Below are 57,671 nucleotides of genomic sequence, written 5' to 3'. Positions count from 1 at the left end.
GCGGTCAACGGACTTTGCCCAGTTCATGGTGCCAACCTGATGGTCGATCAGAACAATGGCTGCGTTTTCGGGGGTCACTTTTTTGGAGGTCATGTTGATGTCCTTTCCTGGTTAAGAGATTTCGGATGCGGGCAGTTCGAAGATCAGGAGCTCAGCGCCGGCTGCAGCCTCAACCGCCACGTCCCCGGCACGGAGCAGTCCCAGCCCATCCCCTTTGACAAGGGAAACACCGGCAGCAGTTGCCTCGCCTTCGATCACAAAGATGTAGAGGCTGCGATTAGGGCTGGACGGGCTGAATTTCAGCACGCTGCGGCGGTCGAAGCTGCCGTAATTGAGACGCACCTCCTGTTGCACAACAAGAGCGCCATCGGCGCCGTCTGGCGACAGCACCAGCTGGAACCGGTTGCTGTGGTCCGCGGTTTCCAGCTCCTTGCTGGAATAAGCCGGCGCCAGGCCTCTGGCCCGCGGCTCGAACCAGATTTGCAGCGCACGCATCGGCTTCGTCCGCGAATTGTTCACCTCGTTGTGGAGGATGCCTGTGCCGGCGGTGATCACCTGAATGCCTTTCGCCTTCACAGTACCGTTGTGAACGGGCACCACCGGATCGATATGCGACACCTCTCCGCTCACCATGAAGGTGACGACTTCGACATCCCGGTGCGGATGCAGGCCAAAGCCTTGGGCGCCCGGTGCAAGCGTGCCGTCGTCAATTGTGATCAGCGGGCCGAACCGCCGGCGCCCTTCTGCAAGGTGCGGCTTGAACGACAGATGCGCCTGCATGAAGCCGAAGTCCTTGAACTCACGGGTCGCGGCGGGGTGATAGACCATCTCTGTCTGCATTTCTCATCTCCTGGCCTGTTCGCTGAGATAGAATTTAGGGATCTCATTCGTTCTGGAAAATGATCCGTTTGTTAACTACTGTTCAGATTCATGAACGATAGATTCTATTCCTGCGCCAAGGCGCTGGTGGCCACCGTGCGCGCCGGGTCGATGAGTGCGGCAGCAGCGGAGCTGAACACCACGAAGTCGGCGATCAGCCAGAAGCTGGCGCTGTTTGAAGCTGAACTGGGGCTTGTGCTGCTGGACCGGTCAGGACGGGCAGTGGCCCCGACCGCGGCCGGGCGCCGGATCTTCGAAGTCTGCGCCGAGCCGGTCGATGCCGCGCTGGAGGCCGAGGCGCAGCTTGGCTTTCTCCGAGGCGGGAAGATCGCCGGCCGGGTGTCGGTGTCAGGGCCCAACAGCCTGCTTGGCACCATTTTTGTCCCGCTTCTGGCCGGACTCCAATCGCGCTACCCGGATATCGAACTGGAGCTGCATGCCGATGACTCAAAGTCGGATTTTGCAGCCGAGGACATAGACCTGGCTTTCAGGACCGGTCCCGCAGACAAGGGGCGGTTTGTTTCAGCGGCCTTGCCATCCGCGCAGCGCGCGCCTTATGCCAGCCCGGCGCTTGCGAAGCAGACACCCCCCTTTTCCCGGCCTGCCGACTTGGCCCGGCTGCCCTTTGTCCTGCGCATGCAGGAACCTGGCAAATGGGCGTTTCAGAACCACGGAGGGCAGCAAGAGAGTATCGAGCCGCCGATCAGCCTGCGCGTCAATACGATGGAGCTTGCCTATGCAGCCGTGCTGGCGGGGCAAGGCGCGGCCCTGCTCCCGTCCTTGCTGGCACAGGAGGATGTCCAGGCCGGCCGTCTTGTGCGCCTGATCCCGGACTGGTCCGCCGCTCCGGTTCCGATGACATTGCTTTGCCGCCCCGAACGCTTGGCCGCGCCACCGGTTGCCGCGGTACGGCGCCATATTCTGGATGCATGCGGCAACAGCGGTTTCCTAGGGACAGAGCTTCAAGACGAGGCAGTTTAACAGCTTAGCAAAGCCCGGTTTGGCACCGTGGCGATTAGGCCTGCCTCCCTACAAGTCAGCCAATGAGAACTGCCCTAAGCTGCCGTACTTTATGAGTGACGGTGCCGCAGCACAGCTTCTCAATAGCGGACACTGATCGTCGGCGCAGCACAACGGACCCCTGTATGCCAATGAACGGGCGCAGTGCCCCGGGTAAGGTGGCCGACACTTTTCTTTGGCCACTCAGTGAAACGTTCCCATCTTTTCAGCTATGGCGTTTTCCTGCGCTTCCCCCATTGGGAAAGCATAATTCATGCTTGGCACTCTGATCACCGAACCATCCGTTCGAGCACACAAAAGTGGTAACCTACCACCGAACTTTCATCCTCCCGCGACAGAAGCCCGGTTGGTGTTTTCGCCGATCTGCGCAGATGACGCTGAGCGTCCTCGCCTGTGATATCAAGCCGTTGGCAGCACTAATCGGCATCCGCGGCCAGATAGCCGCAATCCCAAGCCGATCCGGCTGATAAAATTAAACTCTGAATGTCAGCACAGGCCAACCATACAAAACTGCCGCCGAGCCGATCCCAGCGTCAGATTTCCACACAGCCTCGGCTCACACTTGCCGTTGATCACGGCCTTCGACCGCTTCGGCTCAAACATCGGCGCGGCGGCCCAATGGACCCTGTAACCCGCGGTCTCAGACCTTGCGGATGTGATACCGCTTGATCTTGCGGTAAAGCGTTGGCCGCGAGATCCCCAGTACCTGGGCCACTTTCGTCAGGTTGCCGTTTTCCGCGCTGATCGCCCGGCGGATGGCGCTGGCCTCGATGCTTTCCAGGTCGCCGGAATGGCCACCGAGGATATGCTCCAGTGAATCCTCGGCGCCATCGTCGAAATCGTCCTGAATCTCCGGCGGCAAATCCCGCTCAGTCACGAAACTGTCCGATTTGATGAGATAGAAGCGCTGAGCGACATTTCGTAGCTCCCGGACGTTGCCGGGCCACTGGTACTGCAGCATCAATTCCATCGCCCGGTTGGCAAAGGTCATCGGCATGCGCCTGGTTTCTTCGGCATACTTCTGCGAGAAATGGTCGAGCAACGCGACGATGTCATTGCCGCGTTCGCGCAAGGGGGGCACCTCGATGGTCATCACCCCGATCCGGTAGAACAGGTCGCGGCGGAAATTGCCCTTCTCGATCTCCTGGCGCAGGTCGCGGTTGGTCATTGTCACCAGCCGGACATCGACCGGGCGCCGCTTGTTATCACCCATCCGGTAGATTGCCCGCTGTTCCAGCGCCCTGAGCAGATAGGGCTGCAATTCGATCGGCATGTCGCCGATCTCGTCGAGGCAGAGCACACCGTTGTTGGCCTGTTCGAACTTCCCGGTGCGTCCGCCCCGGACAGCGCCGGTAAAGGCACCCTCCGAATAGCCGAACAGTTCTGCGCCGATCAGGTCGCCGGAAATGGCCGCACAGTTGACCGGCACGTAGGGAGCCTTGTTGTCCGGCATGCGGCTGTGGATCAGGCGCGCGAACAATTCCTTGCCGACCCCGGTTTCCCCGTGGATCAGCACCGGGACATTGGCCAGGGCGGCGCGTTCGGCCAGGCCGATGGCATCGACCATCTTCGGCGACGATCCAATAATCTCGATCTCGCCCTCCGCCACGTTGACCCGCGGCTTGATGGTGCAGGTTGCGCCCGTCTGACGCATCTTGCCCTTGTCCTTGAGAAACAGGGCGGCGCCGCGAAAGACGCCTTCCAACTTGAGCCGTTCGATGCCTTCCGCCTCGACGTTGAGCGGCAAGAGCTTGGGAATGTCCTGATCCGACAGGCCTTCGAGTTTCGGCAGCAGCTTGTGACCGAAAGACAATTCCTTGGTCCGGCGCAGCGGGTCGTCGTCCAGCCCGCGGCGGAACAGCACGCGGCCTGACTGATCGACCAGCACCACGCTATCATGCGCTCGGCTGTAATCCGACATCAGGAAGGCTTCCAGCAGTTGCGTACGTTCGACCTGTTTCTGTTCCGCCAGCGCGATCTCGATCTCGCGCGCCGCCGCCAGGACCAACGCCACATTGTGCTGGCGGAAAATCTGCGGCGGGCCAGACAGGTCCACAACGCCGATCACGTTCTGGGTGAGGGGATCGAAGATCGGCGCACCGGCGCAGGTCCAGGCCTGTACGCCTTCGGCAAAATGCTCGGAGGCATGCACGTAAGAGGGTTTGCCGGTTTTAAGCGCCGTGCCGATGCCATTGGTGCCGATGGTGCGCTCGCTCCAGTCGCCGCCAAGTTCCAGGTGGATTTCCTGGCCCTCGTCCAGCACGTGTTCGTCACCGATGGCGTCGATGATCACCCCCTGGCTATCCGCCAGGATCAGGATGGTGCGGGCCTCTTTAAGATGCGGCTCCAGCCGCTTGAAGGCCGCCGAGGCCGCTTGGCGGAGCGCGGTATTGCGTTCACGGCGGAGAAACAACTGGCTTTCGTCGATCACCTTGCGCGAAGCTTGGCTGCCGGCATCGACCCCCAGCTCCCGGCTGCGCCGCCAGGAGTCGAGGATCTCGTCCCGCACCTTCGCCGGCATCCCGTCGGCGTCTGTCTCGGAAGAGACAAATTTCTCCCAGGCCTTGCGGGTATCGTCTTCCGAATAGCTGGAGTTATCAGGCAATTGATGCGCCCTCTCGCTTTTCTCTTGTGTCGTTGCAGGCCTATGACACCGGCTCTGCAGGCATTCCTCCCGGTCGATAACGAAAAAACTGCGCGCGGGCAGGGATCAGTCGTCCTGCGGTACAAGCAAGGCTTCAATCGCCTCGGCAAGGGCGCGATCATTCAAGGTGTCGGTCATCTCCACCCCGTCCAAATGCGCCAGCGCAGCGGCGATGTCGTCCTGCAGCGGCGAGAAGAAACCATTCTCTTTCGTCGCCAGCACAAATTTCTTCGACATGAAGTTGCCGCGGATCTCGCCCAGCATCTGCATCTGGCGGCCTGTAGACTTGTCGACCAGCACCACCCGGTTGTTGAGGCTGACCTTGACATAAGGCTCGGGAACGTCGGATGTGACCCGCGCCTTCATGTCGTGGATGATCAGTCCGTCGGGCTTCGGCTCTTGCTTCCGGCGAGCCTGATCGGCCTGCATCCGGCTGAACCCGCCATTGCTGATCTGATCCGCAAGTTTGCGTATCGTGCCAGCATTTTCCGACAGAAGACGCTTTGCCTTCACGTCTTCGAGACGCGGACCGCCGCGCTTCGAAAAAATGTCCACCACTACTTTTCCTCCCATGCAAAAATGTTAGCAGATTGCGCGGCCTATTGCCAAAAATTTACGGTCTAGCATGGCCGCTACAGCCCTTTTTACTTGCGGTTTTTGGTTGTGTTCCGAGCATGTATCTTGGTCGGCACAACCTGTCGGGGACCCGAGTTTGGCCCCCGACATACTCGCTAACAAACCGAATCCGGTTTTCCTCTGATCCACCGTGTCAGGCTTCAGTTCAGCTCGAACCGGTCAGCGTTCATGACCTTGCTCCAAGCCGCAACGAAATCGGCGACGAAGAGACCTTCATTGCCACGGCTGGCATACACTTCCGCCAGCGCCCGAAGTTGCGAATTCGAGCCGAATACGAGATCTACGCGCGACGCGGTCCATTTCTTGGCACCGCTGACGCGGTCGAGGCCGTCAAAGACACGCTCAGCACCGTTGACCGGTACCCATTCGGTCTCCATGTCCAGAATGTTGACGAAGAAGTCCGTGCTAAGCGTCCCGGGCGTCTTTGTAAGAACACCCGTATCTGTGCCTTGATGGGTTGCGCCGATGCTGCGCAAACCGCCGACCAGGGCCGTCATCTCGGGAGCGCTGAGCCCGAGAAGCTGGGCCTTGTCCACCAGAAGCGCCTCGGCCGGAACCGAATAGGCGGCTTTTTCGTAGTTGCGGAAACCGTCTGCAATGGGTTCCAACGGATCAAAGGACTCGGCATCGGTCTGGGCGGCTCTCGCATCGGTGCGACCCGGGGCGAACGGCAGGTTGACGTCGTGGCCTGCGGCTTTTGCCGCTTCTTCGACGGCCGCATTGCCCGCGAGAACGATAACGTCTGCCAGAGACACTTTTTTGCCGCCGGACGCGCCGCCGTTGAAAGCGCTGGTGATACCGGTCAGCACATCGAGAAGGTGTGCTAAGCGGTCCGGCTCGTTGGCCTCCCAGTCCTTCTGCGGGGCGAGGCGGATGCGCGCCCCATTGGCACCGCCGCGCTTGTCCGATCCTCGGAAACTGGAAGCCGAGGCCCAGGCCACCCAGACCAGATCGGCGACCGATAGGCCGGATTCCAGGATTTCCGCCTTCAGCGACGCGGTATCCTTGTCGTCAATCAGCGGATGATCCACGGCCGGGACCGGATCCTGCCAGATCAGTTCCTCGTCGGGCACCTCCTTCCCCAGGTAGCAGGCTTTGGGGCCCATGTCGCGGTGGGTCAGCTTAAACCAGGCGCGGGCGAAGGCCTCGGCGAATTCCCCGGGGTTTTCGTGGAACCGCTTGGATATCGGGCCATAGATCGGGTCCATCCGCATAGCCATGTCGGCGGTGGTCATCATCAGCGGCACCTTGGCGACCGAAGCATCGACTTCGGGCGCGTGATCCCCGTCCGAAAGCTCCTTGGCGTGCCAAATTTGCGCGCCGGCCGGGCTTTTCGTCAGTTCCCAGTCGTAACCGAAGAGCACGTCGAAATAGCCCGTGTCCCACTTTGTTGGGTTCGGTGTCCAGGGGCCTTCGATGCCCGAAGTCGTCGTATCCACGCCCTTGCCGGACTTGTGCGCATTCTTCCAGCCAAAGCCCATGTCGTGCAGCGGGCAGGCCTCGGGTTCCGCGCCGACCAGGGCCGGGTCCCCTGCCCCATGTGCCTTGCCGAAGGTGTGTCCACCTGCAACCAGGGCCACGGTTTCCTCATCATTCATTGCCATCCGGCCAAAGGTTTCGCGGATGTCGCGGCCCGAGGCGATGGGATCGGGGTTTCCGTCCGGTCCCTCTGGGTTCACGTAGATCAGCCCCATCTGCACAGCGGCAAGCGGATTTTCCAGTTCGCGCTCGCCGGAATAGCGGCTGTTGGGGTTTTCTGAGGTGGCCAGCCATTCAGCTTCGGCACCCCAGTAAATGTCTTCCTCCGGCGCCCAGACGTCTTCACGCCCGCCTGCAAAGCCGAAGGTCTTGCCGCCCATGCTCTCGATGGCAACATTTCCTGCCAGGATCATCAAATCGGCCCAAGACAAGGCGTTGCCGTATTTCTCCTTAACCGGCCATAGCAGCCGGCGGGCCTTGTCAAGGTTGCCATTGTCAGGCCAAGAGTTCAGCGGCGCGAACCGCTGGGTCCCGGTCGAGGCCCCGCCGCGCCCATCGGCGGTGCGGTAAGTGCCCGCGCTATGCCAGGCCATGCGAATAAAGAACGGCCCGTAGTGGCCGTAATCGGCGGGCCACCAGTCCTTACTATCAGTCATCAGCGCGGTCAGGTCGGCTTTGACAGCATCCAGGTCGAGCGATTTGAAGGCTGTTGCATAATCGAAGCCTTTCGGCATCGGGTTGGACACCGGCTGATGCTGGTGCAGCACCGAAAGGTTCAGCTGGTTCGGCCACCAGTCGCGGTTGCTGCGCCCCGCCTTGTTTGTTGCGCCGTGCATGACGGGACATCCGCCCGCCTTCCTCAAGTCATTTCCGTCCATCTTCGTCTCCCTGGTTTGGAAATTCGGGTTTGTTTTAGGTGTTTCGGTACGGTGTCAGAGGTTCTGACGGCCAAGCTCCGCCGCGATGTACTCGGCTTGCCGGATCGCAAGTGCCACAATGGTCAGGGTCGGGTTTTCCGCCGCGCCGGTCGTAAATTGGCTGCCGTCTGAGATAAACAGATTGCCCACGTCGTGACTCTGGCCATAGGCATTGACCACCCCGTCACGGGGGTTGGACGACATCCGGTTGGTTCCGAGATTGTGGGTTGACGGATAAGGCGGCGTCGGGAAGACGCGGGTCGCGCCGACCGCCTCGTAGACAGCCTCGCCTTGGCTGTAGGCATGGTCGCGCATCGCGATGTCGTTGGGGTGATCATCGAAATGCACGTTGGCCACCGGCAATCCGTGCTGGTCGGTCACGTCAGTGTTGAGCGTGATGCGGTTTGTTTCCTGCGGCATGTCCTCACCCACGATCCACATGCCCGCCATGTTCTCGTAATGGTCGAGCGCGGTGGTGAGCTCCCGCCCCCAGGCGCCGGGGTCGAGAAAGGCCGCCATGAACGGCAAGCCCAGTGCCAGCGTCTCCAGCTCGTAGCCACCGACGAAGCCCCGGGATGGGTCGTTTATCGCCTCATCCTGGATGATCCCGGCCATTGTCGTGCCGCGCCACATACGCACCGGCTGATCAAAGACCGCATAAACCGAGCCGGTCACATGCCGCATGTAGTTGCGCCCAACCTGGCCGGAACTGTTGGCCAGCCCGTCGGGGAACATCGGCGAGGCGGAATTGAGCAAAAGCCGGGGGCTTTCAATGGAGTTCCCTGCAACACAGACGACCCGCGCCTTCTGTTTCTGCTGGTTGCCATCCGCATCGGCATAGATCACGCCGGTCACCTTTCCGGCCTTGTTATGCTCGATCCTCAGAACATGGCAGCGCTCACGCACCTCAAGGTTGCCGGTCGCTTCACCGCGCGGAATGTCGGTATAGGCCGCAGACCACTTGGCCCCCCATTTGCAGCCCTGGAAACAGAACCCGGTCTGCTGGCACGCCGGGCGCTCGTCGTAATCGGCCGAGTTGATCGCCATCCGGCCCGTGTGGACCGCTTTATACCCCAGCGCCCGTGCGCCTTTCTCATAGACCTTGAAGTTGTTGTTGCCCGGCAGCCCGGCACGGCCGCCCGTGCGCGTCACACCCAGCTTGTTCTCAGCGCGGGTGTAGTAGTTGTCCATCTCGCGCGGATCGATCGGCCAATCGAGCAAGTTGGCCCCTTCAACATCGCCATAGGTGCTGCGCGCTTTCCATTCGTGGTCCTGGAAACGCAGCGACGCCCCGGCCCAGTGAATAGTCGTACCGCCGACCGCCTTGACGATCCAGGCCGGCAGGCCCGAGAAGTCTTTCGACACACGCCAATCACCGCTGATGGTGCGCGGGTCAACCCAGGAAAGCTGGCCGAAGCTGTCCCACTCGTCGTTGATATAGTCCTCGGGCAGGTAGCGCCCGCCGGCCTCCAACGCGACGACTGAAACGCCTTTCTGGGCCAATTCGTTGGCCAGGACGCCGCCACCGGCGCCGGTTCCGATCACGACAACAACGCTGTCGTCTGTCGAGTCAAATGGTGCGCTCATGACTCAAGCCCCCTCAGAGCCAGTGGATGTCGTCGAAACCGCGGTCGATGTAGCCACCTTCAGAGAAGCTCTCGCCCTCGTATCCGAAGATTGGCCAAACCGCTTTCTGGTTATAGAGACCAGTCACAAGACCGCCTCGGACCTGCTGGAAAAAGGCGGTGTTTTCAAAACCGCGCAACAGATCGGCGCGGTCACGTTCCCAGCCGATGTCGATGTAACGGGCATAGCCCACGCCCTTGGCCGCATCATTTAGCGCTGCGACACCGGCCTCAACTCCTTCGGCCGCCTCTGCGTTGTCATAGCCCTTAACCGCGATTGCATAGAACTGATCCCCAAGCTGGTCGTGCGGATAGATATCGCGCGCCATCTGAATAAGCGTCGCCATAGTTTCGGGTTCGAGATGTTCAACCTCGAGCGCCCAATTGGAGGCGCTGGCCTTGCCTGCGACGAAACCGGTGCCGATAACAAAGCCGGCACCGCAGAGCGCGCTCTGCGACAGCAACTGGCGGCGGGTCATGCCTTGCTTGCTAAGTGACATTGGGTCCTCCCTGTCTTATTTGGATTACCGGTAGCGTCCGGCCCGTTGCATGACCTCGATCTCGTAGCCATCGGGATCCTGAACGAAGAAGAAATGGGCGAGCGTAGCGCCCTCGTGTTTGAAATCGACGAGCTTGCGGGGCTTCAGCCCCTCGACTTCGAACCTTGCGTGTTCCGCCGCTACATCGGGCACGCAGACCGCCAGGTGGCCATAGCCGTTGCCCAGGACGTAGGGATCGGTCTGGCCCTTGTTGATCGTCAGCTCGAGCTCGAAGGCAGCCTCGTCATTGGACAGGTAGACCAGCGTGAAGCTTTCGAAGTCGAGACGCTCCGCAACGGTCAGCCCAAAGGCCCTGCGGTAAAAATCGACCGAGCGCTTTTCGTCCAGCACGCGGATCATGGAATGGATGGCTTTGGCCATGATGTCCTCGGCATTGCAGGTGGTAAGGGGCCCCGCGGGCAGACGGGAAGGGTGCAGGCCCGCGAGGGAAAGCGCGCGGGCGGCGCGCCTCGGGGAGCCGGGCTGCAGATCAGGGTACGATCACCCCGCGTCCGGTGAACTTGCGATCCTTGAAGTCAGAAATCGCCTGGTTGATGTTGGCCAGTTTGTATTCGGTCTGGTGCATCGTGACTTTGCCATCGGCGTTCATCTCCATCAGCTCCACCAATTCGACGAAGTCGCCCACGAGGCTGCCACCGATCTTGATCTCGTTGGCAACCAGCTCCAGCGTCGGCACTTCGACCGTGCCGCCATAGCCCACCATGATCAGCTCACCGCCCTGGCGCAGCAGCTTCCAGCAGATGTTCTCGGTGCCGTGCTCACCGACAAAATCAATTGCCACATGCACCCCGCCGCCGGTCAGGTCCTTGACCTCGTCGATCAGGTTCGGCCCGCCGTCGAGCACAATGTCGGCCCCCAGCTCCTTGGCCAGCACCTGCGCGGCCGGTTCCCGGTCCACCGCGATGACTCGTGCGCCGCAGGTGTGTTTGAGCACCTGGAGCGCGATATGACCCAGCCCGCCAATGCCCAGAAGCAGGACGTAACCACCGGGATTGAGCAGTTTCGCGGCCTTCTTGGCGGCGCGGTAGGCGGTGATCCCGGCATCGGCCATCGGCGCGACGCTCAGCGGCGTGATGCCGGTGTTCAGTTTGATGACCGAGCGTTCGTTGGTCTTGAAATACTCAGCAAAGCCGCCATCCAATCCGAGACCGGGGAACTTGCCGTGGTCGCAGTACATGTCATGGCCATAGCGGCATTCCAGACAGATACCGCAGGCATTGAACGGGTGGCAGATCACTGCATCTCCCGGTTTGACCGAGGTGACATTGCTGCCCACGTCCTCGACCCAACCAGCGTTTTCATGGCCCATCACGTAAGGCAGGAGGTTGCCCTCAGTGTCCATGATGTCCTTCCAGACGCCTTCGATGATGTGAAGATCGGTGCGGCAGAGGCCCGCGGCGCCGACCTTGACGATCACCTCGTCCGGGGCTGTGATCGTGGGCGCGGCGACGTCCTCGATCTTCAACTCGACGTTCATGTCGGGGTCGTATTCGTAGAGTCTCGCAGCTTTCATGGTCTATGTCCTTTGCTCTGGAGAGGCCGGAAAGTCCGGCCCCTCGGGTGTGAAACCGCGCTCAGGCGCGGCCCAGAAGCTCGGCGCCGCCACCGCGGGTGGGGCCTTCGGTTGGATCCGCCTCGCCTTCATCGAGATCGCCAACCAGGGTTTCCGTGGTCAGGATCAGCGTCGCGACCGAGGCCGCGTTGACGAGCGCGCTGGCGGGCACACGGGCGGGATCGACAATGCCGGCCTCGAACATGTTGCCGTAGGTGCCGGTGGCGGCGTTGTAGCCGTGGCCCGACAGCCCCTCGGACACGGCCTGCGCCACGGCGGCCACGTCGGCCCCGGCATTGCGGGCAATGCGGCGGACCGGTTCGGTCAGGATCGAACGCACCAGCTGGATGCCCTTGGCCACGTCGCCGAGCGCGTCGAGCGTGTCGAGGCAGTCGGAGATCTGCGCCAGCGCCGTACCGCCGCCTGCGACCACGCCATCTTCGGCTGCCGCCTGGACCGCACAGAGCGCATCCTCAATCAGCTGGATCGTGCGCTTCTGCTCAACCGGGGTGAAGCCGCCGGCATAGATGATCGCGCTGCCGCCGGTCAGCTTCGAGAGCCGCTCGCGCAGCTTGTCCTTCTCGATGTTCGGCGGGGCCACGTCATGCTGGCGCTGGACCTGGTTGCGGCGGGCGGTTATCGCCTCAGGATCGCCCTCGCCGCGCAGGACCGAGGTGCCCGAGGCGTGTGACCGGACCATTTCCGCGCCGCCCAGCTGGGCCAGCGTGACGTTTTCGATCTTCTTGCCCAGATCGCGGGCCAGAACCTCGCCGCCAGTCAGGATCGCAAGGTCGTCCATCATGGCACTGCGCCAATGGCCGTACTCAGGCGGATGCACGATCAGGTATTTCCCCGCGCCGCCGTTCTCCAGCAGCTTGACCACCACCTCCGGCGCGATCTCTTCCGCGACGATCAGAAGCGGGCGGTTCTCGGCATCAGCAATCGAGATGGCGGTGTCCAGCGTTTGGGGCTTCAGGATCTTCTGGTCGGTCAGCAAGATCAGCGGATTGCGCAGCACCGCTTCCATGTGCTCACGGTCGGTAACCATGTGGTGCGAGATGTAGCCACGCTCGAACGACATGCCTTCGACCACGTCCATCGTGGTTTCAATGGTGACACCGAAATCGGCCGAGATGACGCCATCGCGTCCTACCCGGCGATATGCTTCGGCCACCAGCTCGCCCAGCTTTGGATCAGTCGAAGACACGCGCGCCACCGCCTTAAGGTACTCCGGGTGGTCGTCGCAATCGAGAGAGGAGGCATCAATGGCGTCGACCACCCGCGCTACCGCCAGATCGATCCCCTTGCAAAGATCCACCGGCTTGACACCATTATCGGTCAGATCCACACCCCGCTGGATCAGTGCGTTGGCCAGCACAATGGCGGTTGTGGTGCCGTCGCCCGCCACGTCATTGGTTTGCATCGAAACCTCGCGCACCACCTGGGCGCCCATGTTTTCGAACCGGTCGTTGAGTTCGATCTCCGAGGCAATGCTGACCCCGTCGCGGGTCACCAGCGGGGTGCCCACCGGTCGGTCCACCATTGCATTCAGCCCCTTGGGCCCGAGCGTCGGTTCTACCGCTGCCGCAAGCCGCGCTACTCCGCGGGCGAGACAATTGCGGGCGGTCTTACCGTGTACCAAGAGTTTAGCCATATCTTCCTCCATCGGCCCAGGCAAAACCTGGGCGACTTCCTAATTTCATTTGATTTTTCGGCGAGTTATCCTCGCGCGGCAAGTTCTTCCCGAGACGGCACGCGGCCTTCGATGAAGTCGATCAGCGTCGGACCATCGGGCCCGATTTCGACCTCCTTGTAGCGCGTCCTGGCGAGCCCCCGGCACAGCGCCCCGTTGAACTCCATATTGATCCGCGTGCCGCGCAGCTTGGCGAGATGTGCCCTGAGCTCATGCGGAGCGATCTCGTCTCCGTCCCATGAGGGAAAGGCGAGGTCATGCGGCTCGGACGCCAGACCCTGAGCCACCAGCAGATCCAGGTAACGCGGCAATTGCCGCAGCTCCTCTTCGCCGCTGAAAACCACACGCCGAAGCTGGCCAAGGGACATTGAGACGATATCTTCTGCGTCATGCCCCAGCGCCTGCAATCCAAGCAGCACGGTTTCCTGACGCCGGTCGAAGGCCTTGGCGAGGAAGGTATCGACCACCTCGTCGAGTCGCGCACCGTCGCAGTACTCTGCGAAGATATGGTGGTATGCACGGCCACTATTGACGCCTTCGTTGACCTTTTCACCGAAGCAATGATCGTTCAGCTGCACCTCGGCCTCGACAACCCAAGGGATCGACGTCACCTCCTTCCGGATACCGAAGGCCATAAGGAAGGCGAAGTTTGGCGAGCACCAATAGGTAGGGAGCCGAAACTCTACCCGCACCTTCCTCGCGTCCGTGACCTCGATCCGCTCGACGAAGCCCATGTCGGTGATGGGCTCATCAAGCTCCGGGTCTGTCACTGCGTCGAGACATTCCCAGACATCGGTTTCCAGCTCTGCTTTGAGATTGGCCACCAGCATCGCCCTACTCCGCCGCGATCTGGACAGGGGAACCGGCCAGTTCGGCCTTCTTGGCGGCCACGTCGATGTTGTAGAGCTTGGCCGCGTTCAGCCCGAGAATCTTCTCTTTCACGTCGTCGGTCAGCTGCACGCCGCCACGCTCGGCCGAAATGTCCTCGGGGATCTGGTAGTTCCAGAACTTCTCGACCAGCCACTGCGGTGTCCAGATCGCGTAATCCGAGCCGAACAACAGCTTGTCTTCGCCGACCCACCACAGCAGTTCCGCAATCACCTCGCCGAAGTAGCGCGGGCGCGAGTGAATGAAGGGCATAGCCACCGCCAGGCCGCCATAGACGTTGGTTTCCTGGGTCGCGATCCAGCAGAAATCATCGAGCCGCGGCAGGCCGCAATGTTCGATGATCCAGTTGAGGCCCTGGAAATCGGTGGCTGCGTGGTCGACGTCATGGACGTCGAAAGCATCCTTCGACAGAGGGATAATCGTCGGCCCCTTGTGGACGTGGATGTTCTTGATACCCAGCTTCTCGCACAACTCGAAGCACTTATAGGCTGCCGGATCGTCCAGCGCCCAGCCCTTGCTGTTGCCGTTCCACTCAGCCGTGTACATCTTCACGCCTTTGATATCGAAGTTTTCCTTCATGTAGTGGATGTATTCCAGCGCCTTTTCGCCATCGCGGGGATCGAAGCTGCCGTTGACGATGAAGCGCTCCGGGTGGCGTTTGGCCATCGACGACGAGCGTTCGATCGAAGAAAACCCGTTCTTGTAGAAGTCGTTCAGATAGGTCGACTGGATGATTGCCATGTCGTCGGGTCCGTCGATGAACAGGTCGCGATATACGTCGTCCTCGGAATACTTCTCGAACCTGGCCTTCTCCCAGAGCTGGTCCTCGGGGCTCAGGTTGGTGTGATAGGCATAGAAGCAGTCGATGAACTGCTTGCCGTGGATATTCGCCTGGTTCTCGGGGCTGCCGTCCCAGAAATGGGTATGCCCGTCGATCACGAAGATCTCTTTTCCGTCCGGTGTTTTGAACATGGTGTCCTCCCTTGCGTTGGCTGAGATGTTGGGGGCTCCAGGGCCTTGCGGGTGCGGCGGCACCGGAGCCTTCAGAGGTCGATCAGATGTATTCCATGACCTCGTTCATGTCGCCGAACAGGATCACAGTATCGTCGTCGACCCGGACCATTCGCCCGTAGTGGGTCGAGGTGTTGACTTCGAAGGTCTCGGCGGTCATCTCGCGGCCCAGGTACTCAGTGATCTCGCTCATCCTGAAGATCAGCTTGCCCTCGCCATCGATCCGGATGGTCGCCGGGTTGTAAGTGATCGTGACCTTGGGGTCGTTTTCCTCCATGAACTCGGCGATGGCGCGGGCCTCGACGCTATCGTTCATGGTGACGCCGCATTGGTGCGAAACCTCGCGTGTGCTCAGGTCGATGTCCTTCATCGATTTGAAGATGTTCTGGTTGGATGCATTGCGCGCTGTGCTAGACATGATTCCGTTTCCTTTTCAGATAGTTACGACAGGCCCAGCTCGGCGATAATCCTGCCAAGGCGCTCTTGCGAGACGGTTTTGACATCCTCGAAGGAGACCGGCTTGGAATGCGGCTGCGACCAGATCGGCTGAAGCGCGGCGGCGGCCTTTTCAGCCAGGCCACCGTGCTTGGAGAGCCAGGCCTTGAAGAGCGCGCGGTTGTGTTCGCCATGCTCTTCGTCGTGCGCCAGTAGGTAGATCAGGTCGACGGTGTTAGCGAGGTTGCGCTCATAGTCAGCTTCGGCTGCGGAAATCACGGGCGGGGTGATGAAGTCGTTGTTGGCCGCGGCCGCCTGCATGAAGAAGCCCGAGCGGATCAGCTCGCCCACCATCGGCTCAAAGACGATGTTGATGGCGAAATACTGCTCGAGGTAGTCTTCCGAGCCCATAATCGTTTCGATCGCCTCGCGGCAGGGTTGCCAGATCGGGTCTTCCAGCCACACTTTCTTGCCCAGGGTGTCATCCCAGCCTTCGATGTCCATGCCAATCTCGGCCAGGTAGAGCGTGATGTCCTGGGTCAGGCGCATCTTGTAGGAGGAATTGGTCAGCGTGGCGTTGTTAATCATCTGGGTATAGCCGTAGCGCTGCGCCTGCATGAGCGAAGTGCCGAGGCCAAATTCGGCGTGTTTCCACGCGCCCAGGTGTTTCTGGAGGATGGTCTGCCAGTTCTTGTCGAATACCTTGTGCGCGCCGGCCTTCCGGGCGTTCGAGATCACGTTCTGCACCATGGTCTCGATCTTGGACTGGCGCTGGTAGTGGGTCCGCTCCCATTCCTGGTCGGGCGCACGGAAAGCGTGCCAGTTCGACGACAGCGCCGCTGTGTTGTCCTTCCGGTAGGCACCGCCGCCCTTGCCCCCCTCGAATTCGATGATCCAGTTCTGGATCAGGTAGCGTTCGGGATCGGGCTGGACGTCGACGGTGACATCCTCGTAGTGGGTCGCCCGCTTACCGCGCGGTTCGAAGTAATTGTACTTGCGGCTCTTGGAACCGACGAATTCCGCGGCACCGGCGGCACCGGATCCGACTGAGCTTGATGTTGCTGGCATGATTGCCTCCCTTAGGTTTTGTTCACTTCACGAGCGTTCGAGCCGTCAGTGGCCCGAAGAACCGGACGTGGGCGTGAACTTGTCGTAGAAGATGCGGTCGGTTTCGAAGTCGTGCATGAAGAGCACCGGCGTCAGAGCGTCGATCATCGGCGGCGGGCCGCAGGCATAGACATCGCCCTCGCCGTCGATCCCCAGTTCGCGCAGGTGCGTATCCACGTATTCATGCACGAAGCCGCGCGCACCGGCCCATCCGTTGCCCTCCTCCTCATGGCTGAGGACGGGGATGAATTCGACATTGGGATGGGCATCGGTGATGGCGCTTATCTCGTCGAGCTTGAACAGGTCGTCCTGCGTGCGGGCGCCATAGTAGAAGTAGATCGGACGATTTTCGCCGCTGGCCACCTGGTCATTCAGGATTGACCAGACCGGCGACATGCCCGAGCCGGCACCGACGAGGATCACGGGTCCTTGCCGCTCTTCACGTCGGAAGCACATGCCGTAGGGGCCTTCGATGCTGACTTCTGATCCGGCCTTGATGCCACCGTCGTCGAGTTCGTTGCTGAACCGTCCGTCGGGGTATTTCTTGATGATGAAGCCGAGTTTTTGGGTTTCGCTCGGCGGATTTGCCATGGAGAACGAGCGTGTAATCTCCTCCCCTTCTTCGGTTTTGACCGTGATGTCGACATATTGACCCGCCCAGAATTTCAAAGGCGCATCCAGTTCGATCTGGACTCCGCGAATATCATGGGTGAGCTTCTGGAAATCGGTGATCCGGCCGGTGTACTGCTTGACCGGGATGCTCTTGGACAGAACCTCTTCGTCGTAATTCAGCAGCTCAATTTCGAGGTCGCTGAGCGCTAGAGAGCGGCACATCAGAATATGACCGCCGTCCTTTTCCATGTCGTTTAACGCGAAGGTCGAATAATTCTCCATCTCGGTCTCGCCGTCGAGCTGGACGCATTTGCAAGCCGAGCATTGGCCCTCTTTGCAGCCATGCGGCAGCGCGATGCCCTGGCGAAAGGCGGCGTCGAGGATGTATTCACCGTCCTCAACCTCGAACTCCACGCCGACCGGCTCAAGGCGCACGTTGTAGATGTCCGTCATTGTTGTCTCCTCCCTCTCCCGTGCTTGCGGGGGGTACCGGGGCCGCTCTCGCGGCCCAAGCAATGGTCGTGATCAGTTGCAGGGATTGATAGTGAAGCCTGCACGATATTCGGCGATGTGCGCCTCACGATCGCTGGGCGACATGGCGCGCAGCGCTTTCAGCGGCGAAGCCAGGGTGTGGCCGCGGACATGCTCCAGCTTCCACATGTCCTTGTTGTCGAACCGCAGGTGCGGCTGTGGCACCAGGGTTTCACCGTCTTCGCGGACAAAATTGAGATCCTTGATTGCATCAGCCAGGTCCCAGCCGTCATAGACGGTTTCCCATTCACGCTTGCCCGAGAACTTGCCCATCGCCGGGGTCGGCCGGCCCTGGTATTCGTCCGAGAAGGCCTCGACCGCGGTCCAGCGATCCAGCTCGTGGGCGAAGGTGTGCAGCTGCCCGTCGATCTCATCGACCACCATGTCTTCGCGGATCAGGCAGGGCACGAGGCAGGACCAGCAGCGATGCGGATAGACGTAGCCGGTTTCCTCATTGAAGGTGACGACCTTCTCGCCCGGCTTTGACAGTTTTGCGTACCACTTCCAGAACTCGCCGAACTCGGCGTACCAGCCCGGGTACTTGTGCTCGAACCACTCGAAGTCCTTCTCGGTCTGGGCTTCGATGCGCCAGAAGTTGACGGGCCAGCCGACGGCAAAGAACTGGGCGACCTTGTGGACGTAGTTCTTTTCGGTGATCCTCTTCCAGGCTTCCTGGACGTCGTCGTGGTGAACCTTCACGCCATATTTTTCGAGCGGCAGCATGTAGGTCCGGTAGTAGTCTTCGAAGATCCACCGGTGCCACATCTCCGCATAGGATTCCTTTTCCTTGTCGCGGTTGGTGGTGCCGTATTCGATGAACGTGCCGATGGCGGCGTCAACGATGGCGTGGTTCTGCCAGAAGGCGTAGCGCAGGTCGCGTTCCAGCAGAAGATGGTTCTCCGGCTCCTTCAGCGCGGCCATCAAAAGCGAGTGGCCGTTGCCGATGTGACGGCTTTCATCCGACTGCACCGACAGGAACACGGTGGGCAGCGCATAGTCACCATTCCGCGCTGCCTCGGACGGCATAGCCACGAAGAGCGTGTTGGTGAAAGCGGTTTCCGCGACCACGGTCAGGTACATGCAGGCGGCAGTCATGGTGTCGCCGGTGATGAACCCTTCGCCGAACTGGCGGCCGATGGTGGTGGCATAGCACTTGCCGAATGCTTCCTCGGTAATATCGAAGCCCGCCGGGTCAATGTAGTTCTCCATGTACCACTTTTTCAGGTTCATCTGGATCGTGGAGTGGCGGAATTCATCGACCATCTGCATGGTGAAGCCGGTGCGCAGATCCTCGCCGGGAGAGATCCGTGCGACCATTGCCATCGCGCGGGCGGCCGAGATTTCGGGAAAGGGAATGATTGCCAGGAACAGCTTCATCCACTCGATCCAGCGCGGCTCTACATTGCGGAACATGTCGCCGCGCAGCGCCGCGTCGAGCGCGCCGTAAACACGGTTGTCCTTTTCCTCCTCCATCGGAAAGTAGGAGCGTAGGACCTGTTTCATCGGGTCGCGCGGGGCCTTGGTGATCTTGTAGTCAGTCGGGAAGGTGGCGGCTTCCTGGACGTAGGACGGATTCCATCCGAGATCGGAGATCTTCTTGGTGGCCTCCCCTACCGAGATACCACGTTGGGACGTGATCTTATTGAGCGTCAAAGTCATGCCATGAGCCTCCTTAAAGCTCTGGCGCCAGTCGCCCGGCGCCCGGTTGGCGGCTTTTGCCGTTTCGGTTTGGCGCCCCTTGAGGCACCGGTTCTCGGCAAAGGTTGAGAAGTTTGACACGCCCGCTGCATCGCGGCGGCGGCTGGTCTCTCTCCCTGTCCTTCGTTCTTTGAGCGTCCTGTCCGGGCGCTGGCGTCTTGTGGTTCTCTTCAGGCAAGGTCGGTTCCAGAATTCGGCAGACGCCCGAAGTGGCGCGGAAAATTTCACTACCCGACTGATTTTGAATATTATTTTTCGATAAGTTCTTCGCGGGACAATTTGCTTGAGGCCGACGCCGGTCGAGGCCTTTGGACAGATTGTCGCAAAACGTTACAATCACCGTTTAAGGAATTTTACGCTTCGTTACATCTGCTGAAACACCCGCGTTTTACCCGCCGGACCGAGCGCCCAGGAAGCACCGCACCTGTCAGGGCAAACCACTGAAATATTTTGGATCTTCTGCATTGCAGCATGCCGGAACCCTGCGGGTCTGCGACCGCACCCGGATGCCTGCTTCTGTGGAGCAGTACAGCGCTGAGGGACTGCGGCGTCAGGCCCGCAGCCGACGCTTCGCAGCGGCGTGGATGCCGATGTCCTGCCGGTACTTGGACACGACACGGCGCGACACCGCGATCCCTTCGGACTGCAGAATGGCCGTCAGCCGCCGGTCGGACAGCGGCTTCTTCGGGTCTTCGCCGGCCAGCAGCGCCCGAATGCGCGCCTGGACTTGCGGCTTGGACTGGGTAGCCTGGGCCGACGCCGTGCCGGTGAACAGGTTGCGCGCGAGAACAATGCCGTTCGGACCTTCGATCAGCAAACCGTTCAGCACTCGGCTGACGGTGCTGAGGTGAAATCCGGTTTCCCGCGCAATCTCGGACAGCGTCATCGGTGCCAGCGCGCGATCGCCAAAGCGGAAATAGGTGCCCTGGCGCTCCACGATTTCGCCCACCACCTCTTTCAGCGCCGACACCCGCATATCGAGCGCATGTTTCAGCGCCCGCGCCTTGGCCAGCGCTTCACTGGCCTCGCTTGCCCGACCACCCCGCGGAAGCTTGGCGATTTCGATATCCCCCTGCCAGGACGACAGAAATTCGATCTCCCAGCCCTCGCCTGACGGCGTGATCCGGACATCGGGTTCACGTGTAAGCGTCGGATCCGAGTCAAAGGCGCTGCCCGGTTTCGGGTCGAGCCGACGCAGCAGCGCGAGGCAATCCTGCACTCTATCCCGCGACAGTTCGGTCGCCCGGACCAGTGCCGCCGGGCCGCCGCTTTCCAGCGCAGGAAGATGATCCAGCACCATCTCCATGTCCTCGGTCATCACGTCCTGGTCTTCCAGCTGCAACCGCAGGCAGTCTATGAGATCGCGCGCGAACAGCCCCGCCGGGTCGACGCGTTTCTGGACTACTCGCAACGCGGTTTCCACCAACTCCCCACTCAATTCCAAGCTTTCGGCAATCTCCGCCGGTGCGCGCGCCAACCAGCCCGACGGCTCAAGTTCCGCAATCAGCGCGGTGATGAGTTTTTCCATCAACCCGCCCTGACCGATCAGGCCGGCCAATTCGCGGAACACATGATCATAAAGGCTGTTGGCCTGTTCCACCGCGGTCATTTCCAGCACATCCGTGGCGCTCATCCCGGCGGCCCGGCGCTGGCGCAAAACCAGCATCGGGTTCGCCTGCGCCTCTACGGCCAGATGCTCATCGAGTTCGGCCGCAGACATCTGCAAAAGGGTCACGACCTGACCCAGCCGGAACACTTGGCTGTGTTTCACTCGCAACTGAGTCTTCAAAGGCATGGCACCGCCTCCTGCCCGAACAGCCGACAAAACGCTGGCCCCGAGGCCAGGCGCCGCGCTATCTTGATAAAGAGAAACCATTGAAAAGCAGCAAGATGAGCCCGCATTCCCCCAACGGTGGCACTATCCCGCTCGACTGTGCCGCGCCGGAACTGTCGTATCCGGGCGTTTCGCCCCAGCTCCTGGCACGGGTGCGGCAACTCTGGTCCGCTGCCGGTCTGGATTTCGACCATGGCTGGCGCGTGGGCCTGCGCAGCCTGCCGGGGTTTCGCGCTCTGCCCCGGGTCGAGGCGGCGCCCGCCAGCACCGATGTCGACCTGGTGTTTCTCTACGATCAGGCGGTGCTCTGGGCCCGGGCGCTGCATGAGGCCGCGGCTATCGGACGTCAGCACCAGACCGACGGGCTGAACGCGGCGCAATGGCACGGGCTGGCGGCGCTCTCTGCCCGGTTGACCGAACAGCTTGCAGCCTTGCGCCTTCTGGCGCTGGCTGACCTGCCGATGCCCGCGATGCAAATCGCCCGGTCGCTGTCGGAAGACGTGGACATGGCACTGGTGATCCTGATCCGCCGCAAACTGGCGGAGCGTTTCGCCGCCTGCCGCAGCGCAGAGGAGGCCAGCGATTTCTGGCGCCGCCACATTGCCGGGGGCCGTGCCTTCCGCGCGATTTCCGAAAAGCTCTATGAAGTGGGCATCGACTATTCCGACGACACCGATTACGCCAAGTGGCGAAAATCGGTACTGACCACGCTGGGTGCGGCGGTCCACAGCAACGCGCTCAAAACCGAAGCGCCGCGGCGTCAACAGGGCGCAGTGCTGGTGAATGGGGACAGCCTGCATTTTGCAACCTTTCGCATTCATGAGCTTTGTGCCTTTTCGCAATTGCTTGAACCCGACTTGACCGGCGCACTCGCTAAGGCGGCAAATTCCACTCCCACGGCCAACCCGCTTGCCGCGCTGGCCGCTCCGATGAGCAAAATCATCATCAATCAGATTCAGAGCCTATCGGCGCGGCCCGCGAACACACCGAAGACAGCCAAACACCACTAGTGTTGCAAGTCTTCGGGTTTGCCGAGCCGGTTTTCCGCCACCCAGCGCGCGGCCAGAACCAGCGCGCCAGCGGCAAAATCCTTGCCGTGTTCCTCAACCATCTCCTCCGCCACCTTGGCGAGTTGCTGAAAAAAACGGTCCTTGCTTTGTTCTTCGGCGGATAGCGCTTGTGTCATTGATCTCCCTCCCTGGGCATTTATTTGAACATGTTCTTGGGGAAGGTGGCGATCGACAGGCTGCCGTCCTCCCCGCCGATAGCCAGATGCGCGCCGTCGTCGGACCAGGCCAGCGCAGAAACCGCCGCTCCTGTGCCTTCGCGCACCAGCATTTCATCCGGGTGTCCGATGCGGCACAGCATGACGAGGCCAGAGCCGTAGCTAACCGCACAGAGATCCCGCTTGGGATGCACCGCCACCCAGTCGACAATCGTCAGCCCCGGCTTTCCGGTCTCGATCGGCGCACCGGCGTAGTCTCCGAACGGCAGGTCCGGCAAGGACCACCCAACAACCCGAAACGCGCCCGAGGCGATGACCGCCTTGGCCTTGCCGCTAAACTGCGCAGACAAAACCGGTGCCGGGAAATCGACGATCCGGTCCGATGCGCCCAAGGTCACATCGACCAGTAGCACTGCCTTGTCTTCGCAGCCCGCCACCAGCCAGCGCTGGCAGGGCGACCATTCGAGGCACAGCACCTTGCCGTCGCAGGTGATCTGCGCCAGGCAGGTCATGTCTTCGGCACGGACGATGCTCACCTGACCCGCACCCCAGCAGGCCAAAAGGGTTTCATCGCCAGAAGCTGCAATCCGGGTAACGCCGTGATCCAGCTCGATACCCGCCACCTCAGCCCCGCCGGTTTCGGCCACGAGGGCCAGGCGTGTCCCATGCGCTACGGCCACCTGGCCAGAGCGGGAAAGGGCTGCCAACGCAGTGACCGCGTCCTGGCGCGCCGCATTCATCGCCAGGGTCTGGCCTCGCGCGGTTGCGCGCCACAGGACACCCGTTTCGGCATGGGGAAAGGCAAAGCCCTGATCACCAAGTCGGCACATTTGCACATCAGCGCGCGCCACGGGCGCCTCGCTGAACACCGGCGGCGGCAGCGGCTTGGACCGGGGTCGGATGCTCGACCGCCCGGTATCGGCCTCGACCCGCACCCGGCTGTCCGGGCTCTCGGCGTCCTGGACCGAGACAAAGGCAATTTGACCATCGGCCAGTTGCGCGGCCAGGGACGTCCCCTTTGCATTGAACTGAAGCGCGCGCACCTCGGTCTTCACGTCCCATGTTCGGGCGATCAAGTCGAAAAGCGTCATTGCTTGCGGCGGCTTGTGCTGTGTCATTCAGCTTTGCTCCTTCATCGCTGCTCCCAACTCCTCGTCCAGGGCGGAAAGCATGGCTTCTAGCCGGTTGATCGTTTCAGTGTTTTCCTTGAGCGCCGCGTCGTTCTGCGCCTGCGCTTCCTCGTGGGCGTGGTCTTCGACCCCGTCCCGCACGTCCTTCATGTCGAGTACCATCAGGCCGCTGGCCTTCTGGTTCAGCCGCAGCTGTTCGGTATTGGCCCGGGCGATCGCCTGGATGGTCTTTACCCGGTCCATAAGGATATCGCCGGTTTTGCGTGATTGACCTGTCATGGGCGCCCCCTGTAAACCGGCGCCGGTTTTCGCAGCGAAAGGCAAATCCGATGACAGATCCCGCCGGTCTCCGCTTTTTCCGGGCGCTGAAGGATGTTTGCAGCGCCGCCGAAGGTGTCGGCCGGAGCTGCCGCGACGCCATCGACCGCGCGCTGGAAACTGGCGATCCTCTGGACATGCAGGCGGCGCGCAAGGCCGTTGAAAACCTGAACGATCCTCTCAAGAGCGACCTTCTCCGGCAGGTTCATCTGCGCATGGTCAGCGATCTTTCCGCGATCTGGGACTTCCTGCCCGGGGCGCCGGACTCCGGCCGGCCGAACTAAAGCCCCCAGTGATCTGTTGCGCTGCCTGCTTGAGATTTTCTGCATTGGCCACCCTCCCACGGGCCCCGTTTTTCCGGGTGGCACACAGGGTATCCGAGCGGCACGTTGACGCAATCAGAAAGGGCCGGAAGCCGCGTTTTTCTGCTGTTTCCGCGGGCCGTTCCGAAAATGTGTAAAATTGCGTTACGTTTTGCGCGCGGCTGTGTAACAGCCTGTTTCGAAGCCTATTTCGCCGCGCCGCAGAAAATTTTTCCGAACATGATAAGCATCCGAATCACTGGCTTGATTCGGGTGCCTATTCTGCGCTCATCTGGCAGGGAACCGCAGCCGGACAACACGGGATGATGGATAGTCTTCCTGACATTCTGACCAAGGGTGACCTGCGCCTGCGCCCGTTGACCGCGGCGGACCAGACCGTTGTCACCGGGCATTTCAACGATATCCGCGTCGCCCGCTGGCTGGCCGCGGTCGCCCAGCCTTTCGGGCCCGAGGCAGCGCGCCAGCTTCTGGCCCATGGCGCGCATCCCGGCGAAAACCTGCGGATCATCGAATACCAGAACAGGGTGGCGGGCGGGCTCTGCATCGGTGCATCACTGTGGTACTGGCTGGCACCGGAATTTTGGCGCCAGGGTCTGATGCGGCGGGCGCTGAAACTGGCAATTACGGCCCGCTTTGCCAACGCTGGTCCGCCCCTGATCGCCACATGTCATGCAGATAATACCGCGTCGCGCGCACTTCTGACCGGACTTGGATTTTCACTTTGCCCCGCCGCACGGCGCATGTTCTTTCACGGCAGGCAAACCTCCGAGCCTTGCCTTGACTACGTCATGGCGCCCGAACAATGGCACCTGCTGCATCCCCCGATATTATTGGCAGGCAACCTGTCGCTCCGCCCGGCCCGGCAACAGGACGCTCCGACGCTGGCGCGCATGCTGCCGACGACCAAGTCCGCCCACTGGCCCGAGAGCGAAGCCCTCCCCGGCTTCATCGAAGAGCATCGCTACCGCGGCCCTGGCCAGGGCCTGTTCGTGATTTCCGACGACAATCGCCGCAGTGTCGGGATGGTTCTTCTCACCATAACAGGCCCGCACCTGTGCTTTCTGTCGGAGGCAGAGGATATCCGTTATCGTGTGCAGGTCATGGATGGCCTGGCCAGCGCCTTTGCTGCGGGGGCTTGAATTGATCCGGGGCTGACCAGTGTATCAACTCCGGCACGTCAGACTGTAACTCCCGGAACGTATCGCAACAGATCAGCGGCAGCTTGGCCCTGAAGTTCTGCTACGCGCCCGCGTAGTTGGAAATTTTTCTCTAAAAAAACCAATCCGAATCTGACGGTTAAGATTCTCCGAAATCTGTCTCACCGAGTTTTCTTCAATCTGGAACCGTGATTGCACGACGTTTGCCGTAACCACGCGCGTTTCACGGGTCCGCGGCAAGACTTGTTCACGCATTGCAACGCCGGGATATGGCTACCCAGGCCACGCTTTGCCACTTCCGCATCAGGAGACGCCGCGTGCGGCATCGGAGGATCGAAGAATGATGTATCAACCCGATCTAGTCACGGAAACCGGTCCATTGCAGACCCGGTGGCGCGGACCGGAAGACAGCAATCGTCTCGATTGTGAAACCGGGGTTTTACTGCGCATGGTTCTGGAACCGGTATTTCGGCAATCCACCAGTTGGGCTGGCCTGCGCCGCCGGCTTGCAGGCAAAGGGTTCGACTTGGGCTTCTACTTGGGCCGGCTGGTTCTGAACGACCGAGAGAGCGGCGCTCGTATCTGTTCCTGCAAGTTCCTGGGTTACCCTTTGCGAGTGCTAACCAAGCGGCTGGGCCGAGCCAAGGTCGCCGCGATACGCAACGGCAACGGCCTCGGCCTGCTGCTGGACTGAGATCCAAACACCATGCGGCCGGCTTATCCGAGCCCGACGGTTTGGCTTCACCTTGCCAAGCTGCGGCGCGGAACAATCGCCAATGTGAGAACCGCCTGAATGTCGGCAATCAGCTTCGGTGCATGCCTGCCGTCATTCACGCCTGGCGCGACGGATGACCGGAACGAGCCCACACCGGAAGTGCTGAAAATTTGCTGCGCACGCACGCAGTGCGCCAATCCGCTGCACTGCCGAATTTCTACTGTATCCGGTAGGAGGAAATGCGGACATTCCGGCAGCTCTCAGCATTTCTGAGACCAGGAACTCTCACTGACGGGATGGGGTGGATGGCTCTTCTTCGGTCGGTGTCGCAAACCGGCGCTCGTACTAACCTGGCGAATGCCCGGTTGAAACAAAAGTAACGGTCGCTGCGGTCTGTCTTAACGTCGGCCGACCGCCGGCCAGCGGTCTGTCATCAAATACTGTACACTGCGATCTGAATACATGTATCGATTGATCGCGTAAAACGGTTCATTTATCCACATTCACATGATTTCTATTATTAGACTGCTCTTCTTTGCCAGCTTTTTCGCAATGCCTCATTGGAGTTCTGCGGAGCATTCTTCCGAGACGCCGCTGGAGATTGGAGAGAGCGGGAGGGCGTATCTGCAGGCAATCAGGTTCCGCGGCATAGATGCGGATGTCGCATATTTCGACCCTTCCAACCCGCCGCCTCCGATGGAGATCGGGCAGGAACCAAAGGCGCCGGCTGAGCAGCCTGACCGGAAAACCGAATGGTCACTGGGCAGCATAGACATTGCGGCCTTTGTGATTTCTGCCGCGGTGCTGCTGGCAATTGCCTATGTCTTTACCCGTTTCGGCGGAAGCATCTCGGTCTCGCTGGGCCGGGATGCGGGGAACATTGCGCGGGAACGCGGCGGGATAGCACGCGGCAGTGGAACTTCGGCCGCGGCAGCGCCAAGCAACCTGGCCAGCATTCTGAGTCTTCAAGACCGGCGGGAGGCCCTGGTTCAGCTGGCCCAGTCAGCACTGGCGTCAGCGGTTTCAGCAAATGGTGTGCTGCTGCAGCGCAGCTGGACGGCGCGCGAAGCCTTGCGGCACCTGCCGGCGGAGCAAAGCTACATCAGCGCGCTGCACAGCCTTGTGCACGCCAGCGAACGGGTGCATTTCGGCGGCAGGGACGTGAGCGAAGAGGAATTCCAGTCGCATGTCGCAGACATCCGGCTGTTGCTGCAGTCTAAGGTCCGTGCATGAGCCTGCGCGAACCTGGCACGCCCCAGAACAGGCTGCGGCTTGAAACACTGGCGATTGCTGCTTTTGGAGCGCTGCTCCTCTTTGTGGTGTTCTACGCCCTCTCGCAGCGCCAGCAGGTACTGAGGGCGTCTCCCTCCGGGTTCGATGGGTTGCAGACCTGGCTCGCATCCGAAGGCGTAAGCGCGCAGAGTTTTCTTGGCGGCTGGCAGGTTGACCAGAACTCGGTTGGGCTGCTGCTGCTGCCGCTTTACGACACTGTACCGGACAGCCCCCGCAGCCATCCTGCGACCAAGACCGAGCTGCTGTTTCAGCAGGACGAATACGATCTGGAAATGGAGGCAGTTCTGGAAAAGACCCGCCGGGTGCAAACGCTTGCGGTGCTGCCGAAATGGCGCAGCGGCATGCGTCTGGCAGGCGTTGCCCATCCTGTCCTGCTGAACGACCGCTCTGCGGCGGAAAAGCTGCTGCAGGCCATGACCGGGCAAACCGGCGCAAAGATAGTGGATGCAGGCGTGCCCTTCAGCGACTTCAGCTATACAGCGGAAAGCGGCCAAGCGATGTTTGCCCGGGTTTATGCGGCGCAGATGTTCACGAGCCCTGGCTGCACGCCGTTGATCGGTACGCAGGACGCAATGCTGCTGGCGGACTGTTCCGTGTCCAAGGGCAAAGCGCTCAGCAAGACAAAGGGCATGCGGCTTCTGGTGCTGTCCGATCCCGATCTATTGAACAATCACGGGCTTCGCATGGCTGACAACGCCGCAATTGCGCGGGATTTGCTGGCAGCGCGCGCCGGCGAGCGCAATGTGATGATAGACTACAGCCGCGGAATGTGGCTGACCGATCCGGACCGCGGCGTGCGCCGCAAACGCCGCTGGGCCGATCTCAAACGCTTTTTTGAGCCGCCGTTTAACATCCTTTGGCTGGGCGGGTTACTGACACTGGGTCTTTTCGTCTGGCGTTCCTGGCTGCGCTATGGCCCGGTGCGCCACGAGTCCGCAGCCGCCAGCAGCGGCAAGGCGCTGGCGCTTCAGGCACGGGCCCGGCTGATGCGGCTTTGCAACCAGGACGGAGCCTTGGTCAGCGATTATGCACATGCCAGGCTGGCGGCTACGGCAGCGGCGCTGTTTGGCCCTGCGCATTCCCGGCACTACGCCGAGCCTAAGGCGTTTTTGGGATATGTCGCGCGCCGCCATCCCGGGCGCGCGGCCGCTCTGGAGAGCGTCCTGACAGCAATTCAAAGCCTCCAGCCGCAGATCTCGCCGGCGGAGGCAATCCAACATGTTGATGAACTTGAAGCGCTATTGGAGCAGATAATCCATGACACTTGAAACTCTGCAAAGCCGGTCCGATGCTCTGAGGTCCGAGATCGGGAAAACCGTTCTCGGACAGAAAGAGGCGGTGGATATGCTCCTGATCGCGCTGTTTGCGCGCGGCCACGTGCTACTGGAAGGCCCGCCGGGCACCGCCAAGACCTTGCTCGCCCGCAGTTTTGCAGCCGTTATGGACCTGGAGTTCGGGCGCATCCAGTTCACGCCCGACCTGATGCCAGGCGACGTCCTGGGCACCTCAATCTTCAACTTCCAGACCAATGAGTTTGTACTAACCCAGGGGCCGGTCTTTACTCAGGTTCTGCTGGCGGATGAAATAAACCGGGCTCCTCCCAAGACCCAAGCGGCCCTGCTGCAGGCGATGAACGAACGCACCGTCAGCATTGATGGCACCGACCATTCGCTGGGCCGCGAATTCATCGTTGTCGCAACCCAGAACCCGATCGAGCAGCAAGGGACCTACCCTCTGCCCGAAGCGCAGCTGGACCGCTTCCTGTTCAAGCTGGTGATCGATTTCCCGCCGGAGAGCGTCGAAATGGCCATTCTACGCCAGCACGCCGGGGCGCCAATGGAATCCGGGATGGAGACCAGCGGCCTGGCAAAAACCCTCGATGCTCAGGCCCTGGCCGACAGCCGGGCGTTGATTGACGGGATCATTCTGGACGACGATATCCTAGCCTATATCCTGCGCTTGGTCCGTGCCACGCGGGAAAGCTCCGAGATTGCCTTTGGCGCATCGACCCGGGCCGCCGATGCACTGGCGGCGGCGACCCGATCGCTGGCGGGACTGAGCGGGCGCGATTTTGCCATCCCCGACGACGTCAAGCGGCTGTTTGTCCCGGCGCTGCGCCACCGCGTTGTTCTGGGGCCGTCGGCCGAGATCGAAGGCCGCAGTTCCGCTATGGTGCTTGAAAACATCCTCAACCAGATCGAGGCCCCCCGCTGATCCGCCCTTCGCCCCGACTTCTGATTGCCTCCTGCATTGCACTGCTGGTGTCGATGCTGAGTATCGTCTTTGCCAATGGTCAGCGCGAGATCGCGCTAGCACCCTGGGGGCTGCTTGCAATTCTTGCTGCGGCTGATTTGCTGCTGTCCTTCTCGCGCAGGAAACAGCTCAGCTACGGCATGGCAACGGAGATTTTCATCGGTGAGAGCAAGACGCTAAAGCTGAAAATCCCCCGGATGCCTGCCGGCCTGCGGGCGCAACTGGCTTGGCCCGAGGGCTTGAGCGGCGCCGCCGAAATCACCTTTGTGCCGCAAGCAGACGGCACCGGCATCGCTGAAACCGCCTACCGCGGCGTGCAGCGCGGGGTCTGGGCCTTTGAGTACATCTGGCTGCGCTGGATGTCGCGGCTGAAACTGTTTGAGTTTGTGCCGCGGCTAGAATTCGACCTTGAGGTGCGGGTGGTCCCCAACATCAGGTTGGTGCAGTCGGGGGAGATCGCCACAACGGTGCAATCAGCCCTCTACGGGGTCAAGGAAAACCGGGCGATCGGCGAGGGCTCGGAGTTTCACCAGCTTCGCGATTTCGTTCAGGGCATGGACGTCAAATCCATCGACTGGAAACGGTCGGCCAAACGCCGGTCACTGGTTGCCCGGGAACTGCGCGCTGAGCGCAACCACCACGTGATCGTGGCACTCGACAACGGCTACCTGATGCGCGAGGAGATCGCCGGCCTTCCCAAAATTGACCACGCGGTGACCTCGGCACTTGCAGTGGCCTGGGCGGCGGCCATCGGCGGCGACCAGGTAGGTTATTATGCCTATGACGTCCGGCCGCGTTCCTTTGTGGCGCCGACGCAGGGGCGTCAGGGCTTTGCACGGCTGCGCAGCTGGAGCGCCGGACTGACCTATTCCGGGCAAGAGACCAATCATACCCTTGCACTGACCGAACTGAATGCGCGCACCCCAAAACGCAGCCTGATCATCGTTTTCACTGACTTCATCGACACGACCTCCGCTGAGCTGCTGGTGGAAAACCTGGCCATTCTGTCCAAGCGGCATCTGCTGATCTTTGTCGCCATCCGCGACCCGGCAGCCGGTACCCTGGTGGAGACCCCGCCCGAGGATCTAGATGGCGTTGCCCTCCTGGTGGCAGCGAACCAGGCGATCAGCGAACGCCGACTGGTGCTTGAACGGCTGGCCCGGTTGGGCATCACGGTGCTGGATGCCACGCCAGAAACCGTCACAGGCAGGCTGATCTCTACATATCTGGAAATCAAGGCACGGGAGATGATCTGATGTCCGAAGCCGATCTCATCCGTTCAGCCCGGTTCCGGAAAGAACGCGAAGCCGGTTGGCAGCGGCTCGAAGCGCTGGTCGCCCGGGCTGAGCGCGACGGCCTGCAGCGGATGGAATTTTCCGAAGCGCGCGATCTTGCTGCGCTCTACCGGCAGGCCTCGACTTCGCTGGCGATTGCCCGGGAAATCTCGCTGGACAAGGGGCTGCTGAATTACTTGGAGGCGCTGACCGCCCGGGCCTACCTGTCGGTCTACGCGCCGCAGGAACGGCTGGGCGGGCTGTTCCGCAAGTTCTTTACCCAAGGCGCACCACAAGCGATGCGCAGGTCGTGGCTGTTCATTGCCATCGGCTTTCTGTGTATGGGGATGGGGGTGCTGGCCGGCTATCAGCTGTATCTGGAGAACCCCTCCTGGTACCATGTTTTCTTGCCGCCGGAGCTTGCCGACGGCCGCAGCCCGTCCTCGACCACTGAGGAGCTGCGCCGGGTGATTTATGACGAGGACCCGTCGGCCTCCGGCCTGGGTGCCTTTGCAACAACCCTGTTCTCGCACAACACCCGCATTGCCATTTTTGTCTTCGGGCTAGGGGTGTTCCTTTGCGCCCCGGCAATCCTTCTGACGTTCTACAACGGCTTGGTGCTGGGCGCTTTCTATGCCCTGCATGCGGAGCGCGGACTGGGCGCTGACCTAGGCGGCTGGCTGTCCATCCACGGTGTCACCGAAATTTCCGCGATTTGCATTGCATGCGGCGGCGGGCTGCAATTGGGCGCGGCGGTTTTGTTTCCCGGTGACCGAACCCGTAGACTGGCTCTGTACCACGCCGGGCGGGATGCCGCCAAACTGGCGCTGGTGGCCGCGGTCATGCTGGTCGCCGCCGCTCTTCTGGAGGGGGTCGGCAGACAGCTCGTCCAAGACATGGTCGCACGCTATGCGCTTGGTTGGGGGATAGGCCTGTGCTGGCTTGCTTGGTTTACCCTGGGCGGAAGGACGCGCCCATGAAGTTGCGGTGGCGGAAGAACAGCAGAGCCACCCTCCCGGCAGGAGAGCTGGTGCCACCCGAGGGCGTGCCCCTCAAGCTGGAAGTGGCCGGGCTGGGAGTGCGGCTGGCCGCGCAGATCACGGATGTCATCCTTACCCTGGTTGCTGCAGTTTGCCTGTTGATCCTTGTTGCATCCCTGGGCTTCAGCGCCCCGGAAACGCTTATGGCCATCGGGAGCCTGATGTTCTTCATCATCCGGGTGCCTTATTACGTCTTGGCCGAGCTTGCCTGGAATGGCCAGACAGTTGGCAAGCGGCTGATGAAAATCAAAGTCATTTCGCACGACGGTAAATCGCTCAGCACCCATGCGCTGGTGCTGCGCAACCTGATGAAGGAAGCCGAAATTTTTCTGCCTGCAACCTTGCTGCTGACGCTTGATGCGGCAACTCCGCTGGCCTCGGGGCTGGCTCTTGGCTGGATCGCCGCAGGGCTGATGGTGCCGCTTTGCAACCGGTACCGGCAACGGCTGGGCGACCTGATGGCAGGCACCCATGTCATCCATCAGCCGGTGCCAGTTTTGCTGCAGGATCTAGCCGGAAATCCCGCTCCCCGCACCAGCCGCAAAGAGGGGTTTGTGTTTCTGGCTCACCAGCTTGACCACTACGGCGCTTTTGAGCTGCAGACCCTGGAAACCCTCCTGCGCGCGCAAGAGGCGAGTGCCGAACGGGGGCGCAACCTGAAACAGGACGCCACCATTGAAGCTGTGGTTGAAAAGATTCGGCAAAAGATCGGCTATGCCAACAAGGTGCCCGCGGCCCAGAGGCTGGAGTTTCTGAGGGCATTCTACAATGCGCAACGCGCCCATCTGGAACAGCGTCAGCTGTTTGGCGAGAAGCGCAAGGACAAACATTATACCGCAAAAGGCGCTCCGTCCTGAAGCCGGACCGCCGATGCCTTTACTTTGCCACGCAACGGACTTGCGGATTGCCCTTTCCGGCTTCAATTATGACATCATTAAACTGTTGCGTGTGTCGGCCCAGTGGCACGCACTCAGTGAATGACTAAAACAACAATGAAGGATTATTATGTCGAGTACAGCTGATATTGATGGCCGGATGTCGCTTGGCGTCGGCGCCATTGTGGGAGAGAGTTTTTCGATCTTTTTTAAACACCTCGTTCCGGTCACTCTCATGGCCTTGGTGCCGAGCCTGCTGAGCCTGCTCGCCAGCGGTGCGATGATCGGCGTAGATGTGGTGTTCGGTACCGCCCTGCCGGACTTCAGCACGTCATTTGGTGTTGGGCTTTGGGTAATGGCGCTAGTGCTGCAAATTGCATTTTACAGCTTGACGGCCGCACTGCTTGTCCAGCTGGCTTATGATGCAAAACTCGGGCGGACGATCCAGCTTGGCCGCTATGTGTCCCCGGCCATCCGGGCTGCTGTTCCGATTGCCATTCTCTCCCTGATTGCGGGTGTGATGGTGGCGGTTGCGAGTATCGCGCTGATCATTCCCGGTCTTTATGTCTATGCCGTATTTTCCGTGATTACGCCTGCGGTTGTGATTGAGCGTGTCGGTTTCGGTGGCCTTGGGCGCAGCGCGGATCTTACCAAAGACTACCGCTGGCCGATTCTCGGCGTGCTGATCCTGATCGGGATTTGCATCGGTATTTTTAACTATATTGCGGCCTTTGCGGCAGGCCTCACCGTTGAGTCGGGACAGCTCGTAGCGGCGCTTGCCTATCTCATTCCTTCGACTCTGGGTGCCGGCCTGAGCGGCGTTTCCGTTGCACTGATCTATGCAAGGCTGCGTGAGATCAAGGAAGGCGTGAGTGTCGATCAGATCGCTTCGGTTTTTGATTGACCCAAAGGCCAAACGGGCTGCGCCAGTTGAACGCGGGCGCAGTCCAGGCAAGCGCCCTGAAGAGAACGGTATGCTGTTCCCAGAACCTTGGGCACGATTTGAAGAAACTCCGGAACCCGCGGCTACCGCAGTCAACTACCGTGGGCAATACGTTCCGCCTTTCTTTGCGATCCAAACAAGGAGTGGGGAAATACGAGGCAGGATTCAAAGCCGCTCAAGACGCAGAGTTCGCCGAAGCAACACAATGTGCCTGTGAATTGGAGCTGTCGATACCCCATCCGCGCTATGGGTATTTTCCGGACGAGCAAGATTGATTTAGCCGAAGTCCACTTCGTAAACGCTGCTTGCCAGCGCAGCCAGACTAAAGTGAAGACAGTTAGAATTGCTCTCTCCAGCGCAGCGTGGAATGTCCGTTCTCGTGAAATCTGCTGTGTCACTTAGAAGCTGCTGCTGCAGGTGCGAACAGAACTTCGGACTTCGTACAAAGGCCTATCCCCCTTCACAGCGCCGGACTATCGGGATATCTTCGAGAGGGCGAAGCTCCTAGGGATAATCAACAAGACACAGCAGATGCGGTGAAATCAAAGACTGCACCGGGGGCTCGCATTCGCGGGCCCTTTTTCTTGGCCAAGGGTGTGCATGCTTATGTGTTTGCTGTGCATGCTTTTGCCTCAGTGAGCAGAATAGGAATCTTCAAGTAGTTGATTAATAACTGATTTTTTTGCGGCGCCACGTCGATGCGAATCGAACGGGTGTGCAAACTTATGAGTCTTTGGCAGTTAGAGTGCAATGCACCGCCCGGGCTTGCGGTCGCGGATGGCAGGTCCGCGCCATGGCTGCTTTAGAAGCCGTTTCCGTTCACATGCGGGTCAGAAATAGCCCGGGAAAAAAGCCCGGGCCGTGGTCCGGCAGATTTCCACCGCGCCTTCCCGGCTGAACTCGTCCGGATGGGCGTGAAAATCGGTCCACAGCCCCTCCAGCAGGGACATCATGGCCATGGCCACTTTCTCGGGGTCGCCCCAGGTGCCGCAGGCTTCGCACAGCACCCGGCAGCAGCTGCGCACATGGTCATGCAGGGCGGTTCCGCGGGTTTCGATATAACCGGGCCCCAGCGCCTGCAGATCCGGTTCGGCGCGGAAGGCAAAGGTCAGCCGGGCGCTGCGCTTGTTCAGCACCGCTTCTGAAAAATCCGTTTCAAACAGCGCCTGCAGGCGGGCGGCGGCATCTTCCGGCGTGCTGACCCCTGCGGCGGCCTGGCTGGTGAAGCTCTGCCAGGCGTCATTGTACTGCCGCGTCATGTGGATGGCGAGTTCGCGAATCAGATTGTCCTTGGACTGAAAATGCAGGTTGATCATGCCGCGCGACAGCCCGGATTCCTCCTGAATACGGCTGATCGTGGCGCCGCTCACGCCGTGCCGGAGGATTACGCTGGCAGTAGCTTCCAACAAAACCTCCCGGTGCAGGTCCTTGTCCACCTTCCGCTTTTTCTTTGCTTCTTCGGCACTTGCCATCTGCCCGCCCCTCTTTTCCTTGCCACCGGCCCGCTGCCTTTCCAGCACCATGCCCGCGATTGCAACAGATTTCCATCGACAATGAACGATCATTCACTTAAGCATAATGTATGAACGTTCATTCATGATAGCAACACTCCGGACAGAGGGCCGAGATGACCAAACTTGGAAACGACTTCGAAAACTTCAAAACCTGGGACAAGGAGAATTACTTCCATCCGTGGGAAGGGCTGGAAGTCCAGGGTGCCGGAAAAGCCGACAGGACGTTCAGCGAGTACGCCGAAGGCATCTATGTCTACGACGAACACGGCAACAAGGTGATCGACGGCCCCGGCGGCATGTGGTGCATGCAGCTGGGCTACGGCAACACGGAAATCGCCGATGCAATGGCGGCGCAGGCCCGCAAGATGGCCTATTGCTCGCCCTTCAGCGAGGCCACATCCGTCAGCGCGGAATTCGCCCATGCCATCGCCGAACGCGCACCGGGCGACCTCAACCGGGTCTACTTCACCACCGGCGGCTCCACCGCGGTGGACACCGCCATCCGCTTTGTCCACTTCCGCAACAACCTGCTGGGCAAGCCGTCAAAGAAGCGGATCATCACCCGGGCGCATGCCTATCACGGCGGCACCTATCTGACCGCCTCGCTCAGCGGCAAGCCAAGCGAGCGCCAGTGGTTCGATACCGACCAGTCCATCCCGCATTTCCTGCCGGACGTGAACGCCTTCCGCCGCACCACGGGCATGAGCATCGATGCCTTCGTGGATGAAAAGGTGGCGGATCTGGAAAACGCCATTTTGGAATTGGGCGCGGACAATGTCGCCGCCTTCATCGCGGAGCCGGTGCTGGGCTCCGGCGGCGTGATCGTGCCGCCCGCGGGCTATCACAGCCGCTGCCTGGAAATCTGCCGCAAGCATGACGTTCTCTACATCTCGGATGAGGTCGTCACCGGTTTCGGCCGCCTCGGCCACTGGTTCGCCTCCGAGGAATTGTTCGGCATCACCCCCGACATCATCACCTGCGCCAAGGGGCTGACCTCGGGCTATGCGCCGATGGGCGCCGCGATTTTCTCCGACCGGCTGTTCCAGGACATCGAGGGCGATGTCTCCAAGGACGTCTATTTCACCAGCGGCTACACCTATTCCGGCCATCCGGTCTGCGCCGCTGCAGGCCTCAAGAACATCGAGATCTTCGAGCGCGACGGCATTCTGGAACATGTCCGCAAGGTGACGCCGCATTTCCAGAAGCGCCTGCATCAGATGCTGGAGCTGCCGCTGATCGCGGATGTGCGCGGCATGGGGCTGGTGGGCTGCATCGAATGCTCGCTGACCCGCGACGGCCAGGCCAGCGCCGAGATCGACGCCACCATCGGCGCGGTCATCGACGCCCGCTGCCAGGAACTGGGGCTGATGGTCCGCCCCTACGGCAGCATGGCGATCTTCTCGCCGCCGCTGGTGATCACCGAAGCGCAGATCGACACCATGTTCGACATTCTGACCGAAGGCGTTGAGCGCGCCACCCGCGAACTGCTGGGCCAGGGGCTGGAACTGGAAGCGGAGCGGGCCTGAGGCCCGCATCCCAAAAGAGAAGCAAACAGAAATCCTACACGGGAGGGAACCATGAAATCCAAGCTGACAACCAGCCTGCTGGCCGCAACCGCCGCCATCTGGGGCGCCGCCGCTGCGGCAGAAGGCGAACTGGTGATCTACAACTGGAGCGACTACCTGGACCCCGCGATCATCGAGGCGTTCGAGGCGGAAACCGGCATCGATGTCACCTATGACACCTATGATTCCAACGCGATGCTGGAAACCAAGGTGCTGGCGGGCAGCTCCGGCTATGACATCATCGTCCCCTCCTCCACCGGCACCGCGCGGCTGATATCCGCCGGGGTGCTGCAAAAGATCGACAAGTCCAAGATCCCCAACCTGCAGCACGTCTGGCCCAAAATCGCCGGGCTGATCGAGACCTTCGATCCCGGCAATGAATACCTGGTGCCCTACAACTGGTGGACCTTCGGCATCGCCTACAACACTGGCAAGCTGGCCGAGCGGCTGGGTGCGGACCATCCCAAATCCTGGGACCTGCTGTTTGATCCGGAGATTTCCGCCAAGCTGTCCGATTGCAGCGTGATGATCGTGGACTCGCCCATCGACGTGATCGGTGCGGCGCTGATCGACATGGGCCAGGACCCGAACACCAGCGACAAGGATCAGATCACCGCCGCCGGGGCGCATATCGGCGCCATCCGGGACAATATTGCCCAGATTTCCACCGACGCCATGATCGGAGCCCTGTCCGACGGTGATGCCTGCCTCGGCCTGACCTGGAGCGGCGACGCCTATTGGGCCGCCGATGGCGCCAAGGAGGCCGGCAATGGCGTCGATCTGGAATACATCATCCCGGAGGAAGGCACCCTGCTGGACTTTGACGGCCTGGCCATCCTGGCTGATGCCCGGAACGTGGAAGAGGCCCATGCCTTTCTGAACTACCTGCTGCAGCCTTCGGTGTCGGCGCAGAACGCCAACTTTATCCGCTACGGCAGCGCCAATCTCACCGCCCAGGCCGAAATCGACCCGGAGCTGACCGGCAATCCCGCCGTCTATCCGACTGAGGCGACGATGGAGATGCTGACCACCCCGGTGCTGCAGGACCGCAAGACAGAGCGCCTGTACACCCGCACCTGGTCCAAGGTCCGCACCGGCCAGTAAGCCCCGGCGCGGCTTCCGGGCCGCGCCATTCCAGCCCTGCTGCGGCCTGCGGGCCGCGCATCAATTGCCCTGTCGTAGCGCCCGCTCACACCGCGGCAGGGACTTGCAACTGGGGAGCCTGTACCAATGAACTTCCATGATCCGGCCAGTGCCGCCGCCCGGGCCGAACCCGCCAGTCCGCTGGAACCAGCCCGCCCGCCCTTGATCCGCTTTGAGAATGTGACCAAGACCTTTGGCAGCTTCACCGCGATCTCGGATCTTAACCTGGAGATCCGGGAACGCGAGTTCTTCTCGCTCCTCGGCCCCTCCGGCTGCGGCAAGACCACGATGATGCGGCTGCTGGCCGGGTTTGAGGAAGTGACCTCGGGCCGCATCCTGCTGGACGGCCAGGACCTGACCGGAATCCCGGCGAACCGGCGCCCGATCAATATGATGTTCCAGTCCTACGCGCTGTTTCCGCATATGTCGGTGGCAAAAAACATCGGCTTCGGGCTCAAGCAGGAGCGCTGGAGGAAACGCGACATCCAGGACCGGGTCGATGAAATGCTGGCGCTGGTGCAGCTCGAAGGCTATGCGGACCGCAAGCCGCACCAGCTGTCAGGCGGCCAGATGCAGCGGGTGGCGCTGGCGCGCTCCCTGGCCAAAAAGCCCAAGGTGCTGCTGCTGGACGAGCCGCTGGGCGCGCTTGACAAAAAGCTGCGCGAAGAAACCCAGTTCCAGCTGATGGACGTGCAGGACCGGCTGGGCCTCACCTTCATCATTGTCACCCATGACCAGGACGAGGCAATGACCGTCTCCTCGCGCATCGCGGTGATGAAGGCGGGCAAACTGCTGCAAACCGACACCCCCGCACGGATCTACGAACATCCGGCGTCCAGCTATGTTGCTGATTTCATTGGAAACGTGAACCTGATCAATGTTGAGCTCGCTGGCATGGACGGCGGCCTGGCGCTGGCCCGCTGGGATGGCGGCACCCGGCTGGCGATCCGCCCCCAGCCCGAGGATGTGCTGACCCCCGGCGCCCGCAAGACGCTGGTGCTGCGTCCCGAGAAGATCCACGTCACCAAAGACCGGCCTGCGGAAGCCCCCAACGTGAACATGGTTGAGGGCACGGTCGAGGAGATTTCCTACACCGGCAGCGCCTCCACCTTCCTGGTGCGGCTAGACGGCGGCATGCTGATCCGCGCGCAGGAGGCCAACCGGCTCCTGACCTCGCGCCGCGAAATCGACTGGAACGACCGGGTCTGGCTCAGCTGGCGCGCAGGCGCCTGCGTGCTGGTCGACGAGTGAGGGCAGTTCCATGCGCACACCCCGCAAACTTTTGATCCTGACGCCCTACCTGTGGCTGGGGCTGTTCTTCCTAGTGCCCTTCCTGATCGTCATCAAGATCGCGCTGTCGGATTCCGTCACCGCCAGCCCGCCCTATGCCCCGACATTCAGCCTCGATGAGGGGTTTGCAGGCCTGCGCGCCTCCTTCGCGCAACTCGATTTCGAGAATTTCCTCTGGCTGGCCGAGGACGGCATCTACCTCAAGGCCTACCTCAACAGCGTCAAGGTCGCCGCCATCGCAACCCTGCTCACCCTGCTGATCGGCTACCCGGTGGCCTATGCCATGGCCAAGGCGCCGCGGGACTGGCGCAAGACGCTGCTGCTGCTGGTAATCCTGCCGTTTTGGACCAGCTTCCTGATCCGCATCTACGCCTGGATCGGCATCCTCAAGAACGAGGGCTTCCTGAACCTCGCGCTGATGAAGCTCGGCATCATCGACCAGCCGTTGGCAATCATGCACACCGAACTCGCGGTCTATATCGGCATCGTCTATTCCTACCTGCCTTTCATGATCCTGCCGCTTTATGCCTCGCTGGAACGGATCGACGGTAAGCTCCTGGAAGCCGCCGAGGACCTCGGCTGCGGCGCCCTGGCCGCCTTCCGCCAGATCACCCTGCCGCTGTCGCTGCCGGGGGTGGTCGCAGGCTGCTTCCTGGTCTTCATCCCGGCGATCGGCGAATTCGTGATCCCCGACCTGCTGGGCGGCTCCAGCACGCTGATGATCGGCAAGACCCTGTGGCTGGAGTTCTTCTCCAACCGCGACTGGGGCGTGGCGGCGGCGGTGGCCATCGTGCTGCTGACCATTCTGATCGTGCCCATCGTGCTGTTCCAGCGCCACCAGCAGAAACATCAGGAGGAACTGGGATGATCCGCCGCTTCAACATGTTCAACCTGACCTCGCTGACCTTCGGCCTGGCCTTCCTCTACCTGCCGCTCCTGCTGGTGGTGATCTACTCCTTCAACGACTCCCGCCTGGTCACCGTCTGGGGCGGCTTCAGCACCAAATGGTACGGCATCGTGCTGAACAACGACGCCTATCTGGAGGCCGCCTGGATCACCCTGCGCATCGCCTTTGTCTCCGCCACGCTGGCCACGGTTCTGGGCACGCTCAGCGCGGTTGTCATGGTGCGCGCGGGATCCTTTCCGGGCCGCACGCTGTTTTCCGGCATGATCTTCGCGCCTTTGGTGATGCCGGAGGTTGTGACCGGCCTGTCGCTCCTCCTGCTGTTCGTCGCTATCGGCCTTGACCGCGGCTTCTGGACCATCACCATCGCCCATGCGACTTTTGCCATGTGCTATGCCTCGGTGGTGGTCTCGTCCCGCCTGGCCAGCTTCGACCGGTCGCTGGAGGATGCGGCGCTGGACCTCGGCTGCACCCCGTTCTCGGCCTTCCGCCAGGTGACCCTGCCGGTGATCGCACCGGCGGTGATCTCGGCCTGGCTGCTCTCGTTCACCCTGTCGCTCGATGACTTGGTGATCGCCACCTTCACCTCCGGCCCCGGCTCCACCACCCTGCCGATGAAGCTCTATTCTTCCGTCCGGCTGGGCGTCTCGCCCGAGATCAACGCGCTTTCGACCATGCTGATCGGCATCGTCACCGCCGGCGTCATCACCGCCTCGCTGGTCAACCGCCGGCAGGAACGGCGCCGGCAGCAGGAACACCGCGCGGCGGCCGCCGCCGCATGACCCGCCCTCAAACCTAAATGGATACGGCAATGCAGTACAACATGTCCCAGTTCTATATCGGCGGCCGCTGGACCGCCCCCCGCGGCAGCGCCTCAGCGGATGTGATCAACCCTGCCACGGAACAGTCCCTCGGCCGCCTGGCGCTTGGCAGCGAAGCAGACGTCAACGCCGCCGTGGCCGCAGCCAAGGCCGCGCTGCCCGGTTTTGCCGCCACCAGCCGCGAGGACCGCATTGCGCTCCTTGAAAGGGTTCTGGAGGTCTACACCTCCCGTATTGATGATTTCGCAAAAGCCATCTCGCTGGAGATGGGTGCCCCGATCACCATGTCGCGCGAGATGCAGGCGCAGGTTGGCATCGACCACCTGGAGGCCATCATCGCCGACCTGAAAGCGCTCGATTTCGAGGAAACCCTGCCCAATGGCGACACGCTGGTGCGGATGCCGGCTGGCGTCTGCGGGCTGATCACGCCCTGGAACTGGCCGATCAACCAGATCGTGCTGAAGGTCGGCCCTGCCCTAGCTGCGGGCTGCACTATGGTGCTGAAACCCTCCGAGCTGACACCGCTGTCGGCGATCCTCTATGCCGAAGTGCTGCACGAGGCCGGCGTGCCCGCGGGCGTCTTCAACCTCGTCCACGGCGAAGGCCCGGTGGTTGGCGCCGCGCTGTCGCGCCACCCGGATGTCGCCATGATGTCCTTCACCGGCTCCACCCGCGGCGGCGTCGCGGTGACCCGCGATGCCGCCGAAACCATCAAGAAGGTAGCGCTGGAGCTTGGCGGCAAGTCCCCGAACCTGGTCTTTGCCGACTGCGATCTGGAAACCGCCATCGCCGAAGGGGTGGAGGCTTGTTTCATCAACACCGGCCAAAGCTGCGATGCCGCCACCCGGATGCTGGTCGAGCGCAGCGTTTACGGCCGCGCGGTGGAGCTGGCGCAGGCGAAATGCCCGCAAATGACCGTCGGCAATCCGGCAGAACCGGGCGATCACATGGGGCCGCTGTCCAGCGCTCAGCAATACGCCCGCGTGCAGGAGATGATCGAGGCCGGCATCGCCGAAGGCGCGCGGCTGGTGGCCGGCGGGCCGGGCAAACCGGACGGCTTCGAGACCGGTTACTACGCCAAACCCACAGTTTTCGCTGACGTGAACAACGCAATGCGCATCGCGCAGGAGGAGATTTTCGGCCCGGTGCTGGTGATGATCCCCTTCGGCAACGAGGAAGAGGCCATTGCCATCGCCAATGACACGCCCTACGGCCTGTCGGCCTATGTGCAGACCGGCGACAGCGCCCGCGCAGGCCGCGTTGCCCGTGCACTGCACTCGGGCATGGTCAATGTGAACGGTGCCTTCCTTGCTGCGGGTTCCCCCTTCGGCGGGGTCAAGATGTCGGGCATCGGGCGCGAGGGCAGCCGCGAAGGCATTCTCGAATTCCTCGAAACCAAGGTGATTGCAGCGCCCTGACGGGGCTGACGGAACGGACCAGCGCCATGAAAACTCTCCGCCGAATCTACAACGCCCACGCCTACGACACGGAAATCCCGGTCGGCAGCTACTGGGACGCCACGCTGACTGCCGCCCCTGCCTATCCGGCGCTCGACGGCGACCGGCGCACGGGCGTGGCCATTATCGGCGCGGGCTACACCGGACTCAGCGCCGCGCTGCATCTGGCCCGCGATCACGGCGAGGTGCCGCTGGTGATCGACGCTGCCCAGCCCGGCTGGGGTGCGTCGGGGCGCAATGCCGGCTTCTGCGGCTTCGGCGGCGCCAAGCTGGGCGACAGCGCCATCATCCGCCGCTTCGGCGAAGACGATCTGCGTGCCTTCTACAGCGCCCAGAAAGAAGCCATCGCCTTGGTCCGCGACCTCACTTCCACCGGCAGCATCGCGGCCGATGTGCAGGAGGACGGCGAATACTGCCTGGCCCACAGCGCCCGCGCGGCCCGCGCCCTGCCGGACATGGCCGCGCGCCTCAGCCGCTATGCCGGGGTGGATTGCCCGGTGCTGTCAGCCGCGGAAATGCGGCAGGAGGGCCTGCACGGTGACGGGTTCCACGGCGGGTTTCTGTTGCCCGTGGGCTTTGGCCTGAACCCGGGCAAATACGCCGCCGGACTGGCCCACCTGGCGCAGCAGGCCGGCGCCACAATCCACGGCAATACCCCGGCGCACTCTGTGCAGGAGCAGCCGGACGGCACCTACGCCGTCGAAACGCCGTCGGGCCGTATCACAGCGGACCGGCTGGTCGTCGCCAGCAACGGCTACAGCAGCGACAACCTGCCGGACTGGCTGCGCGGGCGCTACCTGCCGGTGGTGTCGCATATCATGGTGACGCGGCCCCTGACCGAAGCCGAGACACAGGCGCAGGGCTGGACCTCCCGGCGGATTGCCTATGACACCCGCAACCTGCTGCATTACTTCCGCCTGCTTCCGGACAACCGGGTGCTGTTCGGGATGCGCGGCACCAGCAACATCACCCCCGGCTCCACGCATCAGATGCGGCGCCGGATTCGCCGCGGTTTCGAAGCGATGTTCCCGGCCCTGGCCCAGGCGGAAACCGCGTATCACTGGAGCGGCCTAGTCTGCCTGACCCGCGGCCTCACCCCCTATGCCGGGCAGATCGGAGGCTGGCGGCGCGCCTGGACCGGGTTCGGTTATCACGGCGGCGGCGTCGCCATGGCAACCTATACCGGCCGGCTGCTGGCAGGAATTGCGGCCGGCAAGCCCTGCAGCTCTCCATTGCCGCAGCTCATGCAGGCGCAGCCTGCCGCGTTCCCCTTCCCGGGTTTCCGCCGCCGCGGCCTGCCGCTTGCCTACACCTGTTACGGGATCAGGGACCTGCTTGCGTAACGCCCGGCCCTCTGCCCTCTACAGCAGATCAAACAGCCGTCCCGGCAGGCTGCCATGACGCGGCAGGTTCAGCGCCCGCATCAGGCAGAACATCATCGCCTGGTTGGAAGTGACAACCGGCTTGCCCAGATGCGCCTCGATCCGCTCCACCGCCTCGACCGCGCGCATGTCGGTGCAGCTGAGCACGATGGCCTCCGCCTCCGGATGGTCGGCCCGGCAGGCGAGGTCAAAGACCTCGTCCGGAGTCAGCTCCCCCTGGCCATAGTTGCCCAGCTCACGGCCCACATCAGCGCAGCGGACGGTATCAATCCCGTTTTGCGCCAGAAACTCCACTGCCTGCGTGTTGATCTCCCCCAGGTAGGGGGAGGAAAATCCAACCCTGGCGGCTGCAACGGCCTTGATGCCCGCCACCAGCGAACCCGCCGCGGTCAGGGAGACGGCACCGGACGCCGCCTTGATCTGCGCCGCCAGCTCAGCGTCAAAGCCCGGGCCATGGGTCAGCGTGGCCGAGGTGCAGCCGTACAGCACAACGTCAGGCCGGACGCCGGCAATCATCCTCAGATCGTGGCTGATGTCAGAGGCCCCCAGCCCGGCCATCTGGTCGGAACCGGGGATTTCCTCCACGTCATAACCGCCCAGGCGCTGGAAATGCACCGTGGTGTCCGGGCAGCGCATCAGTATCATGTCGGCCTCAAGATTGGTGTTGGTGAAGGGCACCAGCACGCCGATCTTTGCGCGGGTGCGGGTTTCATGTTTCATGCCAGCACTCCTTTCAGCACGTCCATCGCACGGTCCATCACCGCCTGGCTGCAAATGGTGGCGCGCAGGCAATCACCCAGGCCATAACCGCCCATCCCGCGCATCAGAAGTTTTTCAGCCCGCAGCGCCACATCCGCCGCAACCGCCTGCTGCGCTGAGGCAAAGCGGATCAGCACGAAATTGGTATGGCTTTGCGGCACCTCCACCCCCAGCGCACGGCAATCCGCAGCAAAGCGGTCGCGGATCACGGCGGTCTTGGCCACCACATCCCGCATATGCGCCTGATCCCGCATGGCGGCGGCGGCCATGGCCTGCGACGGGATGGAGATATTGTTGGGATTGAGCAGCTTGCGCACTTCCCCCGCGATCCCCGGCGGGAAATACCCCCATCCGGCCCGCGCGCCCGCCAGCCCATAAGCCTTGGACAGTGTCCGCAGAACAACCGTATCGCCGCGCTCCACCAGCGCGAAGGTGTCTCCCGGATCGTTCCCGGCATCGGCAAACTCGGCATAGGCAAACTCGGCATAGGCCTGATCCACCGCCAGCAGCACATCCGCCGGCAGGCCTGCGCGCAGGCGCAGTATCTCGCTGTTGGGGATCAGCGTACCGGTCGGATTGCCGGGATTGCAGACAAAGACGATCCGGGATTCCGGCGTCACCGCGGCCAGGATATCGTCCACCGAAACCGTCAGTTCCCGCTCCCGCGCCTTGACGTAACGTGCCTGCACCTGCGCCGCGGCAGACGCCACGAAGGCATAGCCGAACTCGGTCCCCAGCACCTGATCACCCGGCCCGGCAAAGGCACGGATCAAGCAGCCTATCAGCTCCATTGAGCCCGCACCGCACAGCACCCTGTCCGGGTCCAGCCCATGCACCTCTGCCACCGCGGCGCGCAAATCCGGCCACTCCGGGTCCGGATACAGCGGCATCTGATCCAGCACCGCCCGGCCCGCCACAAGTGCCGCCGGGCTGGCCGGGAACGCACTTTCATTCTGAGCGAGCGAGACCGTCCCCTCCCCACCCAGATCCGCCAGCGCATAAGGCGCCATGGCCGCCACATGCGGCACCGCGCGGATCATCTGCCGCCCCCATAGGCGCGCGCGCCTTCTTCCGTCACCAGACCGCGCCGCACATCCAGCGCCAGCGCCTCCGGATCGCGTTCTGCCGGGTCGCCGAAACCGCCGCCGCCCGGGGTTTCAAAGATCAGGCAATCCCCTGCCTCCACCCGCAGCTCGCCCTTGCCCGGAATGTCCTGCACCCCATTACGGAACCGGATGCGCCCCGGCGCGCCGGGCAAACCGCCCAAGCGCCCCAATGCCGGAAACTTCAGACGCTCCACTGACAGGAACACAACGAAGGGCGCGCCGTTCGACGATGTCATCTCAATCCGCTGCCCCAGCCCGCCGCGGTATTTGCCTGCACCGCCGCTGTCCGGCCGCAGCTCGCGCCGCCACATTATGACCGGCGCCACCGCCTCGGTGATTTCAACCTGCGAACCATAGACCCCAGAGGGATAGGCCGTCGCCGACAACCCGTCCGCATGCGGCCGCGCGCCGGTGCCACCGTTGTGGACCGGCTCAATGGCGAACTCCCTTCCGCCGTCGCGGGCCACCTCCGGCGCGTGGCGCATTGGCAGGTCGAACATGCAGGACGCGCCCTCGGCCGGAACCCGGTCCGGCAGCGCCTGATGCAGGCAGCCCAGCACCAGGTCCGGCGTCACCTGCCCCAGCGTATGCCGCATCGCCACCGGCACCGGGCGCTGCGCATTCAAAATGCAGCCCTTGGGGCCATCCACGGTGAAGGGCGCCAGCGATCCCGCATTGTTGGGGATATCCGGCCCGACGATGCAGCGCAGAGCAAAGACCGTATAGGCCGTGGCATAGTTCAGCGGCACGTTGATGCCCTTGCTGGAACAGCCCGAGGTGCCGGTGAAATCCACATGCATGCCGTCTTTGCGGACAGTCAGCGTGGCATGCAACTCCAGTTCACTCTCATAGCCGTCCATTTTCAGCACATTGCGATAGACCCCCTCCGGAACCTCCGCGATGGCCTGCATTGTGCCCCGGCGGGAGGTTTCAATGATATAGGCGCCCAGAGCATCCAGATCCCCGATGCCGAACTCCTCCATCATGCCCGCCAGCCGCGCAGCGCCGGCTTCACAGCAGGCTATCAGCGCATAGATGTCGCCCTCATTTGCCACCGGCTCGCGGCTATTGGCCCGGACGATGTCCAAGAGCAGCGCATTTGGTTCGCCCTCCTCAACCAGCTTGCAGGGCGGAATCAGCAGCCCTTCATCATAGATGTCGGACCCCTCCGGCCCCATGCCGAGGCCGCCCAGATCCACCAGATGCGAGGTGCAGGAGGTGTAACCCACCACCCTGCCCCCCTTGAAGACCGGCATCATCAAGAGGAAATCGTTCAGATGCCCGGAGGCCAGCCAGGGGTCGTTGGTCATGTAAATATCGCCGGGCTTCATGGTTTCAGCCGGGAAGCGTTCACGCAGATGCATCACCGCCTCAGCCATAGTGTTGATATGGCCCGGCGTGCCGGTCACCGCCTGGGCCAGCATCCGGCCCTGCGCGTCGAAGATACCGGCGGAAATATCGCCGCATTCGCGCACGATGGGCGAAAACGCCGCCCGGATCAGGGTCTGGCCCTGTTCCTCGACCACTGCCAGCAGCCGGTTCCACATCACTTGCAGGCGGGCCGGTGACAAGTCCTGTGACAAGGCGGTCATTGCGCTCCTCCTTTCTGGTCCTGGATCAGGACAAGGTTGCCGATTGCGTCCGCGTGAGCAGAGAAATCCGCCGAGACCAGCGTGGTGGTCTGCGGTTCAGTTATCAGTGCCGGACCGCGGACGCGGTCGCCGGGCTCCAGCCTGGCGCGCGGCACGAATGCCGCCCGTTTCACTGTGCCCTCCACATCGCAGACAACCGGGCGGAACGCCGCCGGGACAATATCCCTCAGCTCCGGCGTCTGCAGTACCTCAGGCACCTCCGCATCCGGAGTCGCCACCCGCACCGCCCAGTTCAGGACCTCGATCTTCATGCCCGGCACCGGACGGGAGAACTGGCTGGCGTACTCCGTCTCGAACGCCGTAGTCAGCGGACCAAGATCCTCCGCCGTCAGAGCGCGGCCCGGCAGGGGGATCTCGATCTCATGCCCCTGCCCGCTGTAGCGCATGAAGGCGGAGCACTGGATTTCTGTCGGGGCATCACCCGCCCCCTGCACCACCACCGATTGCGCCTCGTCGATCATCTGGGCGAACAGCGCGTTGATGCCGCCTATGTCCATGGTTTCCAAAAGCGAGTAGCGCGAGCGCACGATCTCGAAGCTGACCGGCGCAAACAGGAAGCCCACAGCGGACCCCACCCCCGGGTTCGGCGGGATCACGATGCGCGGCACCCCGGCAGAGCGCGCCACCCGTGTCGCATGCAGCGGGCCGTTGCCGCCAAAGGCGATCATCGTGCGCGGGCCCAGGTCCTTACCCGACTCCACCGCATGCATCCGCCCGGCACTGGCCATGCTTTCTCCAACGATGCGGCTTACTCCATCTGCCGCGCCAACCGCGTCCAGCCCCAGCCGGGCGCCGATCACCCGGGCCAAAGCCTCCTTCGAGGCTTCCGGGCCGATGTGGATATGCCCCTCGGCAAAGGTGTCCGGCACGATGTAGCCCAGTGTGATGTCGCTGTCGGTCACCGTCGGCTCGGTGCCGCCGCGGCCAAACGCCACCGGGCCGGGTTCGGACCCTGCCGATTTCGGCCCCACGGTCAGCCGCCCCAGCCGGTCCACCCCGGCAATGGAGCCGCCGCCGGCCCCGATCTCGATCATCTCGATCACAGGGATCCGCACCGGCATACCAGACCCTTTGATGAACCGCGCCGCGCGGGCGATCTCAAACTGGCGCGAAGTCTGCGGGCGGGCGCCGTCAATCAGGCACAGCTTGGCGGTGGTGCCGCCCACGTCAAAGGACAGCACCTGATCCAGCCCCGCCTGCGCCGAAATCCGCGCCGCCAGGATGGCGCCGCCCGCCGGGCCGCTTTCCACCAGCCGGATCGGAAACCGCGCCGCGGTCTGAATGGTGCACATGCCGCCGCCCGCGGTCATCATCAGGATCGGGCAAGTGACCCCCTCCGCCGCGAACCGCTCGGCAAAACGCGCCAGATAGGTCTCCATCAGCGGCTGGATATAGGCATTGGCTACAGTGGTGCAGAGCCGGTCGAACTCCCGCGCCTCGGGACTGACCTCTGAGGAGATAGAGACTGTCAGCCCGGGCCGCCGTTTTGCCAGAATGTCCCGCAGCCGCCGCTCATGGTCCGGGTTGGCATAGGCATGCATCAGGCAGACCGCCACCGCATCGGCGCCGCTGGCGTCCAGCTCCGCAATCAGCGCCTCAACCGCGCTGTCCTCCATCGGGATCAGCACTGCGCCCTCCGCCGACATCCGCTCCCGGATGGTCAGCGAGCGCTCCCGCGGCACCAGCAGGTCGGGCTTCTCCAGGTTTATGTCATACTGGGAATAGCGCCGTTCATAGGCGATCTCCAGAATATCGCGGAATCCTTCTGTGGTGACCGTTGCCACCGTGGCCCCGCGCCGTTCGATCAGCGCATTGGTGGCCAGCGTGGTGCCATGGATGAAACCGGTGACTTCCCCCAGGCTGCGTCCCGCCTGCGCCATCACCCGCGCCGCGCCTTCCATCGCGCCGTCTGCCGGGTTCCGGTGGGTGGTCAGGGTCTTCGCGGAGGCCAGAATGCTGTCTGCCCCCGCCACCAGCACGGTGTCGGTGAATGTGCCGCCAATATCAATGGCAAGCCGCAGCGCCTGCCCGGCGCCAGTAGTTGATGATGATGTCATGGGTCATTCCTCAGCCCGCAATCCGAAACCTGCACTGCCCCGCAAGGGGCGCGGCATCAGGAGTGCGGCACCAGATCGCAACCGGTTGCGCGCCGGTCAAAGCGTTTGGGAATGAAGCTCTGCGTCATGCCTCCAGCCAGCCCCAGGTTCAGCCGCGCATCTGTTCCAGAAACGACACCGGCACCCGAAAGCGACGCAAAATGCCGGCACCAGCGCCGCCGGCAACGCGCCTTCACGCAACTCAAACGGTCCCAGCCGCGCGCCAGCGGCATAGACCAGTCAGGCCGTTGCCTGTATCGTCGCTTGGCGGGAGGGCGAAGGGTGGAGCGAAAACTCGCAGCGATACTGGCAGCGGATGTTGTGGGGTTCTCCCGTCTCATGGGACGGGATAAAGAGAACACGCTGCTGCGGCTGAAGCACCTGCTCTCCGAACTGGTCAAACCGCAGATCCGGGCCTTCAAGGGCCGCATCGTCAAGCTGATGGGCGACGGGCTGCTGGCGGAATTCCCAAGCGTCGTCGACGCCACCGAATGCGCCGTGGCCATTCAGCGCGCCATGCTGCAGCGCGAACCCGGCATCTCCGGAAGCCGGCGCATCAAGCTGCGGGCCGGCATCCACCTGGGCGATATCATCATCGACGGCAGCGATATCTTCGGCGACGGCGTCAATGTCGCCGCACGGCTGGAAACCCTGGCAGAGCCGGGCGCCATATGCATCTCGGAAGATGTCTACCGCCAGGTGAACGGCAAACTGCCGGTCAGTTTCCGGAGCCTCGGCAAACAGGAGCTGAAGAACATCGAAAGCGGCATCAGCGCCTACAGCATCGATCTCGACCCTGCCCGCCTGTCGCCGGAGCTGTACGAAATCCTGACCGGCGAAGCGCTGGAGCTGCCGGACCAGCCGTCGATCGCGGTGCTGCCGTTCCAGAACATGTCCGGCGATCCCGAGCAGGAGTATTTTTCGGACGGCATAACCGAGGACATCATCACTGCCCTGTCGCATGTCAACGGGCTCATCGTCATGGCGCGCAACTCCACTTTTGCCTACAAGGGGCAGTCCCCGGACGTGCGCCAGGTGGGGCGGGAGCTTGGGGTCCGCTTTGTCCTCGAAGGCAGCGTGCGCAAGGCCGGCCAGCGGGTCCGCATCACCGGCCAGCTCATTGAATGCCAGACCGGAGCGCACCTGTGGGCCGACCGCTATGACCGGCAGCTCGACGACATCTTTGCGCTGCAGGACGAAATCACGCGGGAGATCACCGTCGCTCTGGCGGCCAGCCTGACCCACGGCCAGGAACTGAAACTCTGGGCCGATCAGGCCCCGGACCTCGAAGCCTGGGACCTGATGATGCGCGGGCTCAGCGAGCAGTACAAGTTCACCCGGGAAGGCAACCTGGAAGCCGCCCGCCTGTTCCGGCAGGCCATTGCGCTCGATCCCGGTTTTTCCTCGCTCAAGATCGGGCTGGGCTGGGCATTGCAGTCCGGCGCCCGCTTCGGCTTCCTGAGCGACCCCGCGGCAGCCTCCACCGAGGCGCAGTCGCTCTGCGACGAGCTGCTGGCCGGGGACAATGCAACAGCTGACGCCCATGCGCTGCAGGCCTATGTTTTCACCTGCCGGGGGCGCTTCGAGGATGCCAAGGCCCACGGCCGGCAGGCCATTGCCCTGCAGCCCAGCGTTTCCCTCTCGCACGCCACTCTGGCCGTCACCCACAATTGCTGCGGCGAGTTCGCCGCCGCCCTGAACTGCATGCGCAAGGCGATCCGCCTGTCCCCCTATTGCCCCGACTGGTACTTCACCCATCTCGGCGATGCCTACCGCGGCCTGGGGCGGCTGGAGCAGGCCCGAACGGTGTACCGGCATCTGGAAACCCGCATGGCTGGAAGCATCCTGTGCCAGATCCGGCTGGCGGTGAGCCACGCGGACTTCAATGACCTCGCAAATGCGTCAAAAGCAGCCGAGGCCGTTCTGTCAATAGATCCGCAGTTTTCGGTCCGCGCCTATACCGCTTCAACCGCGTTTGGAAATGACGAGCTGCGCAAATCCTGGGCGGACGCGATGCTGAAAGCGGGCCTGCCGGAATAGCCGGAAGGGCGGCAGAGGCCCGGCCCGGCCAAAGGCGCCCTTGCATGCCCGCCTATCTGGTCAGCTGCCGCCGCTTGGCGGCGCGGATCTCGCGGGCCTGCTGCTCCTGACCGGTGCGGAAGGATTCCTCGACAAAATCCATGTGCCGACGCGCAGCGGCCTCGGCGCGGTCCGGGTCGCCGTCGATGATCGCCTGGGCAATCTCCTTGTGCTGTTTCAGCAGCTCCGCCCCGGTGCCGTCCATCGTGCGGAGGAATTCCCGGTTATAGAACACCCCCTGCCGGGTCAGGTCATAGACCGAGGCCATCATGTGGATCAGGGTGGTGTTCTGGCTGGCGTCGACCACCGCGGTGTGTAGGCGGAAGTCGGCCTCCTGGCTGGCGTCCTGATCGTCCTGCTCCCAGGCTTTCTGCATATCGGCGACGATCTCGGCCAGCCGCGCCTTGTCGGATTCGGTCGCCCGCATCGCCGCCAGGCGGCTGGCAAAGGCCTCCTGCTCGCGCCGGTATTCCAGGTAGTCGTAAAAGGCGCCGCCGTGGCGGGTGTAAAGCGACAGGAGCGCCGGCGACATCGCCCGGCCGGTAAGCGGCGCAATGAAGGTGCCCTCCCCATGGCGGACATTGACCAGGCCGCGGCTTTCCAGCGTTTGCAGCGCCTCGCGCAGCTTGGGGCGCGACACCCCCATCGCCTCTGCCAGCTCCCGCTCGGAGGGCAGTTTGCGGCCTTCCTTCAGGATGCCGTCGACGATCATCGTCTCGATTTGCTCCACCACGGCGTCGGCAATTGATTCGTGTCCAACGGGGTCAAACGGGCGGATATCGGTCATGGCGTCCACTTTAATGCAGGGAAACCTCAAGACAGAGGTTATTTAGAAACTTTACCACTGTCCCGCAAAACTGCAAGCCGCTGTACCCAGAAATACGGATGCCGGTATTTTGTACAATCGCATGAAAGATAACGAATATTTTAGAAACCCCTCTCTCCGGGCCAAAAAATCATGCGTTTTCTGCTGCTCTGTATGACCAAGCAAAGCCTCATCAGTGGTAAATAAAGTTATTGACTGAATTGTGTGGTCAACAATATTTACCAGTTATGCCGCACCAGCGGCAGGATCTGCGGCCGGAGGAGCGGCCGGACTGAACCCGGAGGAGACCCCATGAAAAAGACCCTGACCTCGCTTGCCGTTGCCGCATCGCTGCTGGCGGCCCCCGCCGCGCAGGCTGCGGACAAGCTGCTGCTGAAAACCCCGATTGCGTTTTCGACCTCGCTGCCGGGCCTCGGCTCGCCGATCCCGCGGGTTGCCGAGCAGCTGGACCTGATGTCCGGCGGCAGCCTCAAGATGAAGGTCTATGAGCCCGGCAAGCTGGTGCCGCCGTTCGAAATCCTCGACGCGGTGTCCTCGGGCAAGATCAACTCGGGCTACACCACCGCCGGCTACTGGGCGGGCAAGATCCCGGCCGCGCCGCTGTTCTCTGCCGTGCCATTCGGCCCGGAGGCGGGCGAGTACATGGCCTGGCTCTACTATGGCAACGGCATGACCCTGTATCAGGAGATGTACGACCAGGCGGGCTATAACGTGAAGGTGCTGCCCTGCGCCGTGATCGCGCCGGAAACCTCCGGCTGGTTTGCCAAGGAGATCAACAGCGCCGAGGATCTGAACGGCCTGAAGATGCGTTTCTTTGGCCTCGGCGGCAAGGTGATGCAGAAGCTGGGCGTTGCCACATCGCTGCTGCCCGGCGGCGAGATCTTCCCGGCGCTGGAGAAGGGCGCGATTGACGCAACCGAGTTCTCCATGCCCGCGATCGACGCCCGTCTCGGCTTCCACAAGCTGGTCAAATTCAATTACTTCCCCGGCTGGCACCAGCAGGCCACCGTGTTTGAACTGCTGGTCAACAAGGACGTCTGGAACGAAGCCAGCGAGCAGCACAAGGCGATCATAGAGAACGCCTGCAAGGCCTCTATGGCCGACAGCTTTGCCGAAGGCGAGGCAATCCAGCACGAGGCGCTGATCGACAACGTCGAAAACAACGGCGTGCAGATCAAGCAGTGGGATGCCGCGATGCTGGAGCTGTTCCGCGCCACCTGGGACGAGGTTGCCGCGGAAGAGGCCACCAACGACCAGTTCTTCGGCAAGGTGTTGCTGGACATGCAGACCTTCCGCGAAGGGTATGCAGTCTGGAAGGAAAACGCATTCCTCCCGCGCAAGTAACCCGCTTGCGCACCTCGGGGCGGCCGTATTCCCGCCGCCCCGCCTTTCCCGATTTTCGTCATTTCCCTGACTGATACGGGCGGTTTCACGTCCGCGCACGCCACGTTCCGGAGGAGGAAACCATGGCCGAGAATCTGCACCTGCAGGACGACCCGATCGAACGCTACGAAGAGATCCTTGAGCACGGCGACACGGACCGGCAAAGGCTGGCGGTGTGGATCGACAACGCGGTCAAGGGCACCGGCAACCTGGTGATGTGGGCCAACTTGCTGCTGGTGCTGGCCATCGTCTCGCAGGTCGCGCTGCGCTACCTCCTGAACCAGAACTATCCCAAGCTCGATGAGATCCAGTGGCATTTCTACGGGCTGGTGACGATGATCGGCATATCTTACGCGCTGGTCACTGACAGCCATGTGCGGGTCGACGTGCTGCACATGCAGCTGAGCCGCCGCGCCCAGCGGATCATCGAGGTGATCGGCATCCTGACCCTGCTGGTGCCCTTCATCTATCTGATGATCGACCAGGGCTACGACTATTTCTACGAAAGCTGGCGGGTGAACGAACGCTCCGACAGCCCCACCGGCCTGCCCGCCCGCTGGGCGCTGAAGGCGGTGATCCCGCTCAGCTTCGTGCTGCTCGCGGCGGCGGCGCTGGCCCGCCTTATCCATGACGCCCACGCGCTTTTGGCCGGCCCGGCAGAGGAACGCGCAGGGAAAAGCCTGCGGCTGGTGATCTGGGCGCTGATCGGCTTTGCGGTTGTCGCCACGGCCCTGACTTTCCTGGTCGAAACCACCGAGGAAAAGCTGGTCATCGCCATGTTCTTCACCTTCATCGCGCTCTTGTTCACCGGCTTCCCGGTGGCTTGGACGCTGGCCGGTGTCGGGGTGGCCTATTGCGGCCTCGCCTATCTGTTCGACAACGGCATGATGAACTGGACCGGGCTGGAGGAAACCCTGACCGGGCTGGATTACCTGACCCTGGGCGCAGTGGTGAACAGGGTCTATGCCACCATGTCGAACGCGGTGCTGGTGGCACTGCCGATGTTCATCTTCATGGGTCTGATGCTGGATGAATCCGGCGTTGCCGAGCGGCTGATGGGGGCGATGCAGCGCTTGTTCGGCACCGTGCGCGGCGGTCTGGCAATCACCGTCACCATGATCGGCATCATCCTGGCGGCCTCCACCGGCATCATCGGCGCCTCGGTGGTGCTGCTGGGCGTGCTGTCTCTGCCGTCGATGATGGAGCAGAAGTATTCACCTTCGCTGGCGGCCGGCGTGGTCTCGGCCTCCGGCACCCTGGGCATCCTGATCCCGCCCTCGATCATGCTGGTGATCATGGCCGACCAGATGGCGCTGAGCGTCGGCGACCTGTTCATGGCCGCGGTATTCCCCGGCGTCATCATCGGCGCGCTCTACCTCACCTATATCTTCGTGATCGCCCTAATCAAACGCGACGTGGCCCCGGTGCCTGCGGGTGCCAAACGCCCCGACTGGGCGGCGGTCAAGGACGTGCTGATCGCGGTGCTGCCGACGCTTGGGCTGATCCTGGCGGTGCTCGGCTCGATCTTCGCGGGCCTCACCACCCCGACCGAGGCCTCCGGCGTCGGCGCCCTGGGCGCGACCCTGCTGGCGCTTGGCTACCGCAAGCTGACGCTCGCAAAGCTCGTGAATGTTCTGAAGGCGACCTTCAACACCACCGCCTATATCTTTGCGATCTTCCTCGGCGCCACGGTGTTCTCCTATGTGCTGCGGGAGCTGGGCGGTGATGCGCTGATTGAGGAGATGATCCAGGGAACCGGCTTTGGCCCTGAGGGCACCGTCTTCATGATCCTGTTCATCGTGTTCCTGTTGGGATTTGTGCTGGACTGGATCGAGATCACCCTGATCGTTCTGCCGCTGATGCGCCCGATCGTGAACGGGCTGGGGCTGGATATCCCCGGTTTCGGCGCCATTGATGAGCCGGCGCTGGTGTGGTTCGTGATCCTGGTGGCGGTGACGCTGCAGACCTCCTTCCTGACGCCGCCGGTAGGCTTTGCGCTGTTCTACCTCAAGGGCGTCTGCCCGCCGGAGATCCGCCTGGGCCATATCTACAAGGGCATCATTCCCTTTGTACTGCTGCAGCTGACCGGCCTGATGTTCGTCTACCTGTGGCCGGCACTGGCAACCTGGCTGCCATCTGTGGCTTACTGAGCAGGGAAAGGCGGCTGCGATGACCGATGCAGAACTGATCCAGACCCTGAAATCCCTGTGCGGGCGCCGCCATGTACTGACAAGCGCCCGCGCCACACGGCGGTTCCGCAAGGGGTTCCGCTCCGGCGAGGGGGAAGCGCTGGCGGTGGTCCAGCCCGCAACCCTGCTGGAGCAGTGGAAGGTGCTGCAGGCCTGCGTCGCCGCCGACAAGATCGTCATCATGCAGGCGGCCAACACCGGGCTGACCGAGGGTTCCACCCCCAAGGGCAGCTATGACCGCGGCGTGGTGCTGATCAACACCCGGCGGATGGACCAGCTGCAGCTGCTCGATGGCGGCAAGCAGGTGGTAAGCTTCCCCGGAAGCACCCTCTTTGCGCTGGAAAAGCTGCTGGAGCCCATGGGCCGCCAGCCGCATTCGGTGATCGGCTCCTCCTGCATCGGCGCTTCCATCGTGGGCGGCGTCTGCAACAACTCCGGCGGGTCGCTGGTGGAGCGGGGGCCGTCCTATACCGAACTGTCGCTGTTTGCCCGCATCACCCCCGAGGGGCAGCTGGAGCTGGTCAATCACCTGGGCATCAATCTGGGCGCCAGCCCGGAGGAGATCCTGACCCGGCTGCAGAACGGCGATTACCGCCCTGAAGATATCGAAACCGGCAACCAGAAGGCCTCTGACACCGGTTATGCCCGCCGGGTCCGCAACATCGACGCGCCGACCCCGGCCCGGTTCAACGCCGACAAGTCCCGGCTTTATGAGGCGGCGGGCTGCGCAGGCAAGCTGGCGGTCTTTGCGGTGCGTCTGGACACCTACCCGAAAAACGCCGAGGAGCTGACCTTTTACGTGGGCAGCCAGACCACAGCGGCGCTGACCGCCCTGCGCCGCCGCATTCTGGCGGAATTTGCCACCCTGCCGGTCAGCGCCGAATACATGCACCGGGATGTCTTTGACCTGTCGGACCTCTACGGCAAGGACACCATGGTGATGATCGACAAGCTCGGCACCGACCGGCTGCCGATGTTCTTTGCATTGAAGGGCGCAGTGGATGCGCGGCTGGCCAGCATTCCCGGCCTAGGCAATCTGACAGACCGGGTGATGCAGATGCTGTCGCGCCTGTGGCCGGACATCCTGCCGCGGCGGATGCGGGCGTACCGCCAGTCCCACCCGCATCACCTGATCCTCAAGATGCGCGATGGTGGCATCGCCGAGGCCCGCGCCCTGCTGGCGGAAATGGCGGGCGACGGCGACCTCAGCTATTTCGAATGCACCCCGCGTGAGGCCAAGATGGCCGGGCTGCACCGCTTTGCAGCGGCCGGCGCCGCGGTGCGCTACATGGCCGTGCACCGCTCAGAGGTGGAGGACATCATCGCCCTGGACATCGCCCTGCGCCGCAACGATCAGGACTGGTTCGAGGAGCTGCCGCCGGAAATCGCGGACCAGCTGGTCAGCCGGCTCTACTACGGCCACTTCATGTGCCATGTGCTGCATCAGGATTACATCGTGAAAAAGGGCGCCGACCCGAAGGCGCTGAAGGAAAAGATGCTGGCGCTGCTCGATCAGCGCGGGGCCGAATACCCGGCAGAGCACAACGTCGGCCACCTCTACCCGGCCAAGCCCGACCTCGCGGCGTTCTACAAATCGGTGGACCCGACCAACAGCATGAACCCCGGCATCGGCAAGATGTCCCGGAACAAGCACTACGCCTGAACATCGGGGCCTGCAGCCCCTCGGCCCCTGCCGCAGCAGGGTGCGGGACCAGATCGTTCCGCCCCTTACCCGCCGTTTTGCACCGATTGCAGGTAGACGATCAGATTGCCCAGGGCCCGCGGGACCATCATCGGCTGGCCGCTTGGCAGTGCCATGGCAACATACTGATCCTCGT

The 57,671-nt window shown here is 62.4% G+C and carries 50 protein-coding genes (1 of these 50 running past the window's edge); 23 read left to right on the top strand and 27 right to left on the bottom strand.

Annotation, left to right across the window (positions count from 1 at the left end; translation table 11 throughout):
* Both LHL23_RS20745 and LHL23_RS20740 read right to left on the bottom strand, forming a co-directional pair.
* Positions 1–93, bottom strand: partial view of an isochorismatase family protein gene (locus LHL23_RS20745; RefSeq protein ID WP_226431390.1) — the beginning only. 498 nt of this gene lie to the left of the window's left edge; only the first 93 of its 591 coding nucleotides appear in the window; the start codon lies at positions 91–93; its stop codon lies off the left edge, out of view.
* An 18-nt stretch (positions 94–111) separates the two neighbouring features.
* Positions 112–840, bottom strand: a complete 729-nt coding sequence (locus LHL23_RS20740; RefSeq protein WP_226431389.1) for a pirin family protein — start codon at positions 838–840, stop codon at positions 112–114.
* A 90-nt stretch (positions 841–930) separates the two neighbouring features.
* Between LHL23_RS20740 and LHL23_RS20735 the strand changes: the two genes are divergently transcribed.
* A complete protein-coding gene (locus LHL23_RS20735) occupies positions 931–1,860 on the top strand; it encodes a LysR family transcriptional regulator (RefSeq protein WP_226431388.1) in 930 nt (309 codons plus the stop codon).
* 679 nt (positions 1,861–2,539) lie between these two features.
* On the opposite strand, the gene LHL23_RS20730 is transcribed toward LHL23_RS20735, so the two are convergent.
* From LHL23_RS20730 to LHL23_RS20660, 15 genes are all read right to left on the bottom strand, one after another.
* Positions 2,540–4,504, bottom strand: coding sequence for a sigma-54-dependent Fis family transcriptional regulator (locus tag LHL23_RS20730; protein ID WP_226431387.1), 1,965 nt, complete (start codon positions 4,502–4,504; stop codon positions 2,540–2,542).
* Between the two features lie 105 nt (positions 4,505–4,609).
* On the bottom strand, positions 4,610–5,116 hold the full coding sequence (locus LHL23_RS20725) for a hypothetical protein (RefSeq protein WP_226431386.1): 507 nt from the start codon (positions 5,114–5,116) through the stop codon (positions 4,610–4,612).
* 203 nt (positions 5,117–5,319) lie between these two features.
* The gene (gene katG / locus LHL23_RS20720; RefSeq protein ID WP_226431385.1) at positions 5,320–7,536 is read right to left on the bottom strand and encodes a catalase/peroxidase HPI; all 2,217 of its coding nucleotides are present in this window, start codon (positions 7,534–7,536) and stop codon (positions 5,320–5,322) included.
* Between the two features lie 54 nt (positions 7,537–7,590).
* On the bottom strand, positions 7,591–9,162 hold the full coding sequence (locus tag LHL23_RS20715; RefSeq protein WP_226431384.1) for a GMC family oxidoreductase: 1,572 nt from the start codon (positions 9,160–9,162) through the stop codon (positions 7,591–7,593).
* A gap of 13 nt (positions 9,163–9,175) precedes the next feature.
* The gene (locus LHL23_RS20710) at positions 9,176–9,700 is read right to left on the bottom strand and encodes a Twin-arginine translocation pathway signal (protein ID WP_226431383.1); all 525 of its coding nucleotides are present in this window, start codon (positions 9,698–9,700) and stop codon (positions 9,176–9,178) included.
* Between the two features lie 24 nt (positions 9,701–9,724).
* Complete coding sequence (locus LHL23_RS20705; protein ID WP_226431382.1) at positions 9,725–10,120, bottom strand: VOC family protein; 396 nt, start codon at positions 10,118–10,120, stop codon at positions 9,725–9,727.
* A 109-nt stretch (positions 10,121–10,229) separates the two neighbouring features.
* Entirely contained in the window at positions 10,230–11,273 is a 1,044-nt protein-coding gene (locus LHL23_RS20700; protein ID WP_222481994.1) for an NAD(P)-dependent alcohol dehydrogenase, read from the bottom strand.
* A gap of 61 nt (positions 11,274–11,334) precedes the next feature.
* On the bottom strand, positions 11,335–12,966 hold the full coding sequence (locus LHL23_RS20695; protein WP_226431381.1) for a molecular chaperone GroEL: 1,632 nt from the start codon (positions 12,964–12,966) through the stop codon (positions 11,335–11,337).
* Positions 12,967–13,031: 65 nt separating this feature from the next.
* Positions 13,032–13,835: a metal-sulfur cluster assembly factor gene (locus tag LHL23_RS20690; protein ID WP_226431380.1), complete on the bottom strand. Its 804-nt coding sequence runs from the start codon at positions 13,833–13,835 to the stop codon at positions 13,032–13,034.
* Between the two features lie 4 nt (positions 13,836–13,839).
* Positions 13,840–14,865 carry an amidohydrolase family protein gene (locus LHL23_RS20685; protein WP_226431379.1) on the bottom strand — a complete coding sequence of 342 codons (1,026 nt, stop codon included), beginning with the start codon at positions 14,863–14,865 and terminating at the stop codon, positions 13,840–13,842.
* A gap of 82 nt (positions 14,866–14,947) precedes the next feature.
* The gene (locus LHL23_RS20680; protein ID WP_222481998.1) at positions 14,948–15,322 is read right to left on the bottom strand and encodes an MmoB/DmpM family protein; all 375 of its coding nucleotides are present in this window, start codon (positions 15,320–15,322) and stop codon (positions 14,948–14,950) included.
* Between the two features lie 23 nt (positions 15,323–15,345).
* The gene (locus LHL23_RS20675) at positions 15,346–16,407 is read right to left on the bottom strand and encodes an aromatic/alkene monooxygenase hydroxylase subunit beta (protein ID WP_226431378.1); all 1,062 of its coding nucleotides are present in this window, start codon (positions 16,405–16,407) and stop codon (positions 15,346–15,348) included.
* Positions 16,408–16,452: 45 nt separating this feature from the next.
* Positions 16,453–17,511, bottom strand: coding sequence for an NADH:ubiquinone reductase (Na(+)-transporting) subunit F (locus LHL23_RS20670; RefSeq protein WP_226431377.1), 1,059 nt, complete (start codon positions 17,509–17,511; stop codon positions 16,453–16,455).
* Positions 17,512–17,583: 72 nt separating this feature from the next.
* A complete protein-coding gene (locus LHL23_RS20665) occupies positions 17,584–19,248 on the bottom strand; it encodes a methane monooxygenase (protein WP_222482001.1) in 1,665 nt (554 codons plus the stop codon).
* A gap of 589 nt (positions 19,249–19,837) precedes the next feature.
* Positions 19,838–21,082 carry an RNA polymerase factor sigma-54 gene (locus LHL23_RS20660; protein ID WP_226431376.1) on the bottom strand — a complete coding sequence of 415 codons (1,245 nt, stop codon included), beginning with the start codon at positions 21,080–21,082 and terminating at the stop codon, positions 19,838–19,840.
* A gap of 80 nt (positions 21,083–21,162) precedes the next feature.
* On the opposite strand from LHL23_RS20660, the gene LHL23_RS20655 reads away from it, so the two are divergent.
* Positions 21,163–22,131 carry a hypothetical protein gene (locus LHL23_RS20655; protein ID WP_226431375.1) on the top strand — a complete coding sequence of 323 codons (969 nt, stop codon included), beginning with the start codon at positions 21,163–21,165 and terminating at the stop codon, positions 22,129–22,131.
* Here LHL23_RS20655 and LHL23_RS20650 read toward each other — a convergent pair.
* Genes LHL23_RS20650 through LHL23_RS20640 form a run of 3 tightly spaced genes read right to left on the bottom strand, consistent with a single transcriptional unit; the run spans position 22,128 to position 23,755 of the window.
* On the bottom strand, positions 22,128–22,307 hold the full coding sequence (locus LHL23_RS20650; RefSeq protein WP_222482003.1) for a hypothetical protein: 180 nt from the start codon (positions 22,305–22,307) through the stop codon (positions 22,128–22,130). The two genes, LHL23_RS20655 and LHL23_RS20650, sit on opposite strands and share 4 nt — an antisense overlap.
* 20 nt (positions 22,308–22,327) lie before the next feature.
* On the bottom strand, positions 22,328–23,464 hold the full coding sequence (locus tag LHL23_RS20645; protein ID WP_226431374.1) for a WD40 repeat domain-containing protein: 1,137 nt from the start codon (positions 23,462–23,464) through the stop codon (positions 22,328–22,330).
* Positions 23,465–23,755, bottom strand: coding sequence for a hypothetical protein (locus LHL23_RS20640; protein ID WP_226431373.1), 291 nt, complete (start codon positions 23,753–23,755; stop codon positions 23,465–23,467). It lies immediately after the preceding gene.
* 50 nt (positions 23,756–23,805) lie between these two features.
* Here LHL23_RS20640 and LHL23_RS20635 point away from each other — a divergent pair, with 50 nt between their 5' ends.
* The 10 genes from LHL23_RS20635 (at position 23,806) to LHL23_RS20590 (ending at position 33,628) form a co-directional block, all read left to right on the top strand.
* Entirely contained in the window at positions 23,806–24,078 is a 273-nt protein-coding gene (locus LHL23_RS20635) for a hypothetical protein (RefSeq protein ID WP_226431372.1), read from the top strand.
* A gap of 341 nt (positions 24,079–24,419) precedes the next feature.
* A complete protein-coding gene (locus LHL23_RS20630) occupies positions 24,420–25,256 on the top strand; it encodes a GNAT family N-acetyltransferase (RefSeq protein WP_319005225.1) in 837 nt (278 codons plus the stop codon).
* A 358-nt stretch (positions 25,257–25,614) separates the two neighbouring features.
* Positions 25,615–25,968 carry a hypothetical protein gene (locus tag LHL23_RS20625; protein ID WP_226431370.1) on the top strand — a complete coding sequence of 118 codons (354 nt, stop codon included), beginning with the start codon at positions 25,615–25,617 and terminating at the stop codon, positions 25,966–25,968.
* Between the two features lie 573 nt (positions 25,969–26,541).
* Positions 26,542–27,222, top strand: coding sequence for a DUF4129 domain-containing protein (locus tag LHL23_RS20620; protein ID WP_226431369.1), 681 nt, complete (start codon positions 26,542–26,544; stop codon positions 27,220–27,222).
* The gene (locus LHL23_RS20615) at positions 27,219–28,550 is read left to right on the top strand and encodes a hypothetical protein (RefSeq protein WP_226431368.1); all 1,332 of its coding nucleotides are present in this window, start codon (positions 27,219–27,221) and stop codon (positions 28,548–28,550) included. Before LHL23_RS20620 ends, LHL23_RS20615 begins: the two co-directional genes overlap by 4 nt.
* The gene (locus tag LHL23_RS20610; RefSeq protein ID WP_226431367.1) at positions 28,540–29,496 is read left to right on the top strand and encodes an AAA family ATPase; all 957 of its coding nucleotides are present in this window, start codon (positions 28,540–28,542) and stop codon (positions 29,494–29,496) included. The genes LHL23_RS20615 and LHL23_RS20610 overlap by 11 nt, the downstream gene beginning before the upstream one ends.
* 53 nt (positions 29,497–29,549) lie before the next feature.
* Positions 29,550–30,791 carry a DUF58 domain-containing protein gene (locus LHL23_RS20605; protein WP_226431394.1) on the top strand — a complete coding sequence of 414 codons (1,242 nt, stop codon included), beginning with the start codon at positions 29,550–29,552 and terminating at the stop codon, positions 30,789–30,791.
* Positions 30,791–31,789, top strand: a complete 999-nt coding sequence (locus LHL23_RS20600) for a stage II sporulation protein M (protein ID WP_226431366.1) — start codon at positions 30,791–30,793, stop codon at positions 31,787–31,789. The genes LHL23_RS20605 and LHL23_RS20600 overlap by 1 nt, the downstream gene beginning before the upstream one ends.
* Positions 31,786–32,706, top strand: a complete 921-nt coding sequence (locus LHL23_RS20595; protein WP_226431365.1) for an RDD family protein — start codon at positions 31,786–31,788, stop codon at positions 32,704–32,706. The genes LHL23_RS20600 and LHL23_RS20595 overlap by 4 nt, the downstream gene beginning before the upstream one ends.
* A gap of 148 nt (positions 32,707–32,854) precedes the next feature.
* Positions 32,855–33,628 carry a hypothetical protein gene (locus LHL23_RS20590; RefSeq protein WP_226431364.1) on the top strand — a complete coding sequence of 258 codons (774 nt, stop codon included), beginning with the start codon at positions 32,855–32,857 and terminating at the stop codon, positions 33,626–33,628.
* Positions 33,629–34,497: 869 nt separating this feature from the next.
* Here LHL23_RS20590 and LHL23_RS20585 read toward each other — a convergent pair.
* Entirely contained in the window at positions 34,498–35,139 is a 642-nt protein-coding gene (locus LHL23_RS20585) for a TetR/AcrR family transcriptional regulator (RefSeq protein ID WP_226431363.1), read from the bottom strand.
* A gap of 155 nt (positions 35,140–35,294) precedes the next feature.
* On the opposite strand from LHL23_RS20585, the gene LHL23_RS20580 reads away from it, so the two are divergent.
* The 7 genes from LHL23_RS20580 (at position 35,295) to LHL23_RS20550 (ending at position 43,704) form a co-directional block, all read left to right on the top strand.
* Complete coding sequence (locus LHL23_RS20580) at positions 35,295–36,707, top strand: aminotransferase (RefSeq protein WP_226431362.1); 1,413 nt, start codon at positions 35,295–35,297, stop codon at positions 36,705–36,707.
* Between the two features lie 51 nt (positions 36,708–36,758).
* Positions 36,759–37,850: an extracellular solute-binding protein gene (locus LHL23_RS20575; RefSeq protein ID WP_226431361.1), complete on the top strand. Its 1,092-nt coding sequence runs from the start codon at positions 36,759–36,761 to the stop codon at positions 37,848–37,850.
* 126 nt (positions 37,851–37,976) lie between these two features.
* Positions 37,977–39,140 carry an ABC transporter ATP-binding protein gene (locus LHL23_RS20570; protein ID WP_226431360.1) on the top strand — a complete coding sequence of 388 codons (1,164 nt, stop codon included), beginning with the start codon at positions 37,977–37,979 and terminating at the stop codon, positions 39,138–39,140.
* A gap of 10 nt (positions 39,141–39,150) precedes the next feature.
* Positions 39,151–40,047 carry an ABC transporter permease subunit gene (locus tag LHL23_RS20565; RefSeq protein ID WP_226431359.1) on the top strand — a complete coding sequence of 299 codons (897 nt, stop codon included), beginning with the start codon at positions 39,151–39,153 and terminating at the stop codon, positions 40,045–40,047.
* Positions 40,047–40,865, top strand: a complete 819-nt coding sequence (locus tag LHL23_RS20560; protein ID WP_226431393.1) for an ABC transporter permease — start codon at positions 40,047–40,049, stop codon at positions 40,863–40,865. Before LHL23_RS20565 ends, LHL23_RS20560 begins: the two co-directional genes overlap by 1 nt.
* 29 nt (positions 40,866–40,894) lie before the next feature.
* Entirely contained in the window at positions 40,895–42,322 is a 1,428-nt protein-coding gene (locus LHL23_RS20555) for an aldehyde dehydrogenase family protein (RefSeq protein ID WP_226431358.1), read from the top strand.
* Positions 42,323–42,348: 26 nt separating this feature from the next.
* Positions 42,349–43,704, top strand: a complete 1,356-nt coding sequence (locus tag LHL23_RS20550; RefSeq protein WP_226431357.1) for an NAD(P)/FAD-dependent oxidoreductase — start codon at positions 42,349–42,351, stop codon at positions 43,702–43,704.
* An 18-nt stretch (positions 43,705–43,722) separates the two neighbouring features.
* On the opposite strand, the gene LHL23_RS20545 is transcribed toward LHL23_RS20550, so the two are convergent.
* The 5 genes from LHL23_RS20545 to LHL23_RS20525 are packed head-to-tail and all read right to left on the bottom strand — an operon-like array spanning position 43,723 to position 49,589.
* Entirely contained in the window at positions 43,723–44,463 is a 741-nt protein-coding gene (locus tag LHL23_RS20545) for a maleate cis-trans isomerase family protein (protein ID WP_226431356.1), read from the bottom strand.
* Positions 44,460–45,542 carry a pyridoxal phosphate-dependent aminotransferase gene (locus LHL23_RS20540; RefSeq protein WP_226431355.1) on the bottom strand — a complete coding sequence of 361 codons (1,083 nt, stop codon included), beginning with the start codon at positions 45,540–45,542 and terminating at the stop codon, positions 44,460–44,462. Before LHL23_RS20540 ends, LHL23_RS20545 begins: the two co-directional genes overlap by 4 nt.
* A complete protein-coding gene (locus tag LHL23_RS20535; RefSeq protein WP_226431354.1) occupies positions 45,539–47,200 on the bottom strand; it encodes a hydantoinase B/oxoprolinase family protein in 1,662 nt (553 codons plus the stop codon). The genes LHL23_RS20540 and LHL23_RS20535 overlap by 4 nt, the downstream gene beginning before the upstream one ends.
* Complete coding sequence (locus LHL23_RS20530) at positions 47,197–49,317, bottom strand: hydantoinase/oxoprolinase family protein (RefSeq protein WP_226431353.1); 2,121 nt, start codon at positions 49,315–49,317, stop codon at positions 47,197–47,199. Before LHL23_RS20530 ends, LHL23_RS20535 begins: the two co-directional genes overlap by 4 nt.
* 56 nt (positions 49,318–49,373) lie before the next feature.
* Positions 49,374–49,589, bottom strand: coding sequence for a hypothetical protein (locus LHL23_RS20525; protein ID WP_226431352.1), 216 nt, complete (start codon positions 49,587–49,589; stop codon positions 49,374–49,376).
* Between the two features lie 49 nt (positions 49,590–49,638).
* Here LHL23_RS20525 and LHL23_RS20520 point away from each other — a divergent pair, with 49 nt between their 5' ends.
* A complete protein-coding gene (locus LHL23_RS20520; protein WP_226431351.1) occupies positions 49,639–51,396 on the top strand; it encodes an adenylate/guanylate cyclase domain-containing protein in 1,758 nt (585 codons plus the stop codon).
* Between the two features lie 52 nt (positions 51,397–51,448).
* On the opposite strand, the gene LHL23_RS20515 is transcribed toward LHL23_RS20520, so the two are convergent.
* Entirely contained in the window at positions 51,449–52,222 is a 774-nt protein-coding gene (locus LHL23_RS20515; RefSeq protein ID WP_222482025.1) for a FadR/GntR family transcriptional regulator, read from the bottom strand.
* Between the two features lie 330 nt (positions 52,223–52,552).
* Between LHL23_RS20515 and LHL23_RS20510 the strand changes: the two genes are divergently transcribed.
* The 3 genes from LHL23_RS20510 (at position 52,553) to dld (ending at position 57,496) form a co-directional block, all read left to right on the top strand.
* Positions 52,553–53,605: a TRAP transporter substrate-binding protein gene (locus tag LHL23_RS20510; RefSeq protein WP_226431350.1), complete on the top strand. Its 1,053-nt coding sequence runs from the start codon at positions 52,553–52,555 to the stop codon at positions 53,603–53,605.
* A 122-nt stretch (positions 53,606–53,727) separates the two neighbouring features.
* Entirely contained in the window at positions 53,728–55,794 is a 2,067-nt protein-coding gene (locus tag LHL23_RS20500; protein WP_319005224.1) for a TRAP transporter large permease subunit, read from the top strand.
* A gap of 19 nt (positions 55,795–55,813) precedes the next feature.
* On the top strand, positions 55,814–57,496 hold the full coding sequence (gene dld, locus LHL23_RS20495; protein ID WP_226431349.1) for a D-lactate dehydrogenase: 1,683 nt from the start codon (positions 55,814–55,816) through the stop codon (positions 57,494–57,496).
* The last annotated feature ends 175 nt before the right edge of the window (positions 57,497–57,671 follow it).

It is taken from the genome of Leisingera sp. McT4-56, assembly GCF_020514995.1.
GTDB lineage: Bacteria > Pseudomonadota > Alphaproteobacteria > Rhodobacterales > Rhodobacteraceae > Leisingera > Leisingera aquaemixtae_A.
Note: the sequence above shows the minus strand (reverse complement) of the source record. Positions and strands in the feature narration are given on the sequence as shown.

Excerpts from the sequence above, each read along its gene's own strand:
- LHL23_RS20740 (WP_226431389.1), bottom strand. The coding sequence starts at position 840 with ATGCAGACAGAGATGGTCTATCACCCCGCCGCGACCCGTGAGTTCAAG.
- LHL23_RS20735 (WP_226431388.1), top strand. The coding sequence starts at position 931 with ATGAACGATAGATTCTATTCCTGCGCCAAGGCGCTGGTGGCCACCGTG.
- LHL23_RS20725 (WP_226431386.1), bottom strand. The coding sequence starts at position 5,116 with ATGGGAGGAAAAGTAGTGGTGGACATTTTTTCGAAGCGCGGCGGTCCG.
- katG (WP_226431385.1), bottom strand. The coding sequence starts at position 7,536 with ATGGACGGAAATGACTTGAGGAAGGCGGGCGGATGTCCCGTCATGCAC.
- LHL23_RS20715 (WP_226431384.1), bottom strand. The coding sequence starts at position 9,162 with ATGAGCGCACCATTTGACTCGACAGACGACAGCGTTGTTGTCGTGATC.
- LHL23_RS20710 (WP_226431383.1), bottom strand. The coding sequence starts at position 9,700 with ATGTCACTTAGCAAGCAAGGCATGACCCGCCGCCAGTTGCTGTCGCAG.
- LHL23_RS20705 (WP_226431382.1), bottom strand. The coding sequence starts at position 10,120 with ATGGCCAAAGCCATCCATTCCATGATCCGCGTGCTGGACGAAAAGCGC.
- LHL23_RS20700 (WP_222481994.1), bottom strand. The coding sequence starts at position 11,273 with ATGAAAGCTGCGAGACTCTACGAATACGACCCCGACATGAACGTCGAG.
- LHL23_RS20695 (WP_226431381.1), bottom strand. The coding sequence starts at position 12,966 with ATGGCTAAACTCTTGGTACACGGTAAGACCGCCCGCAATTGTCTCGCC.
- LHL23_RS20690 (WP_226431380.1), bottom strand. The coding sequence starts at position 13,835 with ATGCTGGTGGCCAATCTCAAAGCAGAGCTGGAAACCGATGTCTGGGAA.
- LHL23_RS20685 (WP_226431379.1), bottom strand. The coding sequence starts at position 14,865 with ATGTTCAAAACACCGGACGGAAAAGAGATCTTCGTGATCGACGGGCAT.
- LHL23_RS20680 (WP_222481998.1), bottom strand. The coding sequence starts at position 15,322 with ATGTCTAGCACAGCGCGCAATGCATCCAACCAGAACATCTTCAAATCG.
- LHL23_RS20675 (WP_226431378.1), bottom strand. The coding sequence starts at position 16,407 with ATGCCAGCAACATCAAGCTCAGTCGGATCCGGTGCCGCCGGTGCCGCG.
- LHL23_RS20670 (WP_226431377.1), bottom strand. The coding sequence starts at position 17,511 with ATGACGGACATCTACAACGTGCGCCTTGAGCCGGTCGGCGTGGAGTTC.
- LHL23_RS20665 (WP_222482001.1), bottom strand. The coding sequence starts at position 19,248 with ATGACTTTGACGCTCAATAAGATCACGTCCCAACGTGGTATCTCGGTA.
- LHL23_RS20660 (WP_226431376.1), bottom strand. The coding sequence starts at position 21,082 with ATGCCTTTGAAGACTCAGTTGCGAGTGAAACACAGCCAAGTGTTCCGG.
- LHL23_RS20650 (WP_222482003.1), bottom strand. The coding sequence starts at position 22,307 with ATGACACAAGCGCTATCCGCCGAAGAACAAAGCAAGGACCGTTTTTTT.
- LHL23_RS20645 (WP_226431374.1), bottom strand. The coding sequence starts at position 23,464 with ATGACACAGCACAAGCCGCCGCAAGCAATGACGCTTTTCGACTTGATC.
- LHL23_RS20640 (WP_226431373.1), bottom strand. The coding sequence starts at position 23,755 with ATGACAGGTCAATCACGCAAAACCGGCGATATCCTTATGGACCGGGTA.
- LHL23_RS20635 (WP_226431372.1), top strand. The coding sequence starts at position 23,806 with ATGACAGATCCCGCCGGTCTCCGCTTTTTCCGGGCGCTGAAGGATGTT.
- LHL23_RS20630 (WP_319005225.1), top strand. The coding sequence starts at position 24,420 with ATGATGGATAGTCTTCCTGACATTCTGACCAAGGGTGACCTGCGCCTG.
- LHL23_RS20625 (WP_226431370.1), top strand. The coding sequence starts at position 25,615 with ATGATGTATCAACCCGATCTAGTCACGGAAACCGGTCCATTGCAGACC.
- LHL23_RS20620 (WP_226431369.1), top strand. The coding sequence starts at position 26,542 with ATGCCTCATTGGAGTTCTGCGGAGCATTCTTCCGAGACGCCGCTGGAG.
- LHL23_RS20615 (WP_226431368.1), top strand. The coding sequence starts at position 27,219 with ATGAGCCTGCGCGAACCTGGCACGCCCCAGAACAGGCTGCGGCTTGAA.
- LHL23_RS20610 (WP_226431367.1), top strand. The coding sequence starts at position 28,540 with ATGACACTTGAAACTCTGCAAAGCCGGTCCGATGCTCTGAGGTCCGAG.
- LHL23_RS20605 (WP_226431394.1), top strand. The coding sequence starts at position 29,550 with ATGCTGAGTATCGTCTTTGCCAATGGTCAGCGCGAGATCGCGCTAGCA.
- LHL23_RS20600 (WP_226431366.1), top strand. The coding sequence starts at position 30,791 with ATGTCCGAAGCCGATCTCATCCGTTCAGCCCGGTTCCGGAAAGAACGC.
- LHL23_RS20595 (WP_226431365.1), top strand. The coding sequence starts at position 31,786 with ATGAAGTTGCGGTGGCGGAAGAACAGCAGAGCCACCCTCCCGGCAGGA.
- LHL23_RS20590 (WP_226431364.1), top strand. The coding sequence starts at position 32,855 with ATGTCGAGTACAGCTGATATTGATGGCCGGATGTCGCTTGGCGTCGGC.
- LHL23_RS20585 (WP_226431363.1), bottom strand. The coding sequence starts at position 35,139 with ATGGCAAGTGCCGAAGAAGCAAAGAAAAAGCGGAAGGTGGACAAGGAC.
- LHL23_RS20580 (WP_226431362.1), top strand. The coding sequence starts at position 35,295 with ATGACCAAACTTGGAAACGACTTCGAAAACTTCAAAACCTGGGACAAG.
- LHL23_RS20575 (WP_226431361.1), top strand. The coding sequence starts at position 36,759 with ATGAAATCCAAGCTGACAACCAGCCTGCTGGCCGCAACCGCCGCCATC.
- LHL23_RS20570 (WP_226431360.1), top strand. The coding sequence starts at position 37,977 with ATGAACTTCCATGATCCGGCCAGTGCCGCCGCCCGGGCCGAACCCGCC.
- LHL23_RS20565 (WP_226431359.1), top strand. The coding sequence starts at position 39,151 with ATGCGCACACCCCGCAAACTTTTGATCCTGACGCCCTACCTGTGGCTG.
- LHL23_RS20555 (WP_226431358.1), top strand. The coding sequence starts at position 40,895 with ATGCAGTACAACATGTCCCAGTTCTATATCGGCGGCCGCTGGACCGCC.
- LHL23_RS20550 (WP_226431357.1), top strand. The coding sequence starts at position 42,349 with ATGAAAACTCTCCGCCGAATCTACAACGCCCACGCCTACGACACGGAA.
- LHL23_RS20545 (WP_226431356.1), bottom strand. The coding sequence starts at position 44,463 with ATGAAACATGAAACCCGCACCCGCGCAAAGATCGGCGTGCTGGTGCCC.
- LHL23_RS20540 (WP_226431355.1), bottom strand. The coding sequence starts at position 45,542 with ATGATCCGCGCGGTGCCGCATGTGGCGGCCATGGCGCCTTATGCGCTG.
- LHL23_RS20535 (WP_226431354.1), bottom strand. The coding sequence starts at position 47,200 with ATGACCGCCTTGTCACAGGACTTGTCACCGGCCCGCCTGCAAGTGATG.
- LHL23_RS20530 (WP_226431353.1), bottom strand. The coding sequence starts at position 49,317 with ATGACATCATCATCAACTACTGGCGCCGGGCAGGCGCTGCGGCTTGCC.
- LHL23_RS20525 (WP_226431352.1), bottom strand. The coding sequence starts at position 49,589 with ATGCCGCTGGCGCGCGGCTGGGACCGTTTGAGTTGCGTGAAGGCGCGT.
- LHL23_RS20515 (WP_222482025.1), bottom strand. The coding sequence starts at position 52,222 with ATGACCGATATCCGCCCGTTTGACCCCGTTGGACACGAATCAATTGCC.
- LHL23_RS20510 (WP_226431350.1), top strand. The coding sequence starts at position 52,553 with ATGAAAAAGACCCTGACCTCGCTTGCCGTTGCCGCATCGCTGCTGGCG.
- LHL23_RS20500 (WP_319005224.1), top strand. The coding sequence starts at position 53,728 with ATGGCCGAGAATCTGCACCTGCAGGACGACCCGATCGAACGCTACGAA.
- dld (WP_226431349.1), top strand. The coding sequence starts at position 55,814 with ATGACCGATGCAGAACTGATCCAGACCCTGAAATCCCTGTGCGGGCGC.